General features: G+C 42.5%; 53 protein-coding genes and 1 pseudogene (2 of these 54 running past the window's edge). 25 read left to right on the top strand and 29 right to left on the bottom strand.

Annotation, left to right across the window (positions count from 1 at the left end; genetic code table 11):
* Positions 1–553, bottom strand: the 5' portion of a protein-coding gene (locus U9670_RS06935; protein ID WP_323841887.1) for a 3'-5' exonuclease. It extends 224 nt beyond the left edge of the window; only the first 553 of its 777 coding nucleotides appear in the window; its start codon is at positions 551–553; its stop codon lies beyond the left edge, outside the window.
* Between the two features lie 81 nt (positions 554–634).
* Entirely contained in the window at positions 635–1558 is a 924-nt protein-coding gene (gene cysM, locus U9670_RS06930; RefSeq protein ID WP_323841888.1) for a cysteine synthase CysM, read from the bottom strand.
* A 126-nt stretch (positions 1559–1684) separates the two neighbouring features.
* Here cysM and U9670_RS06925 point away from each other — a divergent pair, with 126 nt between their 5' ends.
* The 5 genes from U9670_RS06925 to U9670_RS06905 all read left to right on the top strand — a co-directional run bounded on the left by U9670_RS06925 (position 1685) and on the right by U9670_RS06905 (position 14235).
* Entirely contained in the window at positions 1685–4642 is a 2958-nt protein-coding gene (locus U9670_RS06925) for an ATP-binding protein (RefSeq protein ID WP_323841889.1), read from the top strand.
* Positions 4643–4765: 123 nt separating this feature from the next.
* A complete protein-coding gene (gene purL, locus U9670_RS06920) occupies positions 4766–8710 on the top strand; it encodes a phosphoribosylformylglycinamidine synthase (RefSeq protein ID WP_323841890.1) in 3945 nt (1314 codons plus the stop codon).
* A gap of 230 nt (positions 8711–8940) precedes the next feature.
* On the top strand, positions 8941–10194 hold the full coding sequence (gltS, locus tag U9670_RS06915) for a sodium/glutamate symporter (RefSeq protein ID WP_323841891.1): 1254 nt from the start codon (positions 8941–8943) through the stop codon (positions 10192–10194).
* Positions 10195–10497: 303 nt separating this feature from the next.
* On the top strand, positions 10498–13362 hold the full coding sequence (uvrA, locus tag U9670_RS06910) for an excinuclease ABC subunit UvrA (RefSeq protein WP_323841892.1): 2865 nt from the start codon (positions 10498–10500) through the stop codon (positions 13360–13362).
* Positions 13363–13524: 162 nt separating this feature from the next.
* Positions 13525–14235: a single-stranded DNA-binding protein gene (locus U9670_RS06905; protein WP_323841893.1), complete on the top strand. Its 711-nt coding sequence runs from the start codon at positions 13525–13527 to the stop codon at positions 14233–14235.
* Between the two features lie 133 nt (positions 14236–14368).
* Here the strand turns inward: U9670_RS06905 and U9670_RS06900 are convergent, their stop codons facing one another.
* Both U9670_RS06900 and U9670_RS06895 read right to left on the bottom strand, forming a co-directional pair.
* Entirely contained in the window at positions 14369–15520 is a 1152-nt protein-coding gene (locus U9670_RS06900) for a glutathionylspermidine synthase family protein (RefSeq protein WP_323841894.1), read from the bottom strand.
* Complete coding sequence (locus U9670_RS06895) at positions 15517–16128, bottom strand: hypothetical protein (RefSeq protein WP_323841895.1); 612 nt, start codon at positions 16126–16128, stop codon at positions 15517–15519. Before U9670_RS06895 ends, U9670_RS06900 begins: the two co-directional genes overlap by 4 nt.
* A 212-nt stretch (positions 16129–16340) precedes the next feature.
* On the opposite strand from U9670_RS06895, the gene U9670_RS06890 reads away from it, so the two are divergent.
* From U9670_RS06890 to ccmE, 3 genes are read left to right on the top strand one after another with little or no spacing between them, the layout of a single operon-like run.
* Positions 16341–17123, top strand: a complete 783-nt coding sequence (locus tag U9670_RS06890) for a heme ABC transporter permease (RefSeq protein WP_323841896.1) — start codon at positions 16341–16343, stop codon at positions 17121–17123.
* A 33-nt stretch (positions 17124–17156) separates the two neighbouring features.
* Positions 17157–17378, top strand: coding sequence for a heme exporter protein CcmD (ccmD, locus tag U9670_RS06885; RefSeq protein ID WP_323841897.1), 222 nt, complete (start codon positions 17157–17159; stop codon positions 17376–17378).
* Between the two features lie 42 nt (positions 17379–17420).
* A complete protein-coding gene (ccmE, locus tag U9670_RS06880; protein ID WP_323841898.1) occupies positions 17421–17912 on the top strand; it encodes a cytochrome c maturation protein CcmE in 492 nt (163 codons plus the stop codon).
* Between the two features lie 162 nt (positions 17913–18074).
* Here the strand turns inward: ccmE and betA are convergent, their stop codons facing one another.
* Positions 18075–19790: a choline dehydrogenase gene (gene betA / locus U9670_RS06875; RefSeq protein WP_323841899.1), complete on the bottom strand. Its 1716-nt coding sequence runs from the start codon at positions 19788–19790 to the stop codon at positions 18075–18077.
* 38 nt (positions 19791–19828) lie between these two features.
* Entirely contained in the window at positions 19829–21310 is a 1482-nt protein-coding gene (gene betB / locus U9670_RS06870; RefSeq protein ID WP_323841900.1) for a betaine-aldehyde dehydrogenase, read from the bottom strand.
* Between the two features lie 335 nt (positions 21311–21645).
* On the opposite strand from betB, the gene betT reads away from it, so the two are divergent.
* Positions 21646–23667 (top strand): choline BCCT transporter BetT, encoded by a 2022-nt coding sequence (betT, locus tag U9670_RS06865; protein ID WP_323841901.1) that lies wholly within the window; start codon positions 21646–21648, stop codon positions 23665–23667.
* Positions 23668–23819: 152 nt separating this feature from the next.
* On the opposite strand, the gene U9670_RS06860 is transcribed toward betT, so the two are convergent.
* The 5 genes from U9670_RS06860 to U9670_RS06840 all read right to left on the bottom strand — a co-directional run bounded on the left by U9670_RS06860 (position 23820) and on the right by U9670_RS06840 (position 28318).
* The gene (locus U9670_RS06860; protein WP_323841902.1) at positions 23820–24251 is read right to left on the bottom strand and encodes a hypothetical protein; all 432 of its coding nucleotides are present in this window, start codon (positions 24249–24251) and stop codon (positions 23820–23822) included.
* 158 nt (positions 24252–24409) lie between these two features.
* Positions 24410–25249, bottom strand: coding sequence for a MetQ/NlpA family lipoprotein (locus U9670_RS06855; protein WP_323841903.1), 840 nt, complete (start codon positions 25247–25249; stop codon positions 24410–24412).
* A 212-nt stretch (positions 25250–25461) separates the two neighbouring features.
* Positions 25462–26151 (bottom strand): methionine ABC transporter permease, encoded by a 690-nt coding sequence (locus tag U9670_RS06850; protein ID WP_323841904.1) that lies wholly within the window; start codon positions 26149–26151, stop codon positions 25462–25464.
* Positions 26141–27202: a methionine ABC transporter ATP-binding protein MetN gene (gene metN, locus U9670_RS06845; RefSeq protein ID WP_323841905.1), complete on the bottom strand. Its 1062-nt coding sequence runs from the start codon at positions 27200–27202 to the stop codon at positions 26141–26143. The genes U9670_RS06850 and metN overlap by 11 nt, the downstream gene beginning before the upstream one ends.
* A 162-nt stretch (positions 27203–27364) precedes the next feature.
* The gene (locus U9670_RS06840; protein WP_323841906.1) at positions 27365–28318 is read right to left on the bottom strand and encodes a D-2-hydroxyacid dehydrogenase; all 954 of its coding nucleotides are present in this window, start codon (positions 28316–28318) and stop codon (positions 27365–27367) included.
* Positions 28319–28585: 267 nt separating this feature from the next.
* Between U9670_RS06840 and rapA the strand changes: the two genes are divergently transcribed.
* The 3 genes from rapA (at position 28586) to U9670_RS06825 (ending at position 33406) form a co-directional block, all read left to right on the top strand.
* The gene (gene rapA, locus U9670_RS06835) at positions 28586–31447 is read left to right on the top strand and encodes an RNA polymerase-associated protein RapA (RefSeq protein WP_323841907.1); all 2862 of its coding nucleotides are present in this window, start codon (positions 28586–28588) and stop codon (positions 31445–31447) included.
* Positions 31448–31480: 33 nt separating this feature from the next.
* On the top strand, positions 31481–31831 hold the full coding sequence (locus tag U9670_RS06830; protein WP_323841908.1) for a 5-carboxymethyl-2-hydroxymuconate Delta-isomerase: 351 nt from the start codon (positions 31481–31483) through the stop codon (positions 31829–31831).
* Between the two features lie 66 nt (positions 31832–31897).
* Positions 31898–33406 carry a YifB family Mg chelatase-like AAA ATPase gene (locus U9670_RS06825; RefSeq protein WP_323841909.1) on the top strand — a complete coding sequence of 503 codons (1509 nt, stop codon included), beginning with the start codon at positions 31898–31900 and terminating at the stop codon, positions 33404–33406.
* Positions 33407–33486: 80 nt separating this feature from the next.
* Here the strand turns inward: U9670_RS06825 and U9670_RS06820 are convergent, their stop codons facing one another.
* A complete protein-coding gene (locus tag U9670_RS06820) occupies positions 33487–34167 on the bottom strand; it encodes a phosphoglycolate phosphatase (RefSeq protein ID WP_323841910.1) in 681 nt (226 codons plus the stop codon).
* A 493-nt stretch (positions 34168–34660) separates the two neighbouring features.
* On the opposite strand from U9670_RS06820, the gene U9670_RS06815 reads away from it, so the two are divergent.
* On the top strand, positions 34661–35203 hold the full coding sequence (locus U9670_RS06815; RefSeq protein WP_323841911.1) for a porin family protein: 543 nt from the start codon (positions 34661–34663) through the stop codon (positions 35201–35203).
* A gap of 63 nt (positions 35204–35266) precedes the next feature.
* On the opposite strand, the gene minE is transcribed toward U9670_RS06815, so the two are convergent.
* The 5 genes from minE to yihG all read right to left on the bottom strand — a co-directional run bounded on the left by minE (position 35267) and on the right by yihG (position 39641).
* Positions 35267–35542: a cell division topological specificity factor MinE gene (minE, locus tag U9670_RS06810; RefSeq protein ID WP_323841912.1), complete on the bottom strand. Its 276-nt coding sequence runs from the start codon at positions 35540–35542 to the stop codon at positions 35267–35269.
* A gap of 1 nt (position 35543) precedes the next feature.
* Positions 35544–36359, bottom strand: a complete 816-nt coding sequence (gene minD, locus U9670_RS06805) for a septum site-determining protein MinD (protein ID WP_323841913.1) — start codon at positions 36357–36359, stop codon at positions 35544–35546.
* A 304-nt stretch (positions 36360–36663) separates the two neighbouring features.
* On the bottom strand, positions 36664–37368 hold the full coding sequence (minC, locus tag U9670_RS06800; RefSeq protein ID WP_323841914.1) for a septum site-determining protein MinC: 705 nt from the start codon (positions 37366–37368) through the stop codon (positions 36664–36666).
* 119 nt (positions 37369–37487) lie between these two features.
* Complete coding sequence (locus U9670_RS06795) at positions 37488–38588, bottom strand: hypothetical protein (RefSeq protein ID WP_323841915.1); 1101 nt, start codon at positions 38586–38588, stop codon at positions 37488–37490.
* A gap of 93 nt (positions 38589–38681) precedes the next feature.
* A complete protein-coding gene (gene yihG, locus U9670_RS06790; RefSeq protein WP_323841916.1) occupies positions 38682–39641 on the bottom strand; it encodes a 1-acylglycerol-3-phosphate O-acyltransferase, YihG family in 960 nt (319 codons plus the stop codon).
* A 386-nt stretch (positions 39642–40027) separates the two neighbouring features.
* Here yihG and U9670_RS06785 point away from each other — a divergent pair, with 386 nt between their 5' ends.
* Positions 40028–40672, top strand: a complete 645-nt coding sequence (locus U9670_RS06785) for an OmpA family protein (protein WP_323841917.1) — start codon at positions 40028–40030, stop codon at positions 40670–40672.
* A gap of 168 nt (positions 40673–40840) precedes the next feature.
* Positions 40841–41443 carry a M48 family metallopeptidase gene (locus U9670_RS06780; protein ID WP_323841918.1) on the top strand — a complete coding sequence of 201 codons (603 nt, stop codon included), beginning with the start codon at positions 40841–40843 and terminating at the stop codon, positions 41441–41443.
* Positions 41444–41472: 29 nt separating this feature from the next.
* Here the strand turns inward: U9670_RS06780 and U9670_RS06775 are convergent, their stop codons facing one another.
* Positions 41473–42411, bottom strand: coding sequence for a hydrogen peroxide-inducible genes activator (locus U9670_RS06775; RefSeq protein WP_323841919.1), 939 nt, complete (start codon positions 42409–42411; stop codon positions 41473–41475).
* A gap of 234 nt (positions 42412–42645) precedes the next feature.
* Between U9670_RS06775 and ahpC the strand changes: the two genes are divergently transcribed.
* Complete coding sequence (gene ahpC / locus U9670_RS06770) at positions 42646–43212, top strand: alkyl hydroperoxide reductase subunit C (protein ID WP_323841920.1); 567 nt, start codon at positions 42646–42648, stop codon at positions 43210–43212.
* Between the two features lie 125 nt (positions 43213–43337).
* Here ahpC and U9670_RS06765 read toward each other — a convergent pair whose 3' ends face one another.
* The gene (locus U9670_RS06765) at positions 43338–43559 is read right to left on the bottom strand and encodes an HP1242/YdcH family protein (RefSeq protein ID WP_323841921.1); all 222 of its coding nucleotides are present in this window, start codon (positions 43557–43559) and stop codon (positions 43338–43340) included.
* Here U9670_RS06765 and U9670_RS06760 point away from each other — a divergent pair.
* Together U9670_RS06760 and ahpF are read left to right on the top strand one after the other, a co-directional pair.
* Complete coding sequence (locus U9670_RS06760) at positions 43558–43698, top strand: hypothetical protein (protein WP_323841922.1); 141 nt, start codon at positions 43558–43560, stop codon at positions 43696–43698. The genes U9670_RS06765 and U9670_RS06760 overlap by 2 nt on opposite strands.
* A gap of 122 nt (positions 43699–43820) precedes the next feature.
* The gene (ahpF, locus tag U9670_RS06755; RefSeq protein ID WP_323841923.1) at positions 43821–45377 is read left to right on the top strand and encodes an alkyl hydroperoxide reductase subunit F; all 1557 of its coding nucleotides are present in this window, start codon (positions 43821–43823) and stop codon (positions 45375–45377) included.
* A 104-nt stretch (positions 45378–45481) separates the two neighbouring features.
* Here the strand turns inward: ahpF and U9670_RS06750 are convergent, their stop codons facing one another.
* Positions 45482–45958, bottom strand: a complete 477-nt coding sequence (locus tag U9670_RS06750; RefSeq protein ID WP_323842635.1) for a restriction endonuclease subunit S — start codon at positions 45956–45958, stop codon at positions 45482–45484.
* Positions 45959–45968: 10 nt separating this feature from the next.
* Complete coding sequence (locus U9670_RS08720) at positions 45969–46376, bottom strand: restriction endonuclease subunit S (RefSeq protein ID WP_501993684.1); 408 nt, start codon at positions 46374–46376, stop codon at positions 45969–45971.
* Positions 46377–46529: 153 nt separating this feature from the next.
* Between U9670_RS08720 and U9670_RS06735 the strand changes: the two genes are divergently transcribed.
* Both U9670_RS06735 and U9670_RS06730 read left to right on the top strand, forming a co-directional pair.
* On the top strand, positions 46530–47525 hold the full coding sequence (locus U9670_RS06735; protein WP_323841925.1) for a S66 family peptidase: 996 nt from the start codon (positions 46530–46532) through the stop codon (positions 47523–47525).
* A gap of 55 nt (positions 47526–47580) precedes the next feature.
* A pseudogene (locus U9670_RS06730) lies at positions 47581–48249 on the top strand (IS1595 family transposase).
* A 41-nt stretch (positions 48250–48290) separates the two neighbouring features.
* Here U9670_RS06730 and gatB read toward each other — a convergent pair.
* The 8 genes from gatB to gatC form a co-directional block, all read right to left on the bottom strand.
* Positions 48291–49760, bottom strand: a complete 1470-nt coding sequence (gene gatB, locus U9670_RS06725) for an Asp-tRNA(Asn)/Glu-tRNA(Gln) amidotransferase subunit GatB (RefSeq protein WP_323841926.1) — start codon at positions 49758–49760, stop codon at positions 48291–48293.
* A gap of 46 nt (positions 49761–49806) precedes the next feature.
* A complete protein-coding gene (locus tag U9670_RS06720) occupies positions 49807–50202 on the bottom strand; it encodes a type II toxin-antitoxin system VapC family toxin (protein ID WP_323841927.1) in 396 nt (131 codons plus the stop codon).
* Positions 50199–50435: a hypothetical protein gene (locus U9670_RS06715; RefSeq protein WP_323841928.1), complete on the bottom strand. Its 237-nt coding sequence runs from the start codon at positions 50433–50435 to the stop codon at positions 50199–50201. Before U9670_RS06715 ends, U9670_RS06720 begins: the two co-directional genes overlap by 4 nt.
* A gap of 32 nt (positions 50436–50467) precedes the next feature.
* A complete protein-coding gene (locus U9670_RS06710; RefSeq protein WP_323841929.1) occupies positions 50468–50983 on the bottom strand; it encodes a GNAT family N-acetyltransferase in 516 nt (171 codons plus the stop codon).
* Between the two features lie 69 nt (positions 50984–51052).
* On the bottom strand, positions 51053–51280 hold the full coding sequence (locus U9670_RS06705) for a hypothetical protein (RefSeq protein ID WP_323841930.1): 228 nt from the start codon (positions 51278–51280) through the stop codon (positions 51053–51055).
* Entirely contained in the window at positions 51252–51557 is a 306-nt protein-coding gene (locus U9670_RS06700) for a BrnT family toxin (protein ID WP_323841931.1), read from the bottom strand. The genes U9670_RS06705 and U9670_RS06700 overlap by 29 nt, the downstream gene beginning before the upstream one ends.
* A 28-nt stretch (positions 51558–51585) precedes the next feature.
* On the bottom strand, positions 51586–53061 hold the full coding sequence (gene gatA / locus U9670_RS06695; RefSeq protein ID WP_323841932.1) for an Asp-tRNA(Asn)/Glu-tRNA(Gln) amidotransferase subunit GatA: 1476 nt from the start codon (positions 53059–53061) through the stop codon (positions 51586–51588).
* Between the two features lie 110 nt (positions 53062–53171).
* Positions 53172–53474, bottom strand: a complete 303-nt coding sequence (gatC, locus tag U9670_RS06690; protein WP_323841933.1) for an Asp-tRNA(Asn)/Glu-tRNA(Gln) amidotransferase subunit GatC — start codon at positions 53472–53474, stop codon at positions 53172–53174.
* A 370-nt stretch (positions 53475–53844) separates the two neighbouring features.
* On the opposite strand from gatC, the gene U9670_RS06685 reads away from it, so the two are divergent.
* The 5 genes from U9670_RS06685 to U9670_RS06665 all read left to right on the top strand — a co-directional run.
* Positions 53845–54876 (top strand): rod shape-determining protein, encoded by a 1032-nt coding sequence (locus U9670_RS06685; protein ID WP_323841934.1) that lies wholly within the window; start codon positions 53845–53847, stop codon positions 54874–54876.
* A gap of 204 nt (positions 54877–55080) precedes the next feature.
* Positions 55081–55911, top strand: coding sequence for a rod shape-determining protein MreC (gene mreC, locus U9670_RS06680; protein WP_323841935.1), 831 nt, complete (start codon positions 55081–55083; stop codon positions 55909–55911).
* Positions 55912–55919: 8 nt separating this feature from the next.
* Entirely contained in the window at positions 55920–56405 is a 486-nt protein-coding gene (gene mreD, locus U9670_RS06675) for a rod shape-determining protein MreD (protein WP_323841936.1), read from the top strand.
* Between the two features lie 84 nt (positions 56406–56489).
* Positions 56490–57080, top strand: coding sequence for a Maf family protein (locus tag U9670_RS06670; protein ID WP_323841937.1), 591 nt, complete (start codon positions 56490–56492; stop codon positions 57078–57080).
* Between the two features lies 1 nt (position 57081).
* Positions 57082–57671, top strand: partial view of an Rne/Rng family ribonuclease gene (locus U9670_RS06665; protein WP_323841938.1) — the 5' portion only. The gene runs 877 nt beyond the window's last position; 590 of the gene's 1467 nt are visible here — the first part of the coding sequence; the start codon lies at positions 57082–57084; its stop codon lies beyond the right edge, outside the window.

The raw sequence follows: 57671 nt of genomic DNA, 5'->3' as shown, positions 1-57671 counted from the left end.
CGACTTGCGAACCGTCTGTATCACCCTTGCCAGCAAAACCACATAAGGCGGCAATGGTATCAAGTTTTTGCTTATTATAATTATTATGTAGTGACATTTTGTCCATCAAATCAATGTGCATTTCGCCATAGCGATACAGATAATCAGGCTTGTAGGCAGAGTTAAAAAGAGTGGGAGCACTGATTTTATGGTGCAAAGCACGATATAATAAGACAGGAATATCAAAACCTGATCCATTCCAACTAACCAAGGTTGGTTTTTTGGCAAAAGCACGGAAAAAGGTCGTTAAAATCTGTGCTTCACTCATCTCATTAAGCGATAAGGATTTAAGAGTAAGCTGACCATGCTCAATCCACAAAAATGACAAGCAGGCAATTTTATGCAAAGGCAACTGCATGAACTCATTGCCCACCTCTGCATAACGCAAGGCTGTGAGTGCGGTCAAAGCGTCATTATCGGATAATGCCTTTAACTCTGGATACAGCCGTCTGCCTGTGGAGACATCGGCGATGGTCTCAATGTCAAAAACTAAAACAGGGTTGGTCTGGTTCATATTATTCCTTTTGATTTGGTCATTGGCATTAAGCTTGGTTTGGTTTTATGGGTATATCTTATGCTGTAAACACACCATCAATCATTCATCAGCCATGCCAAACAGCCCTGTGGACAAATAGCGGTCGCCACGGTCGCAGACAATAAAGGCAATGACGGCATTTGGATTTTCTTTGGCGATTTGGTGGGCTGCCCACGCAGCACCGCCTGACGATACCCCACAAAATATCCCTTCTTCTTTGGCAAGCCTTCGCATATATGCCTCTGCATTTTTTTGGTTGACATCCATGGTTAAATCAACCAAGGACGGCTCAAAAACCCCTGGTAGATACTCAGCAGGCCACCTACGAATGCCTGGAATGCTTGAATTTTCATCAGGTTGAAGTCCAATGACTTGTATGGCAGGGTTTTTTTCTTTTAAGAATCTACCAACGCCCATGATCGTACCAGTCGTTCCCATGCTACTGACAAAGTGTGTGATCCTACCTTGTGTTTGCTCCCAAATTTCAGGACCAGTGGTCAAATAGTGAGCCTCTTTGTTGTCATTATTATTAAACTGGTCAAGCACCACGCCCAATCCATCTGCTTGCATTTGTAGGGCTAAGTCTCGTGCCTCTTCCATGCCTTGTTCAACTTCAATTAAGGTCGCTCCATAAGCTGTCATGGCGTCTTTACGCTCTTGGGTGGAATTTTTTGGCATGATCAAGGTCATCTTATAGCCTTTCATGGCAGCAACCATCGCCAAAGCAATGCCCGTATTGCCAGAAGTTGCCTCAATCAGTGTGTCGCCTGCTTTAATTTGTCCTCGTTGTTCAGCCTTGTCAATCATATTAAAGGCGGGGCGGTCCTTGACAGAGCCTGCTGGGTTATTGCCTTCTAGTTTGGCAAGTAAAGTTGCGTTTGTGTCATTAGCTAATCGTGAGAGCTTAACAAGTGGTGTTTTGCCAACACAATCAGCAAGGGTTGTGGTAGTAAGGGTCGTGGTGTGGGTAATCGGATTTGTCATAGAATTTTTTCGTATCTTAACAAGAAATTGCACCAATTATAACACACTCTTTTTTTAAAAATCGCTCAAAAACCACCCAGAAATTGTGCTAAACTAAATTGGGCATTTTAAGCGTGATGATTTTTAATGAATAAATTACGATTTGGTTTAAAAAGTGCGTACGGACAGCTGATTTTGTTGGTGTTTTTGCCGATCGTGGTGCTGGCGATGGTTGGTGGCTATTTGGTGTTTAGCGAGGTGCGTCGTGCGGTCTTATCCGAGCAAGATGTATTAGCACAGGCGGTGCTTTTGCGTTATGAAAGTGCGGTTGAATCTAGTCTGGCTTGGCTTGGCGCAGAGAATGAGTCGCTTGAAATTGATGCGATGATTGCCGATAAAGTGCTGTCGGTTGATGGTCAAAATCGTCAAGGTTTAGGTACGCTCAGTGGCGTGCTTGAAGGCATTCAACAAATGCGAAAACAACGAGTGCAACGCATCGCTGTGATGAATGATAAAGGCGAAATATTACAAGAATTGGGCGTGCAAGTGGGCATGCCTTGGGCGGATTTTAATGTCAATGCCGAGCATCAGCTACGCCTTAAAACCAATTTTGGTACAGCGTATGCCAAGCCTGTGATATCTGGCGGTAAGCGTTTTTGGCTATTTGTTGAGATGGATGATGAACCGTTATCCATCACTTATTATCATGTGTGGCTGGCGTTATCCATCACAGGTCTGATTACTGTTTTGCTATTGTTATTGATTTTAAACAGCTATTCAAAGCGTTGGATTGCTCCGATTTATGAAATGCGTCTGTATTTACAGCGTTTAGACGCTGACAATCTGTCTAGCCCTGTGCCAGTTCGTACCAATGGTGAGTTTTTGTTGTTACAACGAGATTTTTTGCAAGCATTAAAACGACTAGAAAATAGCTTTGCTGAGCTTAAAAACCACGCCGATGAGACAGAAAGAGACTTGCAGCAAGCCTTTGATGAGATGGAAATGCAAAACATCTCAATCCGTAATGCAAGAGATGCTGCTGTTTTAGCCAATCAGGCCAAATCAGCTTTTTTGGCAAACATTAGCCATGAGCTTCGGACACCCTTAAATAGCATTGATGGTTTTATTAATTTGCTGGCACGCAAACAAGGTCTGACCAGCGAGCAAAATTTGTATGTGCAAACGATTAAAAAATCATCAGCACACCTGCTGGCTTTGGTCAATGATGTGCTTGATTTTTCAAAAATAGAAGCAGGCAAGCTCATTCTTGACCGTCATGAGTTTGATTTGTATGCCACAATTTATGATGTGGTGGATATGTTGTCGCCTGCTGGGCTTGAAAAGCATCTACGCTTGGCGGTGTTATTTTATCATGATGTACCCACCAAAGTGGTGGGTGACAGTCTAAGAATTAAACAGATTTTGACCAATCTTGTGGGCAATGCCATTAAATTTACCGATACAGGTGGTGTGGTGGTACGAGTGAGCTTATCAGAGACTAAGGAAAACTGTCTGCATATTGCTGTGGAGGATACAGGAAAGGGCATTAGTGATGCTGATAAACACCAGCTGTTCAAAAGTTTTAGCCAAGGTGATTTGTCAGTAACGCGTCGCTATGGTGGCACAGGTTTGGGACTGGTCATCTCTAAACAATTAACCATGATGATGGGTGGTGATATTGGCTTTTTTGATAATAACAGTGAAAATATTGCACCAAGCGGAGCGACTTTTTGGTTTGAAATGCCAATGGAAACAGAGTACGCCTCAATCGATGAGGTGGCCAATTCGGTACTTGCCATTCATACCAATATTTTGGTGTGGATTAATCATGCACCTGCCATGCAAGTACTAAAAGCAAGTCTGGCTGACACCAAAGCAAGTATTACCGAAGCGATAGGTTTGGCGGATTTGCTAGAACAGCTGGACGGTAATCATGACTTTGATTGGGTGATTGTTGATAATTTTGGACAAGATGCAGCACAGGACGATATTGGGGCGATTTTACGCCAAATTCGCTTGCGTTATCAGGGGCGACTGGCGGCATATGGCTATCAGGTTGGTATGGATGGTGCATTATTGGAGCGTTATCATGCCAATGCATTGTATGAGCCGATGGACAAACGCCAGCTGTACGAGCTTTTGTCTAATCAGGTCGCCACCAAGTCCATAAGACAGCAAAGATTTTCAGGCGTGAGAGTCTTGGCGGTAGATGATCATCAGCCGAATTTATTGGTGCTAGAGGCTTTGCTTGGCGAGCTTGGTGTGGAAGTCATTACGGCAAGCAGTGGCTTTGATGCTATTGAAATCATGACAAAAATGGTAACAGGCATGAGTGCAGCGATTGATTTGGTTTTTATGGACATTCAAATGCCCAGAATGTCAGGGCTTGAAGCGAGTATTCAGATTCGCAAGATTGAGCAGAACCATGCCAAAAAACCCACACCAATCATTGCCTTGACCGCACACGGCTTATCCGATGAAAAAGACCGCTTGGTCGCTGTGGGGCTAAACGACTACATAGGCAAGCCAATCGGCCATATGCAATTGGTTCAGACGCTAGAACGCTGGCTAAATCGTGATGAGCGTGATGACATGGCAGATTTAAATGAACTTGCCATAATGGCTGATGGTAAAGAGAGCGATGAAAAAGACCGTAGTGATACAAAAAGCCATGATGTTACGGTGGTGCCTGCTGATGAGTTGGCTGATGTTGATTGGCAAGATGCGTTAAATCGTGCAGCCAACAAGGTGGATTTGGCAGAAAAGCTACTCACGATGTTTATTGATAATGCTGAAACTGAAAAGCAAGCACTCGAACGAGCATGGGCAGATAGAAATAGAAAGGCGTTGGCGGATTTGACCCATCGCATGGTGGGTGCATCTCGCTATACAGGCGTGCCACGATTGCGTCAGGCGGCAGAGACTTTTGAAAAAAAATGTTTGGCAGATGTGGTTGCTGTAAACGCCAGTCAGTTTGTTGCCATGCGTCCAAGTTATCGTGCAGTGATTGATGCACTCGATGCACTTGATGCGATAGACCTGACTGCCTATTTTGCCCAAGAAACAAGAATGCTCGATGAAAGCAAAATGTATTGGAAAATGTAATTAGAAGCAACTTGTGCGGTGGTTGAGATTTTCTCTAAAAATTCGTGCGATTAGCCATTAAAAAAAGCTGATATCTGTTATAATACCAAGTATTTATTTTTAATTTTGACAAGGGTATCCTTCATGATTAGTACCATTGCAGGCCATCGTTTTTTAACGGACTTTCAAGCCAAAAAATTGGCAACTCAGCTTGAACAAAAAGCTGGGCTAAACATTGATGCGCTAGACAGCCAACAGGTTTATGTTTTTGATGATGTCATCGCAACTAAGGACTATCAACAGGCTCTAAATCTACTCAATCAAGGTGAAAAAGTTGCCCTAAAAACCGCCCAAGACGGTCAGGTTCAGGTCATCGTTGCACCTCGTTTTGGTACCATCAGCCCATGGGCATCAAAGGCGACCGATATTTTTAATAACTGCGGCATTCAAATAAATCGTCTAGAGCGAGTGGTGATATTCACATTAACAGGTGAAAATTTGCCCGCTAAGCTCCCAGCAATGGCGGAGGCGATTTTACACGACCGCATGACCCAAAGCCTTGTGTATGATTTGGACGATGTGGCAGCATTGTTCATTGATGGTGAACCAGCGCACCTTGAACAAGTGGACATCATGGGACAAGGTCGTGATGCTTTGGTGCGAGCCAATGATGAGTTTGGTTTTGCGTTGTCAGTAGATGATATCGACTATCTGGTAGAAAATTTTACCAAGCTAGGACGCAACCCAACTGATGTTGAGCTGATGATGTTTGCCCAAGCTAATTCAGAGCATTGTCGTCATAAGATTTTTAATGCTGAGTGGACCATTGATGGTGAAGTACAGCCAAAATCACTGTTTAAAATGATTAAAAATACTCATGAGACAAACTCAGAAGGCATCTTGTCTGCCTATAAAGATAATGCTGCGGTTATGGCTGGTTTTAAGGCGGCGCGTTTTTATCCTACCAAAAATGATGCAGGACGGGCGCAGTACGATTTTCATGATGAGCAGATTGACATTTTGATGAAAGTTGAGACGCACAACCATCCAACGGCGATTGCTCCATTTGCAGGTGCGGCAACTGGTGCTGGGGGCGAGATTCGTGATGAGGGTGCAACAGGTCGTGGTGGCAAGCCAAAAGCAGGCTTGGCGGGTTTTTCTGTATCACACCTACACTTGCCAAATATGCCAGAAAAGTGGGAGCATTCAGGCATAGTCTCTGCCAAGCAATACGGAAAACCTGAGCGTATGGCATCTGCCTTAGACATTATGATTGATGGGCCATTGGGAAGTGCGGCATTTGCCAATGAATTTGGCCGCCCAAATTTGAATGGTTATTTTCGCACCTTTCAGCTTGATACATCGGCCGAACAAGATGGCAGTCAAATGCGTGGCTATCATAAGCCAATCATGATTGCAGGTGGTTATGGCAACATTAAGCGTAGCTTGGTACAAAAAAATGCCATCAGCGAGGGGGATTTGCTCATCGTTCTTGGTGGTCCTGCCATGCAGATTGGTTTAGGTGGTGGTGCAGCAAGCTCTGTGGATAGTGGCGAGCTTGATGAGGGGTTGGACTTTGCATCGGTGCAACGAGACAATGCTGAGATGGAGCGTCGCTGCCAAGAAGTCATTGATGCTTGCTGGGCAATGGCACAAGAAGGTAATGATAACAACCCCATCATCTCAATTCACGATGTGGGTGCAGGCGGACTGTCAAATGCCATGCCAGAATTGGTAGATGATCACGAGCTGGGTGCACATCTAAATCTGCGTAAAGTACCATCGCTAGAAAAAGGTATGTCTCCGATGGCAATTTGGTCAAATGAGGCACAAGAGCGTTATGTGCTTGCCATCTCGCCAAAGAGTGAAAAGCTCTTTGATGAAATTTGTGCCAGAGAGCGTTGTCCATACGCCGTATTGGGTACAGCAACTTTGGTGCGTGAATTAAAGGTTGATGATGGCTTGTTGCCAGAACAGCCTGTGGATATGCCAATGCAGGTATTGCTTGGTGGCACTCCAAAGATGAAGCGGGGGTTTGACCGCACCGATAATCACTTGCGTCCATTGAATGTTGCAGGCGTGGATTTGCGTGAGAGCATCAAAGATGTGTTGCGTCATCCAACAGTGGCGAGCAAATCATTTCTAATCAGTATTGGCGACCGTTCAATTACTGGCATGGTAACTCAAGATCAATATGTTGGTCGTTATCAAGTGCCTGTGGCAGATTGTGCGGTAACAATGACAGGTCTGCTTGCCAAGACTGGTGAGGCGATGGCGATGGGGGAGCGTGCCCCTGTGGCACTCATCAATCCTAAGGCTTCGGCACGCTTGGCGGTGGGTGAGGCTCTGACAAATATTGCATCAGCTTATATTGCCAAAGTGTCTGATGTTACACTTTCGGCAAACTGGATGGCAGCTTGTGGCGACGAAAAAGAAGATGCGGCCTTGTTTGATGCGGTTCATGCTATTGGCGAGGAGCTTTGTCCTGCACTTGGCATTACCATTCCTGTGGGCAAAGACAGCTTATCCATGAAAGCAAACTGGCAAGATGATGGCATGGACAAATCGGTCAGCTCGCCAATGAGCTTGATCATTACGGCATTTGCCCCTGTGCAAGAGGTCGCTAAGACCATCACGCCAGAGCTTGTCAATACAGATGCCAAATTGTATCGTCTGGATTTGTCCTGTGGCAGACTGCGTTTGGGTGCGTCTATTTTTGCCCAGACACTCAGCCAGCTTGGTGACGAATGTCCTGATGTGGAACAACCAGCTGATCTTGCCAATTTCTTTGCCTTTATTCAAGCAGCAAATGAAGCGGGGCTGATTTGTGCATATCATGACATCAGTGATGGTGGTATGGTAGCAACGGTGGCAGAGATGCAGTTTGCCAGTCGTCTCAAACTTATTTTAAAACTTGGTGATGATAATCTATTGGGTCAGTTGTTTGCAGAAGAGCTGGGTGCGGTCATTCAAGTATTGCCAGAGCATGAAGTGGCCATCAATGAGCTTGCCAAAGCACATCGTGTAGAGGGTATGCTGAGCGTGGTGGGTCAGACTTTTGCTACCCCAGCAGGCGGTGCCAATCAAGACATGCTGACCATCATCACGCCAAGCCAAAACTTATCATTCTCTCGTAGTGAGCTACAACAAGAATGGACAAAAGTCAGCCATGCCATTGCCTCCATGCGTGATAATCCAGAATGCGTTAATCAAGAATTTGCCCTAATCGCTGATGAAAAACATCACGGCTTGATTGCTAAGGCAAATTTTGAGTTGGATTTGGCGGTGGAAGCACCATATGTGAACAGTCGCACCACCCAACCCAAAGTGGCGATTTTGCGTGAGCAGGGGGTGAACGGTCATTTGGAGATGGCGGCAGGCTTTGTGCGTGCAGGCTTTGATGCTGTTGATGTACACATGAGTGATTTGATGAGTGGGCGCATTAACCTTAGGGATTTTGAGGGCTTGGTGGCCTGCGGTGGTTTTAGTTATGGTGATGTGCTGGGTGCTGGCTCTGGTTGGGCAAATTCAGTCTTGTTTCATGACGAATTGCGTATGCAGTTTGCCAGATTCTTCCACCGACCAGAAACTTTTGCACTCGGTGTGTGCAATGGCTGTCAGATGATGAGTCAGCTAAAAGAGCTGATGATGGGTGCAGAGCACTTCCCACGATTTATCGCTAATAAGTCAGCACGCTTTGAGGCTCGTACGGTCAATGTGCGAGTAGAACGCACCAAATCTGTGTTATTAAAAGGTATGCAAGACAGTATTCTACCGATTGCCGTGGCTCATGGTGAAGGTTATGCACAGATGAGCGATGAGTCAATGAATGAGCTGGCTCGCCACGGTCAAATTGCCCTTCGTTATGTAGATAGCCAAGGTTATCCAACCGAGCACTATCCGCTCAACCCAAATGGCTCACCACAAGGCATTACAGGTGTATGTAGTACAGATGGCCGTGTTACCTTGATGATGCCGCACCCAGAGCGTACTTTGCGTGCAGTCAACCATTCATGGAAGCCTGATGAGTGGGCAAATGATGGTGCTTGGATGCGTCTATTTCGCAATGCTCGAGCATTTTTGCGTTAATCTTTGTGTTAGTCTAAAAAAAGAACATCTTAGGGTGTTCTTTTTTTTGTAGGGCGAATGGATTGACTCTGGTATGTATTTTGCAATAAAAGTGTAAACTTGCTACAATATCCGCCACCAAAAAATACTTAGATTTTAAGCATTGATATGGGCATTGAATGAACGACATCTTGCTGGCGATTGTTGTTTTTTTGCACTACTTTTAATTTTGTTTTGATTGTGGGGTTGTGATGGAAATTGTGTTAAATGGCTATTATACATTGATTTTAGCCACGCTGGTCTTGCTACTTGGCAAGCTATTGGTTAAAAAAATTAAGTTTTTAGAAGATTTTAACATTCCTGAGCCTGTGGCAGGCGGTCTGGTGGCGGCAGCCGTTATTTATTCATTGCACGCCTTTTTTGACTACTCTTTTGTCTTTCAAAAAGAATTACAAACCGCCTGTATGTTGATGTTTTTTGCCTCCATTGGTCTTTCGGCTGATTTTAGTCGTCTAAGAGCAGGTGGTACGCCATTACTGTTATTGTCTGTTTTGGTTTCGGCATTCATCATTGTGCAAAATGCAGTGGGTGTGGGCTCGGCAATCTTGCTTGATGTTGATCCAATGCTTGGGTTGGTGGCAGGTTCTATTGCATTGACTGGTGGTCATGGCACAGCAGGTGCGTGGGGTGCTACGCTGGAACAAACCTATGGGGTGGCAGCAGCAACCACGCTTGGCATTGCCTGTGCAACTTATGGCTTGGTGGCAGGCGGTGTGATTGGTGGCCCTGTAGCACAAAAGCTCATCAATCGTCTGGGCGTTAAGACTGAAATACCAAGCGCCAAAGTGAGCTTATCAGGCAATCGGTCAGATGATGATTTGGCCAACCAAGAGGACGCCAATGATGAGGTTTTTGAGCATTCTGACAGCACTCGCCTTATCACAGCAACTTCTGCGATTGAAACTTTGGCATTGTTTGCGGCGTGTTTGGCATTTGCTGACATTGTAACAGGTGTTGCCAAAGGCACTTGGTTTGAGCTACCAACTTTTGTGTGGGCGTTGTTTGGCGGTGTGGTCATTCGAAATGTATTGACCATGATGTTTGACTTTGATATGTTTGACCGTGCTATTGATGTGTTTGGTAACGCTGCTTTGTCGCTATTTTTGGCGATGGCACTATTATCACTAAAACTGTGGGAACTTGCAGAGTTAGGATTGCCGATTTTTATCATTTTGCTCATACAAACGGTGGTGATGGTGCTGTATGCGATGTTTGTTACTTTTACTGTGATGGGTCGTGATTATGATGCAGCGGTGTTGGCAGCAGGTCATTGTGGCTTTGGGCTGGGGGCAACACCTACCGCCATCGCCAATATGCAGGCGATTACTGATCGTTATATGCCATCGCATAAGGCCTTTTTGATTGTACCAATGGTGGGGGCGTTTTTTGTTGATATTGTTAACGCAATTGTCCTGCAAGTATTTACCAAATTACCATTCATGTGATTGCATTGATCTAAAATTTCTATTCTATAACCTACACCCCAAAAGATAACACTAATTTTTTGGGGTGTTTTCTATGGTTGTGTGAAAGCCAAGTTGGGAAAATTATGCTACAATAATTATCATCATGGTGATGATTGTGATTGTACCCAAAAGGTTTTTAAGGCATTTGTAAAATGCAAGCGACTTGTTTTATTGGGCATGAATGCTCATCTTTTAAAAGCACATCATTTGCCCCATTATGAGTTATTATATATGATTGATTGTATGATATAAAAAAACACAGAGATTAACAAAAGGCAACTTATGGCACACGAATACATCAGCATTAAAGGGGCAAGAACCCACAATCTAAAAGACATCAATGTCGATATTCCTCGTGACAAACTTGTGGTTATCACGGGCTTATCAGGCTCTGGCAAGTCTTCTCTTGCTTTTGATACGCTCTATGCTGAGGGGCAAAGACGCTATGTAGAGAGCTTGTCGGCTTATGCTCGTCAATTTTTATCGCAGATGGATAAGCCTGAGGTGGACAGCATTGAGGGTTTGTCGCCTGCCATTGCCATTGAGCAAAAATCTACCAATCACAACCCACGCTCCACTGTTGGTACGATTACCGAAGTTTATGATTATTTAAGACTTTTGTTTGCTCGTGTCGGTACTCCTTATTGCCCAGAACATGACCTACCCATGGTGGCACAGACAGTCAGTGAAATGGTAGATGATATTTTGGCAAAACCAGAGGGTACAAAGCTGATGCTACTGGCTCCTGTGGTGCGTGAACGCAAAGGAGAGCATATCGCCTTACTTGAAAACCTAAAAGCACAAGGTTTTACTAAGGTGCGTATTGATGGTGCGGTGCATGATATGGACGAGTTGCCTACTTTGGCAAAGACGCATAAACACACCATTGAGGTGGTGGTTGATAGATTTAAAGTGCGAGATGATTTGGGTAATCGTGTTGCCGAAAGTTTGGAGACTGCCTTGCGATTGGGCGGGGATATCGCCATTTTAAATGACATGGAAAATAATAGTGAGACAGTACTGTCTGCCAAGCACTCTTGTCCTGCCTGTGACAGGGCGGTCAGTGAGCTAGAACCACGCCTATTTAGTTTTAATAATCCTGCTGGTGCGTGTCCATCTTGTGATGGTCTGGGAAAACGCCAGTATTTTAGTGCCGACCGCATTGTTACCGAGCCTGCCAAATCCATCAATCAAGGGGCGATACACGGCTGGGATAAAAGGCATGCTTATTATTTTGGGCTTTTGACCACAGTTTGTCAGCATTTTGGCATTGATATGGATAGCCCTTGGCAGGATTTGCCCAAAAAAGCCCAAAACATCATTTTAAACGGTTCTGGCAAAGATAAACTTACCTTTAATTTTACTGATGAGCGAGGGCGTAAGACAACCAAGTCTGTGCCATTTGAAGGGATTTTGCCTTATCTAGAACGCCGTTATCACAGTACAACCAGTAACATTGTACGAGATGAGCTTGCCCAGTATTTATCTGACACCACTTGTAATGTGTGTGATGGTGTGCGATTAAATGACATCGCTCGCAATGTTAAGGTAGATGGTCGTGGCGTGGGTGATATCATTCATCTGCCAATTGGGCAAGCATGGCAATATTACGAAAACTTACACATTGGTGGTCATAAGGGCGAAGTGGCGGATAAGATTTTTAAAGAAATTCGTGAACGCTTGGGGTTTTTGACCAAAGTTGGTCTAGAATACTTAACTCTTGCTCGTTCTGCTGAGACCTTATCAGGGGGTGAGGCACAGCGTATCAGGCTTGCCAGTCAGATTGGGGCAGGTCTTATGGGGGTCATGTATGTGCTAGATGAACCATCTATTGGTCTGCATCAAAGAGATAATGATCGTTTATTATCCACATTGATTCATTTGCGAGATTTGGGCAATACTGTGATAGTTGTGGAGCATGATGAAGATGCCATTCGCTCTGCTGATTATATCATTGATATTGGTGTGGGAGCAGGCGTGCATGGTGGTCGAGTAATGGCAACAGGCACGGCAGATGAAATTGCTAAAAACGAACAGTCATTAACAGGGCAATATTTATCAGGTAAAAAACGCATTGAAATCCCCAAAGTTCGCCATACTGCCAAGGTGGCTGAGATCAAAAAAGGCAAAAAAGTAGTTGCAGAGCCGTTATTTATCCGTCTAGATGGTGCTAGGGGCAATAATTTAAAAAATGTCAATCTTGAAATCCCAATTGGTGTGATGACCTGCATTACAGGCGTTTCAGGCTCTGGTAAAAGCACGCTCATCAATCGCACACTGATGCCATTATCTGCCACACAACTAAACAATGCCACCACACTTGTGCCTGAAGCGTATGACAAAATTACAGGCCTAGAACATCTAGACAAGATGGTAGATATTGACCAAAGTCCTATTGGGCGTACACCCAGAAGCAATCCTGCCACTTATACAGGCGTGTTTACGCTGATAAGAGACCTATTCACCCAAACGCCAGAGGCAAGAGCAAGAGGCTATAAAGCAGGGCGATTTTCTTTTAATGTCAAGGGCGGACGCTGTGAGGCGTGCCAAGGCGATGGCATGATTAAGGTGGAAATGCATTTTTTGCCTGATATGTATGTTCCGTGCGATGTTTGCCATGGCAAACGCTATAATCGTGAGACTCTAGAAGTCCACTATAAGGGCAAATCCATCAGCGATGTGCTGGACATGACGGTAGAGGATGCACTTGTTTTTTTTGAGGCAATTCCTGCCATACATCGTAAATTAGAAGCGCTCATGCAAGTGGGGCTGGGGTACATTACGCTGGGTCAGTCTGCCACAACCTTATCAGGGGGCGAGGCACAGCGGGTCAAACTTGCCAAAGAGCTTGCCAAGCGAGATACAGGACAAACCCTGTATATTCTAGATGAGCCTACCACAGGGCTACATTTTGAGGACATTGCCAAATTGCTTGACATTTTGCATGCGTTAAGAGACAAGGGCAATACTGTCATCGTTATTGAGCATAATCTTGATGTCATTAAAACTGCTGATCACATTGTGGATTTAGGTTATGAAGGTGGTGATGGCGGTGGGCAGATTGTCGCTGTTGGTACGCCAGAACAAGTAGCACAAGATGAAAAATCACACACAGGCAGGTTCTTGCGTCCCATGCTTGCATCATAAATCCAAAAGATTATCTGGATAATTGGGCATTATTTTGTACAAATCTGATAAAAAATACTGGCATTTTTTATCATTTTTCGTTAAAGTAGGCGTGCAGACTTAGTTGAATAACAAGAGCGGTCTGTATTTTGTTTAAAAATTAATTAAAGTGTTGAGAATTTTATGAGTAGTGTTAATAAAGTAATTATTGTTGGTCGTTTGGGCAATGATCCAGAGGTGCGTTCTTTTCAAAATGGTGGCGGAGTAACAAATATTTCTGTGGCCACAAGCGAACGATGGACAGATAAAAATACAGGCGAGCGTCGTGAGCAAACAGAATGGCATCGCATCAGCCTATTTAACCGATTGGGTGAGATTGCTGCCCAGTACCTACGCAAGGGTAGCATGGTCTATGTTGAAGGCAGTTTGCAAACTCGCAAGTACACCGACCAGCAAGGGATAGAACGCTACTCAACCGAGATTCGTGCGTCAGAAATGCGTATGCTTAGCTCTAATAGTGAAAATAACAATGGTGGCTTTGGTGGTAATGGCGGCTATCAAAATCAAAATAACCAACAATGGGGCAATAACCAAAACCGTAATTTTAACAATAATTATGGCAATGACTACAACCAAGGTGGTTTTGGTAATCAAGGCGGATTTAATAGCAATCAAGGCTATGGCAATCAAAGCAATCCGAATGCACAGTTCCAAAATGGGTTTGTTAATCAGCAGAATCAAAATTCTATGTCGTCTGCCACGCAAGATACTCAAAGCAATGTGCAGAACAATGCCTTTGGTATGCCACCAGCCACGACACAAAAATCAGACACGCCACCATCTGCCAAATCGCCAGCACCATCTGTGGTCGCCGATGACGATATTCCTTTTTAATGGCAGGTCTGACCTGACTTTAAGCAGTCCAATCTTGGGCTGTTTTTATTTTATAAAACCAATGAGTATCTAAAAATGTTTGATGTATTTGGCTTTGGCAATCATGTTAGAACGATGATGGGTTGCAATCTGATTAGTGAAAAATGTGTGGCACGAACACACTGTCATCATCTGTGATGGCGGTACGACTTTCACGAATGCCAATACCTGCCGCACCATGTCCGATGATCCAACTGCCGATGATGGTATGGACGATTTGTGCATTTTGCTTGGTAAAGGTGGGTGGTTGCTTAGCTTGTTGATATACAAAACCTTTTGTATTATGGGGATTTTCCGCCTGTGTCAAATCACATTCTGTGTGCAAGGTGATATTGATTCCTTGCCGAGAGAAAAAAGGTTTTTGGATAAAATCGCCCTTTAGCTTGTTTGGTTCAAGATGGGCAGGTAAAAGGTTGGGGTGGTTGGGAAAAAGTTCCCAAAGTATGGCGAGTAGGGCTTTGTTTTCATAAAGCAATTTATAAGCAGGCTCAATAAAAACTGTATTGGCATTAGAAATGTATTGACCAAATTCTTCTTGTAATAGCCATTCCCAAGGATACAATTTAAACAGCGTGCGAATGGTCGTGTTGTACAGATCAACAAAATTGCCAGATGTTTGGTCATGGCCAATATCGCCAACATCAATAAAGCAGGTGTTGAGCCCTGCTTGTCTGGCGGTATCCTGCAAGTAGCGTGTGGCGATAAAATCTTCGGTCTCATCAGCCATCGCAGTAAAATGCATTGGACTGTTAGCTTTTAGGGCTTTGAATTCTACCAGCAAGCACTCGTGAATGCGATTAAATTGCTTGGCATGATTTAGGCTGCTTTGTGAATTAAGCCAATGCCATTGAGCCAAACCGCTTTCTAGAATTAGTGTAGGCGTATCGGCATTGTATTCGTAGAGTTTGGGCGGACTGATGCCATCATAGCATAAATCAAAGCGACCGTAGAGTGTGGGCGTGTCAGGGTGAAAACTCTGCTCAATCAGATCGGCTGCCACATTGTCAATACCAAGGCGTGTGTAATCACCCGTCTTAATGACATGACATGCAGCAGTAAAATACATTTGATGTAGCTCTTCGGTTGTGCGTTTTAGCTCATCAATCTGAGACTCATCAAAGACATAGCAAACACCATCTTGCCAGTTTTTGTGCCAATAAGATGGGTCGATGGCTTGATAGTCAAAACCTGTGCGTGCTAAGCTGTTTTGCCAGTTTTGGTGTGATGAAACAGCAATGCGTTTCATGAACGACCACCACCTGAGCGTTTGCCTATGCCACCAAACCCTTTGCGTTTTGTGCTTTTTTGAGTATTTTGAGTTTGATTGCTTTGATAATTTTTTGTGCTTTGAGCGGCACTTTGGCGTTGTCCTGCCGCTTGCCCACTTTGTACGGCTTGGGCGGAATTATGATTGGTGGTCGGCTGTTGTGTGGTGGTTGGTGTTTGAGCGGTTTTAGACGCGTCTGCCACTCGACCATTACTGGCTTTATTGGCAAGATAACCTGCCGCTGCACCAGCTGCCGCCCCAGCCAGCAGTGTGCCAGCCACACCCATACCATCACTGGCTTGGTCGGCATCACTTGTTACTTGCTCATTTGGTTGTTCGCCATCATTTGTCTGTGCTTCTAATTGTGCGGCTGCTTCATTGGCGGCGTCAGCCTGAGCCTTGGCTTGGGCGGCAGCAAGGCGTGCCTGTGCTTCGGCAAGTTGACGCTCGGCATCTGCTAAGGCTTGTTCACTGTTGGTCTGAGTTTGTGGAGCAGGTGAACAAGCAGTCAGACCAAGTATGCCCATGCCAAGCAGTGCTAACGAAACGGTTTTTGGTGATTTGCGAGTTTTTTGAAAGATTGACATGACTTTCCTTATTTGAAAAAATGAAATAAAAGAATTAATAAAGATTATTATGTGGTTAGATGAGTGATTTTACAAGATTTTTTGCACCAAAATTTGTACCAAAAACTGGATTGTTTTTTGGTGTATATTCCCCAAATGATGAAGTCGTGCTATAATTTATCGTAACAGCTTTATGATAATCAACTTTTTTCATCCGTAATGCGGTAATTACCATGCCTGATAAAATCCCCAACTTAACTAAGCAAGCAGGTTTTTTTAACCGTCTTTGGCAAGTTTTTTTGACGACAGTTGGCACGGAGCGATTTTTTCACATCTTTTCACCGTGGGTAAGGTGGCTTGCGACCATCGCAACAATGCTACTGACAATTGGTACGGTTTGGGGCTTGGGTTTTGCACCACCTGACTATTTGCAAGGCAACAGCTATCGCATTATTTTCATTCATGTGCCAGCGGCAAGTCTTGCAATGAGTGTTTACCTTGCGTTGGCTGTGCTGGGTGTGATTTTTTTGGTATGGAAGATTAAAACCGCCAATATTGTCGCCCAAGCGATTGCACCAATCGGCTTTATTTTTTGTGTACTTAGTCTTTTGACAGGCTCAATCTGGGCCAAGCCAACTTGGGGGACTTATTGGGTTTGGGACGCACGCCTAACAAGTATGCTGATTTTGGCGTTTTTGTATGTGGGCGTAATGGCATTATTTTCTGCCTTTGAGCATAGCCAAAACCGTGGTAAGGCTGCAGCGATTTTATCCATTGTAGGTGCGGTCAATTTGCCCATCATCAAATATTCGGTAGAATGGTGGAATACGCTGCATCAGGGGGCGACTTTCACCGTAACTAACGCCCCAAAAATGTCTGCAAGTATGTGGGTGCCTTTGCTCATCATGCTTTTAGGAATGTATTTCTTGGTGGCAGCAATTGCTATTTATCGTACCAATTCTTTAATTTTAGCTCGTGATCACAACAAACTGTGGGTACAAAAGTTACTTGATTAGCCAGCGAACCATCAACAAAAAAGGTAGCAAGCGATGACTCCGTATTTTCCGACTTTTGGTGAATTTATTGACATGCAAGGGCACGGTGTGTTTGTGTGGGTGTGTTATGCCATTACTTTTGTTGCACTGTTTGCGCTTATTATGTATGCTGCGAGCGAACGCAAATCAACAATTGCTAGGTTGCAACATCAAAAAAGTAATAAGCAAAAATCTGACCGCCTAACCAATAAACAGCGTAAAGAGCTGGCCAAATAGGTGTATCACGCCAATTGAAATGAAAAATCACTGAGTGCTAATATGAATAACGCCAGACAAAAAAAACTGATGTGGGTCATTGCCATGCTTATTGGGGCTGTGATTGCTGTGGGTTTGATTTTATACGCCATTCGTCAGCAGACTGACTATTATTTTGACCCTACGGCCATCACGCAGGGCAAGGCCCCAGAAGCAAAGCGTATCCGTGCAGGTGGCATGGTGGTGGCAGGTTCGGTCAAGCGTGACCCTGATGATCAATTGAAGGTGCAGTTTCAAATCACTGATTACAAAGAGGTTGTACCTGTCAGCTATCGAGGCGTACTGCCCGACTTGTTTGCTGAGAACTCTGGTGTGGTGGCGACTGGCGAATTAAAAGATGGCGTATTTGTGGCGTCTGAGGTCCTTGCTAAGCATGATGAAAACTATATGCCACCAGAAGTTGCCAAGTCATTAAAGCAAGATCATGCTCAGCGTGGTACAGATGTGAGTGGTGAACAATTCACGCCTGCTGTGCCAATTTCTAATCACAATTGATATGGTTAAAAAAAATAAAAAAATGAGCAACCAAAGTGTTGTTGCTCATTTTAAAAATATGTGACCAGTTGACCAGTAAGGTCATTTGGTCTAGATAGCCAACCTAAAAAAGCAATCTCAGCACACTTATTTGGGTGTGATTGTGCATTCTTTAAATATCATTTACCCAAGCATACTCTCATCAAAGGCACGCACAGGCGTACCACGCACGACATTGGGGTCGGCTTTATAATATGGCACATCAGACTTTGGCAGTTTTTTGCCACGAATGCTATCAGCGATTTTTTCGCCAATCATAATCGTGGTGGCATTAAGATTGCCTGTAATAATGAGTGGCATAATAGACGCATCAACCACTCGCAAGCCTTCTACACCGTGTACACGCCCTTGGCTGTCCACCACCGCCATATCGTCTTCGCCCATTTTACAGCTACACGACGGGTGATAAGCGGTTTCGGCGTGATTACGCACAAATTCATCAAGCTCGGCATCGGTTTTGGCACTGGCACTTGGGCTAATCTCTCGCCCACGATAAGGGTCAAGTGCTGGCTGGTGCATAATTTCTCGTGTGATACGAATACCGTCTCTAAACTCTTGCCAGTCTTGCTCGTGCGACATATAGTTGAACAAAATGCTTGGGTGGTCGTGCGGATTTAAAGATTTGATACGAATACGCCCACGAGACGGCGACCGCATAGAACCCACGTGTGCTTGAAAGCCGTGTTCTTCTACGGCATTAGAACCATTGTAGTTAATCGCCACAGGCAAAAAGTGGTATTGAATGTTAGGCCATTCAAATTCAGGACGGCTTCTAATAAACCCACCTGCTTCAAATTGATTGCTTGCACCAATGCCTGTTCCCATAAATAGCCACTCGGCGCCAATCATCGGCTGATTGTACCATTTTAGAGCAGGATACAGCGACACAGGTTTTTTGCATTCGTATTGTAAATACATCTCCAAATGGTCTTGTAAGTTTTCGCCCACGCCTGCCAAATCGCACACCACAGGGATATTAAATTCATCAAGTAATGACTTAGCACCCACCCCAGAACGCTGTAAAATCTGTGGCGACGCAATCGCCCCTGCCGAGACGATGACTTCACGGTTGGCGTGAACCACAATCGGATTTTTGTCATTGCCTTGCAAATATTGCACGCCAATGGCTTTTTTGCCAGAAAACAGCACTTTATCGGTTACAGCATGGGTTTTGATGGTCAGATTGGGGCGGTGTTTTGCCATATCCAAATAACCCCTTGCGGTGGACGAACGCCTACCATTTGGGGTTACGGTTCTATCCATTGGTCCAAAGCCTTCTTGCTGATAGCCATTTAAATCATCGGTGCGTGGATAGCCAGCCTGCACGCCAGCTTCCACCATAGGATTAAACAGCTCATTATTACCGATGTTTTGTCCACGCTGTGATGTGGTTACGCTCACAGGCCCAAAACCGCCGTGATAGTCGTTTTCGCCCACATCACGAGTTTCGCTCTTTTTGTAATAAGGCAAACAATCAGCATAGCTCCAATCAGTCAAGCCACCTAATGTTGCCCAATTATCCAAATCCATTGCATTGCCACGAATATAGCACATACCGTTAATCAAGGACGAACCGCCCAAGCCTTTGCCACGCCCACATTCCATACGCCGATTGTTCATATAAGGTTCAGGGTCGGTCAGATACGCCCAGTTATAACGCTTGCCTTGAAGTGGATAAGCAAGTGCGGCTGGCATTTGCGTGCGAAAATCAAAACGGTAATCAGGACCGCCAGCTTCTAACAACAGCACGCTCACATCAGCGTCTTCGGTCAAGCGAGTTGCCAACACATTGCCTGCCGAACCTGCACCGATGATGATATAGTCATAAGTTTGGGTCATAGTTTATCCTTTTAAAATGTATAAAAATTATCAGTTTTTTATTCGCTAAATACCGACACAAACTGCCCCATTTCCACCTGCACCGATTTGATTTGGGTGTAATGCGTCAAAGTGCTGATACCGTTTTCACGCCCTACGCCAGACTGCTTATAACCGCCCACAGGCATTTTGGCGTCCGACTCACCCCAAGTGTTAATCCAGCAAATGCCAGCTTGTAATTTGTGAATGACGCTGTGTGCTTTGGCAATGTCTTTGCTAACCACGCCTGCCGCCAAGCCATAATCGGTATCGTTGGCACGCTGTATGGCTTCATCAAGGCTATCATAAGCCAAAATACTCATCACAGGCCCAAAAATCTCATCACGCACAATGCTCATATCGTCTGTGCAATCGGTGAATACAGTCGGCATAACATACGCCCCTTGACCGCAGTCAAAGCCATTTACCGTCTCGGTAAAGCGTTCGCCCCCTGCCAACAATGTCGCCCCTGCTTGTTTGCCTTGATGAATATAATCAAGCACTTTATCCATATGACCAAAACTTGCCAAAGGCCCCATATTGGTGGCAGGGTCGGTGGGGTCGCCCAATTTAACAAACTGCAAACGGTGCGTAATGGCTTTCTCAAATTTATCTTTTAAGGTGTTTGGCACAAACACTCGTGTGCCATTGGTACAAACTTGCCCTGTGCTATAAAAGTTTGCCATCATCGCAATGTCGGCTGCCAAATTCACATCAGCATCATCACAGACAATGAGTGGCGATTTGCCCCCAAGCTCCATTGTTACTTCTTTTAAAGACGAGTTGCCTGCCGATGCCATTACCTTTTTGCCTGTTGGCACACTGCCTGTAAACGATACTTTGGCAATGTCAGGGTGTTCGGTTAGCCAGCCACCGACATCGCCACCGCCTTGCACCACATTAAACACGCCATTTGGCACGCCCGCTTCTGTGTAAATTTCAGCGAGTTTTAAAGCCGTTAAAGGGGTAATTTCACTGGGCTTAAAAATCATCGCATTGCCACACGCCAAGGCAGGAGCGGATTTCCAAAGGGCGATTTGAATGGGATAATTCCACGCCCCAATGCCTGCCACCACACCCAAAGGCTCACGGCGTGTATAAAAAAAGCTGGTCTCACGGAGTGGCACTTGCACGCCTTCTACCGCTGTGGCAAGCCCTGCATAATATTCAAGCACATCAGCCCCTGTAACAATATCCACCGCTTGCGTTTCTGAATACGCCTTGCCTGTGTCGGCGGTTTCAAGGCGTGCAAGCTCATCATTACGCTCACGCAAAATCGCCACCGCTTTTAACAAAATACGACTACGCTCACTGGCTGTCATACCCGCCCAGATTTTTTGACCTGCCTTGGCACTTTTGACTGCCTTGTCAATGTCGGTTTGACTGGCACTTTGCACCACCGCCAACACTTCGCCTGTGGCAGGATTGACCGTCTCAAAGGTTTGACCACTGGTGGCATTGACATACTCGCCGTGAATGTACAACTGTCTGGTGTTTGACATAAAATCTCCAAAATTACGCTAAAATCAAAAACTCAATCAAATAAACAAAAGCGAAACAAAATAAATCTACGCCAAATCAATGGCTTATTTATCAAATCAACATTGCTAATTATCAAAAAAACTCATAAATAAATAAAATTCATTCTCAAATAAACAAGTCTTTATCAAAAAACATCAATAAAAACAAAGCCAAGCAATCATACCAAAAATTGTCAAAATTCGCAAATCATTGATTTAAATTATCAATTTTGTTATGATTGAGTGATTTTGCATTACATTTTATGGTCAGTGTACCATTTTTAACAACAACTTTTCACAACAATAATGGATTTTTTATGAGCAAAGACAAACAGCCGACCAGCGAATTAAACAAAGGCGTGTTTTTTGTGTCGGCAGCAATCATTGTGTTTTTTAGCCTATATACGATGTTGTTTAACCAAAGTGCGTCAGCCATTTTGGATAGCGTACTGGGCTGGGTGAGCCATACTTTTGGTTGGTATTACTTTTTTACCGCCAGTTTGTGCATTATTTTTGTGCTATTTATTGCCTGCTCTCGTTATGGCGATGTTAAGCTTGGGCCCAAGCACGCTGTGCCAGAGTTTAGTCTGCTTACTTGGTCGGCAATGCTGTTTGCCGCAGGCATTGGCATTGATTTGATGTTCTTTTCGGTGGCAGAACCGATTATGCAGTATATGGCACCGCCCATCAGCGAGCCACAAACGGCGGCGGCTGCCAAAGAAGCCTTGATGTGGACGATTTTTCACTACGGCATGACAGGCTGGTCTATGTATGCCTTGATTGGCATTGCTTTGGGTTATTTTTCGTATCGCTACAATTTGCCATTGTCCATTCGCTCGGCACTTTATCCGATTATCGGCAAAAAAATCTACGGCAAAACAGGCGATGCGGTAGATGTGGCGGCGATTTTAGGGGCGATTTTTGGTATTGCCACCACCTGCGGTATCGGTGTGGTGCAATTAAATTATGGCTTGCATATTATTTTGGGCGTACCAGAAAGTTTGATGTGGCAACTGATTTTGATTGTACTGGCGGTGATTTTGACCATTATTTCAGTAACCACAGGCGTTGCCAAAGGCATTAAAATTTTATCAGAATTAAATATTTATTTTGCCATTGGGCTGATGCTGTTTGTGCTGTTTTTGGGTAATACCGAGTTTTTGTTAAATGCGATGGTGCAAAATGTGGGCGATTATTTGGCACAATTTCCCAATTTAACACTCAATACTTTTGCTTATGAACAATCCACCGAAGTCAAGCAATGGGTGCAAGATTGGACGCTGTTCTTTTGGGCGTGGTGGATTGCGTGGTCGCCATTTGTGGGGCTGTTTTTGGCACAAATCTCCAAAGGTCGCACCATTCGCCAGTTTGTGGTGGGCGTGTTGTCCATTCCGTTTATGTTCACGCTGGCGTGGCTATCCATTATGGGTAATTCTGCCCTAGACCAAGTTATCAATGGCAATTTGGCTTTTGCCCAAAAAGTAACGGCACGCCCAGAAGTGGGATTTTTTGAGCTGTTGTCGTTTTATCCGTGGTTTGAATTTACAGCAGTTTTGGCGTTTGTGTCAGGCTTTTTGTTTTATGTCACATCGGCAGACTCTGGGGCGTTGGTTTTGGGTAATTTTAGCTGTAAAACCAGCGACAGCAACAACAATCCGCCCATTTGGAACCGCATTTTTTGGTCGCTTGCCATTGCAGGGCTGACGGTGGCTATGCTGATGACAGACGGCATCACCGCCCTACAAAAAGCCACCATTATTATGGGCTTGCCATTTAGTTTTGTGATGTTTTTTGTGATGACAGGGCTGTATAAATCGCTTAGATTAGAAGATTTTCGTGAAGCGTCCACCAAACTGCACGCCGCCCCTGTGGCAGGTAATGTGGATATTGACGACTGGCACGCACGCCTTGACCGTGTTACCGCCTATCCTGATATTGTGGCAACCAAACACAGTCTGGACAGCGTGTGCTTACCTGCGGTGCAAGCGGTGAATGATGAATTTGCCAAAAAAGGACTAACCACCGACATCAAATTAAGCGATTTGGACAATGGGCTGTATCAAATTGAGCTGTCTATTGTCTATCAAAACGAGCATAATTTTGTGTATGGCATTTGCCCTGTGGCGTATCCTGTGCCAATCCGTCCGATTGTGCCTGATGCCCAAAACGATTATTATCGCTTGGAAACTTTGTTGTTTGACGGCTTGCAAGGCAACGATTTGTCAGGCTACAACCAAGCACAAATCATCAATGATGTGCTAGACAAATACGAACGCCACCGTGCCTTTTTGCACATCAATCGTGAGACACCGGGGGAGCGACCGCTTTATAGTGAGTAGTTGAGATTTAAGACTGATTAAAAAGCCAGTTTGAGATGAACTGGCTTTTTTGTTGTATGCTAAAAATGGCAAGTTTTTCCTTTGTGATTGTTGGCTTTTTACTCAAAAAATGAATGATGTTTCGATCATAGTGAGAGTAAAAGTCAGCAAATTTAATAATGTGGAGACACCAAGGCTGATCTAACCCAGCCTTCGCCTTTGTCTGTTGCTACATACAAAAAACCTTGTTGTTCTTGACCAAGATACACCAAAGCGTCTGTTTGTGTGAGTTTGGCAATCGGTTTGTCCTGATTGGCATTTTTGTACAAAGTCAGCGTCGATAACTTACTCATCAACAAAGAACCTTCTGTGAGCGTGGCTTGTGTTGACTTGGTTTCAGATTGTATATTAATGCCTACATCGTTGACAAGTTGTTCGGTGGCTTGTTTGCTGTAAAGCACAGAATTGGCTGTATTTCCAATGCTATTTGCTAGTTCGCTGATATTGCGTATGCCATCAAGCAAACCTGCTTGTGCCACGGTTGTTGTTAAAAAAGCCAATAAAACAACCACCGCCATGATGGGCTGGGGAAGCTTAAATTTCATCGCAAAAGATTTCCTTATTTAAAATTAAGAGTTCATACAATAATAAAGCCATCATATAAATAAGCGATGGCTTTTTTAACGGTATGGCAAAAAAATACTGATATATTAAAAAGCCCCCTGAGGTTTTTAAGGGGCTTTTTTGAATGATAAAGACCTAATTACCAGCCTTTAACCACGCCATCTTTAAACTGTTTTTTTGCTTCAGCTTCTACTTCGTCAGTTTGGTAAGCTTTGACGAAGTTTTGAATGGCTTGTGAGTCTTTATTGTCGCTACGAGCCACAATGATGTTCACATATGGTGATTCTTTGGACTCTACAAATACGCCATCTTGTGCGGTTAAGCCTGCTTGACCTGCGTAGTTATTGTTCACAACTGCCAAATCTACATCATCAAGTGCACGCGCCGCTACCGAAGTGTCCACTTCTTTGATGATAAGATTTTTTGGATTTTCAACAATGTCGATTGAGGTTGATAGCAGGTTCTTATTATCTTTTAGTTTGATAAGACCTTGGTTTTCAAGCAAAATTAAGGCACGAGCTAGGTTTGATGGGTCGTTAGGGACAGCGATGGTGGCACCGTCTTTTAGCTCTTCAAGGCTTTTGATTTTTTTAGAATAACCAGCCAATGGATATACAAAGGTATTACCCACGATGACTAAGTTGCTCAAGCCTTTTTTAGCACTGTCTTCGTCTAAATATGGCTTATGTTGCATGGCGTTGGCATCTAAGTCACCTTTGGATACCGCTTCGTTTGGTAAAGCATAGTCATTGAACTCAACATATTCTACGGTCAGTCCGTATTTTTCTTTGGCGACTTTTGCAGCGACTTCTGCTACTGCGTGTTCAGGACCGCTCATCACGCCAACTTTGATGGTTTGGGCAATTTTATCAGTGTCAGCAGGGGCGGCCACTTGTTCAGCTTTCTTATCACCACCACAACCAGCTAGGGCGATGCCAGATGCCAGTACGCAAAGGCCAAAAAATTTATTTAGTTTCATAGAGCTACTCTTTTATTAACTTAAAAATGGATTTAGCTAACTTATGTATTCATAAATGTAGTCATAAATTAACCAATAGATACAAATGTTGCACACTAGTAACACTTTTGCATATTAAACCATAAAGACCAGTGCAGTTCAATATGTACATATAAAAGTTTTTGCAATTTTGATATGCCAAATTTGAATATAAAAATGATGGCAATATGTGCCTAGCGGTGATCGCTGCGTTTGGCGATGACATCGCCAGCTTTTTGGCAAATCATGACAATTGCGACAATGATGATGGTAGCAATCCATTTGACATATACCATGCCACGGTGTTCACCATAGCTGATGGCAAGATTGCCCAATCCACCACCACCAACCACACCTGCCATCGCAGAATAGCCTATTAAAGTAACCAAAGTTAGTGTGATGGCGTTAATAATCATTGGCAGACTTTCGGGCAGATAGTATTTGCTAATGACCTGCCAATTGGTCGCACCCATTGATTGTGCCGCTTCAGTCAAGCCAGTGGGAATCTCTGCCAAAGCATTGGCAGTTAGGCGGGCAACGAATGGAATGGCAGCAACACTGAGCGGTACAACGGCCGCTGTTGTACCAAGTGTTGTACCAACAAGCAAGCGAGTGATGGGCATTAAAATGATGAGTAGAATGATAAATGGTATGGAACGACCAATATTGATGATTGCGTCTAAGATTTTAAAAAGTGATGTGCTTTCTAAAATACGCCCCTTACCAGTTAAAAATGCCACAAAACCAAACGGCACGCCAAAAAGAACCGCAATCGCTGTTGCTGCTAGCCCCATGTAGATGGTTTCGTAGGTTGATTGAGCGACCATTTGCCACATTTTTGGGTGCAACTCGGTCATAAAGTCGGTATAAAGTTTATCCCACATAACCCAATATCTCCAAGTTTACCCCATGTCTTTCTAAGTATTGGTTGGCTTGTGCGATGGTGTTTGAGTCGCCAATTACCTCGGCAATGGTAAAGCCAAATTTTACACCGCCCACATAATCCATTTGCGATGTTAAAATGCTAAATTCTACACCAAATTGCTTGCTTGCCTGTGAAAATAATGGCAAATCTACCGAATTGCCTGTAAATTCATATTTTACGATTGGGTAGGATTTGTCATTTGTGGCAGTGTGATATAGCTTTGCGACAAATTCATCGGGCAAACCAATGTCAAAGGTTGAGTTGATAAAAGTGCGTGCGATGTCGGTTTGGGGATTGGCAAAAATATCACTGACTTTTCCTTGTTCAACCAACTCGCCTTTATCAATAACCGCCACTTTATCACAGATATTTTTAACCACATCCATCTCGTGCGTGATGAGCAAAATGGTGATGCCAAGTGTTTTGTTAATTTGTTTTAGTAGGCTAAGAATAGACTGTGTGGTGGCAGGGTCAAGCGCACTGGTTGCTTCATCGCATAACAGCACTTTGGGGTTGGACGCCAAGGAGCGAGCGATGGCAACCCGTTGTTTTTGTCCGCCTGAGAGATTGGCAGGATAAACATCGTGTTTATCATCTAGCCCAACCAGCTTGGTCAGTTCGCTTACCCGTTGTTTGATTTGTGCTTTTGGCGTGCCAGATAATTCAAGCGGTAAGGAGATATTATCAAACACTGTACGAGAGTGCAGTAGGTTAAAATGCTGAAAAATCATACCGATGCTACGGCGTGCTTTAATAAGGTCGTTGTGTGATAGGGCGGTTAATTCAACGCCATCAACCGTAACGGTGCCTGTGGTGGGGGTTTCTAGCAGATTGACACAGCGTATGAGTGTGGATTTTCCTGCCCCAGATGAGCCAATAATGCCAAAAATCTCGCCTTGACCGACTGTCAAATCGGTTGGCTGTACGGCGGTAAATTTGATGGATTTACCGTCTTTTTGTGTGTGAAATACTTTGCTGATTTGATTCAGCTGTATCATGGGTGTTGTCATGGGCATATCAAATAAAAAACTGTGCAGATTTTATAGTATGGTAGTATAACACAGTTTTTGAGTTTGTTTTGATGTAATGATTGTTCCAATATTGATCAATCAATTGATCAATCATTGATTAAAATGATTGTTAAGAGTTGATGGTCATTGGCCTTGGCAGTCTTAATGGTTTTTGTTTTGGTTATTAACAAAGTCATTTATCTGCGAGCATAAAATTTCCCAAAGGCGTGCTTGGGCGTGCAGACTGCCCCATGCATTATGTGGGGTGAATAATACTCGTGGATGGTCTTTTAAAGTTAATAGTGGATCGTTATTTGCAAACGGTTCTTGTTCAAAAACATCGGAACCATAGCCTAAAAGTTGTCCATTGTTTATGGCGTTTACGACTGCCATGCCATCTACCACGCCACCACGGGCAACATTGATGATGATGGGGCGTTTTGTCATTTTGCTGATGGTTTTATCGTTGATAAGATGGGTGGTGTCTTGAGTGAGTGGGCAGTGCAGGCTGATGATGTCCGATGTTGCCAATACTGTATCAAAGTCGGTGTAGCGGTCATTTCGTGGGGTTTTGCCTTGATGTTCGGCGTACAGCACCTGCATACCAAAGGCGGTGGCAATACGCCCTACGCTTTGACCGATGTTGCCAGCACCAATAATACCTAAGGTTTTGCCTGATAAGTCAAAAATTGGCTCATCAATTAGGCAAAATCTACCATCACTTTGCCAAGTGCCATCGGTTGCTTTGTGATGATAAAAAATCCCTGCACGCATGATGTTTAAAATAAGCATAAAAGTATGCTCTGGTACGCTTACGGTTGAATAGCCTGCAACATTTTTCCATATTACGCCATGTGTCTGACACGCCTGAATTTCAATGTTATTAATGCCCGTGGCTGTTACATGGATCAATTTGAGTTTGGGCAAGTGTGCGATGGCATCGGCAGTTAGCTCAACTTTATTGGTAATGACGATGTCAGCATCTAGACAGCGTGTTATGATGATATCTGTGTCATTTGGCGTACTGTCGTATTTGATATAATCTGTGATGCAATCTGGCAAAGAAAGATCAGTTTTGGCAGAAAAAGTATTGGCATCTAAAAATACAGCTTTCATTAGGTTATCCAGATTGATAAGGTAAAAATTTGGTCAACTATATCACATTTGGGTAAAATTTTTACAACAGTTTTTACAATATAAGCGGTCATTTTTGTCTGACTTTCCTTATTTGACATACCTTGAAAGTCATGAAAATCACCAGTCATGCAAGAGCGAATACAAAAACTGATGATAAATTCGTGTTTTTTTAGTAGAATAGAAAGTTTTAACAGTAAATAAATTCAATTTTATACGGTATTTATATACATTAGCAAAGAGTGTTTTATGAGTCAGTTTGCCATTGGTCAGCGTTATTTGTCGGATTCTGAGAGTAATCTTGGACTCGGAGTGGTCATTGATGTTGATGATCGTTGTGTGTCGGTGCTTTTTCCCCAGTCTGAGGAGACACGCATTTATGCCAAAGCATCTGCTTTGTTGTCTCGTGTGGTTTTTTGTGCAGGTGATACCATCAGTGATCAAGATGGCAATCAGTACACGGTGGCACGATTTGAGGAAGTCTCAGGGGTCATGCGTTATCATCTGACTTGTGGTAAGTCTCTCATGGAGACTCGCTTGGCGGCCAATATCACACTGGCAAAGCCACTTGAAAGACTGCTGGCTGGACGCATTGAAAATGGCGAATGGTATGACCTGCGTCAAGATGCCTTAAAGTTGCAAGTCATGCTGTCCCGTCACCCTTTGCGTGGGTTGATTGGTGCAAGAGTGGACATCATTCGTCATCAGCTATACATCGCTCACGAGGTGGGTAAACGCCTAGCACCAAGAGTACTGTTGGCAGATGAGGTGGGTCTTGGTAAGACCATTGAGGCAGGCCTTATCATTCATCAGCAAATCATTGCAGGTAAGGCAAATCGTGTGTTAATACTGGTGCCTGATAGCCTGCAATATCAGTGGATGATTGAGTTAAAACGCCGATTTAATTTAAACTTTTCAATTTTTGATTTGGTGCGTACAGCATCAATAAAAGAACACAACCCTGACCAAAATGTCTTTGCTACCGAGCAGTTTATTATTGCAGGTATTGACCTTTTGCTTGATCATCATGACTTGTATGAGCAGGCGTTTGCTGCTGGCTTTGATTTGCTTGTGGTGGACGAAGCTCATCATTTGCAATGGGACGAGGTGCAAGGTGGTAATGATAAATATGACCTAGTGGCTGACTTTGCCGCTTATACAGCAGGCGTGTTGTTGCTGACGGCAACGCCTGAGCAACTTGGTGTGGAGAGTCATTTTGCTCGTCTAAGATTACTTGATCCACATCGTTTTGATGATTTGGATGATTTTATCGCATCTCAAGAGGCTTTTGTTGATGTGGCGATGGTGGCAACCTTGTTGATTGAAGGAAAATCTTTATCCGACAAGCAAATCAAGGCAGTTGCAGGCTTGCTTGGGTTTGGTGTAGAGCAGGTGGCAGGCATCAACGATGATGATAAGCTTCGAATGCATGTGATTAATGAGTTGCTTGACCGTCATGGCACAGGGCGTGTGTTGTTTCGCAATACTCGTGATAGTGTTGATGGCTTTTATGGGCGTATGAGTATTCCATATCCGTTGCCATTGCCGTCTGCTTGGCAAGGCACGCACTATACGCATGGCAAACTGCGTGAACAACTGTGGGGTGAGGAAAACCACCCAGATGGTGCATGGCTTGAAACTGACCCAAGAGCCAATTGGCTAATCAACCTGCTAAAAGAACCACTTAAGCATAAAAAAGTACTACTCATTGCCAGAAGTGGAGCAACTGTTGAGAGCTTGGAGGCGGTGCTACGCTTGCACGCTGGTATCCGTACGGCAATTTTTACAGAGCAGATGAATCTTTTAGAACGAGATCAGGCAGCGGCGTATTTTGCTGATGTGAATGGGGCACAGATTTTATTGTGTAGTGAGATTGGTTCAGAGGGTCGCAATTTCCAATTTGTCCAAGACTTGGTGTTGTTTGATTTGCCTGCCAATCCTGATACGCTAGAGCAACGAATTGGCCGACTTGATCGTATTGGGCAAATTGCTAAGATTAATCTGCATGTGCCTTTTGTCGTAGGAACAGCACAAGAACGCCTGTATAATTGGTATGATGGGGCGTTAAATATTTTTAATCAAATCAGCCCAACCGCACAATCGGTGCAAGAACATTTTATCACCGAACTAAAACCGCTGTTGGAGGGTGAAAATACCGATGAAAATCGTGAAGCTTTGGCACATCTGATTGCACAAGGTTCAATCTTGCGTGCTGAGTTGGAAGAGAATCTGCAAGCAGGGCGGGACAGATTGTTAGAATACAATTCTTGCCGTCCAAATGTCGCTGGTCGCATTGCACAGGCGATGACGGATTTGGATAATGACAAGCTATTGCCAATATTTTTGGACCGCTATTTTGAGGCGGTGAATATTGATTATAGCATTCAGCGTGATCATTCTTGGGTTGTTCATCCGATTGACGCACAAGAAGCGGACATTGATGGCATCGAGTCTCTGCCTTTTGGCGAAGATGGCATGACTTTGACTTTTAGTCGCAGTCAGGCGTTATCTCGTGAGGACATGGATTATATGACTTATGAGCACCCGCTTGTTACTAGTATTCTTGAAATGGTAACTTCTGGCACATTTGGCAATACACAAGTTGCTTTGCTCAAATCTGCTGCCATGCCACAGGGCATGATTTTACTAGAAAGTCATTTTCGTATTGAGGCGATTGCCCCCAGATATTTTAATTTGTCCGCTTATCTGCCCCAGCAAATACTTAGAGTGCTTTTGACTGAAAGAGGCGATGATTTGACTAAAGTTGCCACCAGTGAAAAACTTCTGCCATTGATTGAACGCCTTGATAAATCCAAAGCCAGACAGGTGGTAAAGGCTCGTGCGTCTGTCATTGAAGCTCGGGCGAATGAGGCAAAACAAATTGCTCAAAATCAGCTTAAGGACATCAGTCAAGAGGCGATGGTGCAGTTTGGTGATCATCTTAATAAAGAAATCAGCCGTTTAAAACGCCTACAATCCATCAATCCAAATGTGCGAGATGGTGAGATTATTGAGCTTGAAAGCATGCTGGCACAGGGCATGGAGGCACTTGCTAATCTATCACTTATCCCTGATAGTATTCGTGTGTTGATATGCGTCAAACCGTCATGATATTTTAAGAATAATAAGAATGAGGAAGAGGTGATGCCACATTTAACCTTAGAACTTAGCCAAGGCGTGCAAGTTGATGACATGGCGTTATTGTCTGCCATCAATCAAGCCTTATTTGATACAGGGCACTTTGAAGTGTCCAAAGACATTAAAAGTCGCATTCATCGGACTGATTGTAGTTTGATTGGATTTGTGGGTGATGGCGAAAATTTTGTTGTAGGGCATCTTGCCATTATGGCAGGAAGAGATGAAGCTACTAAGCATGCCTTGGTGGCTACCATCTTAAAGGTTTTGCAAGATATTGTTGGTTTAGACAACACAGGCGTGCAGTATGCGGTGGATTTGGTGGAGTTATCGCCTTATTATCAAAAGGCAATGGCATAGATTGTTGTCAATCGCCACCTACACCACAAATCATTATTGATGCTCAAGATATCATAAGAGGCTACCATGTCATTTGCTCAGGTTTTAACTCGTTCAGTCGTTGGTTTACACGCACCGTCTGTTACTGTTGAGGTGCACCTTTCTCAGGGTATGCCAGCTTTGACGATTGTGGGATTGGCGGAGGCTGCGGTGCGTGAGAGTAAGGACCGTGTGCGTTCAGCACTCATCAACAGCGACTTTGATTTTCCCAGTCGTAGACTGACCATTAATCTTGCTCCTGCTGATTTGCCAAAAGACGGTTCACGCCTTGATTTGCCGATAGCCATAGGAATTTTGGCGGCGAGTGGACAAATTGATGAATGCGTGCTTGATAAATTTGAGTTTGTGGGTGAGCTTGCTTTAAATGGAGAGCTTCGTCCTATCTCTGGAGCACTGTCTGTTGCCCTTGCGATTAAAAATACCAGCGAAAAACGCACGCTTGTTGTGCCCAAGGCGAATGCCCAAGAGGCAGCAAGGGTTTCTGGGGTTACTGTGCTTGGGGTAGATAGCCTACAAGCATTATGTCGCCACCTTGATGTGATCGGTGGCATCAGTCAAAATCAAGCCGACCTAATTGCACCAGCCACACTTGACAATCATCATGTTGAGGCAACTTATCAGCTTGATTTGTCTGATGTTAAAGGTCAGCACCATGCACGCAGGGCATTGGAAATTGCAGCAGCAGGAGGGCATTCGCTACTTTTTAAGGGTCCGCCAGGTTCAGGCAAAACCTTGATGGCAAGCCGTTTGCCAGGTATTTTACCTCCATTAACTGATGATGAAGCATTGGAGGTGGCAAGCATTTATTCAGTGGCAGGTGTGTCATGTGATTATGGGGTGAGGCCATTTCGTCAGGTTCATCATACAGTATCTGGTGTGGCACTTGTTGGTGGTGGTTCTCGCCCCAAACCAGGTGAAATTTCGCTGGCTCACAAAGGCGTGATTTTCTTAGATGAATTGCCAGAATTTGACAAAAAGGTTTTGGAAGTATTAAGACAGCCCATTGAATCCAAAGAAATTATCGTCAGTAGAGCCAGTGGTCAGGTTGCTTTTCCTGCTGATTTTCAACTCATTGCTGCCATGAATCCGTGTCCGTGTGGTTATCATGGCGATGGTACAAACCGTTGCCATTGCAAGGCGGATCAGGTTCGCCGTTATCAAGATAAAATCTCAGGACCACTGCTTGATCGTATTGACTTGCATATTCATGTGCCAGCCTTACCACTTGATGACCTGCAAAATGCTCCGCAGGGCGAATCTTCTGCTGGTGTGCGTCTTCGTGTGGTAAAGGCTCGCCAAATTGCCCTGAGCCGTCAGGGTAAAGCCAATAATGAACTCACCCCAAGCGAGATTGATCAATTCATCAAATTGGGCGATAGTGAACAAAATCTCATCAAAACCGCCCAAGCACGACTGAATCTTTCTGCTCGTAGCTATCACCGCATTTTAAAGGTGGCTCGTACCATTGCTGATTTGGCAGGCGTGAATGAGATTGGCATGGCTCATGTGGCAGAGGCACTGAGCTATCGTGGCTAAATTATCTTGGCTAAATTAATGACTCAATGAACCAGACCTACCTAGAAAAATGGGTGGCAAAATAGATTGATTTTGCACATCTAAAAGTTTTTGATCATAAAATCTACCAATGCTCCAAAGTCATCAAATGTCGCATCAGGATGGCTGGTGGCTATTGATTCGCCATAATTATAACCGTAAGTCAACGCTAAGGTGGTCATGCCTGCGTTTTGCCCTGCTAAGATGTCGTTTTTAGAGTCGCCTACCATGACAGCATGATGTCTGTCTATGTTTAATGCTTGGCAAATGTGTAGCAGTGGCATTGGGTTTGGCTTTTTTGCTTCTAAACTATCACCGCCTAATATGCAGGCAAATTGATGTGTCCAGCCCATGTTGCTAAGAATTTTTGGCAAAAACTGTACGGGTTTATTGGTGCAAATAGCAAGCATGAATCCATGATTTGCCAAACGATGCAACCCGTCGGTTACACCCTTATATTCGATTGTTTGGTCGTGGCAGTCGGCATACTTGGTTAAGAACAGTTCATGTGCTTCATGAAGTTTTTCATTTGGTAAATTTGCCCAATTAAGTGCACGCTCAATCAGTTTTAATGAGCCATTGCCCACCCAAGTGCGTACATTGTCCACGCCAGCTGGACCTGCTCCAAGCGTCAACAATGTTGCATCAACTGCAATTGCCAAGTCAGGTACACTATCTATTAAAGTGCCATCTAAATCAAAGATGATTAACGATTTTTGTGAAAATTGAATTTGTGATTGCATGACTTTCCTTCGTGATGGATTGCATATAATGATTGGTTTGGTTCATCATATAAAACACAAAATGTCTAAAATTTTTTTTATTGTAGCATGATTTGCTGTTTTTCAAATATTTCTATATCATTTTTGAAAAAAGAAAAAGAAAAAGAAAAAGAAAAAGAAAAAGAAAAAGAAAAAGAAAAAGAAAAAGAAAAAGAAAAAGAAAAAAGCAATTACTAACGAAAAATTGCAAAATCCAATTAATGCGATGAATGAGTAGCAATTTTTGCAAAACTTTACATTTTTCTCCACAAATACGCACAATTTTTAAGAAGTATTTTGTTATCATGACCTCAATAACTTACCTAAGCATAAGAGCAATCTAAAGTTTTGTTCTTGGTTGGTTCAGTTGGTCTAAATATATCTTTAAAAGACATATTGAATTGAAAAGACACATTGAAAAAAAGGTAAGTTTTAAAAAGCAAGCGGTGCTTAACCGCATTTTAGGAGAAAATACATGAAAACTTTAAACAAAACAATTTTGGCATTGGGTGCTTCATCACTACTGGCCATGAGTGCCAATGCTGATATTACCTATGGTTCAATGGCAGCAGGTCAGCCTTATGTGGGCGTAAAAGTTGGTCAGGTGAATGTAAAAGATGTACCTACCAAAGCAACAGCATATGGCGTATATGGTGGCTATAAGTTTGATCAAAATATTGGTGCAGAAGTTGAATATCTGGGTTCTGATGCAACGACTTATAGCAAAGATGCCAATAATTATAAGTATGATGTCAAAACTTTTGGTGCCTATGGCACTTATAACTATCATCTTAACAATACCCCAGCTTATGCCAAAGGTAGATTGGGCTTAGCAAAAACTGAGGTAAAAAACAAGGGTACGAATGTAGATTCTTCGTACAAATCTGGCAAGTTTGGTGTTGCTGGTGGTGTGGCAGTAGGTTATGATGTAACACCAAATTTTGGTCTAGAAGCTGGCTATAACTATCTAAGCTCTGATGCTTCTATGTTCAATGTGGGTGCACACCTAAAATTCTAATCTTAATGCTGATTGGAATAAAAAACAGCCGTCATTTGATGGCTGTTTTTTATTTTTAGATCATCATTTGCGATCGGGCAGGCTGATGCTCATTTCTAACATATCAATATTATCTTCGTGATGATGATTGATATTGACATCGTTGAGCTGTACACCATTAACATATTTATTGACTACCTGCAAAATCTCTCGTTTCATCTGTTCGATTCGGTCAGTGGTCAGGCGTGTATTTAGTCGGTTGGAGCTTGCCACAATAACCTTTAAGCGGTCTTTGGCAATGTCGGCACTGCTCGGCGTGTCGTTATTGCTAAATAATGATGCCCAGAATCCTTTTTTCATCTTAGCCCCCAAATATTTTTGCAAAGAAGCCTTTCTTTTTTGCCTCTAAATGGCGAAGTGGTCGCTCTTCACCTAAGAATCTCGCTACAATGTCTTCATAGCATTGACCTGCTGCAGATTCTGGGTAGTGGATTACAGGCTGACCATGGTTTGAGGCTTCTAGCACAGCGTGGCTCTCTGGAATGACTCCGATGAGTGGTATGCGTAAGATTTCATTAGCAACAGTATCAATGTCCATCATCTCGCCTTGTGCAACTCGCTCTGGATTGTAGCGTGTGATAATGAGATGCTCTTTGACACTGCCACCTTCTTTAACCCGTTTAGTGCAAGATTGTAAAATGCCGATAATACGGTCGGAATCACGCACGCTTGATACTTCTGGATTGGTAACAATGAGTGCCTCATCGGCATGATACATGGCAAGCTGTGCACCACGCTCAATACCTGCTGGACTGTCACAAATGATGTATTCAAACCCTAAATCTTCTGACAGCTCTTTGATGACGGCTGTCACACCTTCGTCAGTGAGTGCATCTTTATCACGAGTTTGTGATGCTGGCAAGATGTATAGGTTTTCAAGCTGTTTGTCTTTAACCAGTGCTTGACTTAGCTTGGCATTACCGCTGATGACATCAACAAAGTCATACACAATGCGGTTTTCACAGCCCATGATGAGATCAAGGTTGCGCAAACCCACATCAAAATCGATGATGACTGTCTTATATCCACGCTTGGCCAGACCTGCACCAAATGATGCACTGGTGGTGGTTTTGCCAACACCACCCTTACCTGAGGTTACTACAATGATTTTGGCCACAATGGCACTCCTTAAACACTTAAAATGTGAATTTTTATGAGCATAATGACTGCTGATTTTGCTAAAAATCGTTTAAGTTTATGATTTTATGAGCTTATTGTATCACTAATTACAGTTTTTGATATCAAAAAATCTATAATTGTTTATAAGGACTGATCAGCGGTAATGTCATGGTCATTTATGGTTAGATTGTCTGTATTGTCTGTTTTATTAAGCTTTCAACATTAAAAGCCAAATATGTTTAATTTAACCTATTTTTTTGGCTTGTTTGGGTGCATGACCTTAACAAGCTGCTTGCGAGGCTTTAGCCATCAAGCAGGGTGAAAATCAAACCTTTATTTTCGTCATAGCTGATTTGTACAGATTGATCAATCATCTCAACTGGAATGTCTTCACTTAGGCAATATGTGCCAGCCACTGATACTAAGGTTGGGTTGAATTTTTGGCAAAAAATGCGTGCGTCTTTATCCCCTGTTGCCCCAGCCACCAGCCGACCTAATCCGTGTCCATAGATGTGCAAACTATTATCTGTAATGGCTTCTGCACCCTGATTGACACCACCTATAATGGTCAAATCACCACCAAAATGGTGAATGCTTTGTCCTGAGCGTACCATTTGTGTATGTGCAACAGATGTGATGCTTGGTGTATCTTGCGATGGTTGAGATTGCTCGGTAAGCATTTCTTTTTTGGGTTCTGCTTTTGCTTCTAGGCGTTCAATGCGTTTGCCATCAGTGGGGAGGATTGCTAAGCGTAGCGTTTTGGCTTGCTTGCTTAATATGCCATCAACCACACCAATTGGCTGAACACCAAGTGACCAAAGTAAGTCCACAAGCTCGCTGAGTACCAAATCTACATCGCTATCAATGATTATAGGGACATTGCTCAGTGATTTTTTGGTGTTGATTAGGTTGGTTAATTCTGTCTGAATGTCGCCAAGATTGTCGGTGGTAATTTTGATTCGACTAAAAGTTAGCATTTTGCCGAATAATTGAAAGGCCTTACTCATAATCATTAACCATAAATAACAAAAATCAAACAACTAAATTGTAGCACTTTTTTGGCAATGAAAAAACACTTAAAGCAACTGATTGCTTAAAGATTTGGTATTTTCTTGATATTTGGGTGTTAGTGCTCTGATATGGCCATTTTGAGTTGCTCGTTATGCTTGTGCTGTTCAATCTTTATTTGCTGTTCAAAAGAAAATAATGCGTCCTCTAAAACTTGTGCTACCAAATCTTTTAAGATGGGTTGGTTAATATCAATATTGGCGATGCCGTGGGCGATTTGAACCATCAATGCGTCTATTGTCTGCTCGTCAAATAAGTGCGTACCAACCGATGTAGTAACATTTTTACCGATGCTTTTACCGATATTTGTGATTTGATTTTCAATCAGCGAGCCTGCCACAGGGATAAGTTTTAAATATTTGTGCAACTCTGGTGTATCAATGAGTGCTCGCTCTACTGCAAGACCAATATCATTTGGTAGTTGTTTGTTGATTTCATCATTAAAGGCAGCTTGCAATTTTGGGCTTAGTTCATTGCGTAACAGCTCTAAGATGGCACGCTCTATGGCATCACGATTGTTGTTGATGGCATTTTCAATGAGTGCGTCATGCATTTTTAAGCGTTTGATTTGTTCACGAAAATTATTGATTGCCGTCAAGATGACACGGTCAGAAAGTCCTTCTATCAGCATATTATAATAAAATTTACCTGAGTCAATCCATCGATTTGGGACAATGTTAATGCCGACTTTATGCAGGCGTCTGATGATTATGCCAGCACGCAGCAACCTTAATGCACGCAAGGCAGGAAAACACGCCAAGGCCTCGTACCAATGTACAAATGGAAAAAAGAACCAACGATGATAATGGTGATTGGCAATCGCAAACACCCAACGCAAAGCCAGCTCTGCCACCCAAAAGGCTGTAAAAATACCACCAATTGCCGTGATGATTTCATGATATTGTGTTTTATAAATCATCAGTACACCACCAACATTAAGCCATCTGGCAATATATTCGCTTAGCGTGCTCATAAGAATGCCATCTGTCAAAATCAGCATTAAATTCACCATAAGCAGTCCTAACATGATGATATCATAAGTGATTTTTAGGCGGTTTGGCTTATCCTCATGCTTGTTGCCAAATAAGGGTATGACATTATTAGGTGTTGTTTTAAATTGAGTGGTGTTAAGACTTTCTAACTTGGGTGTTTGTCGCATGAATATCACCAAAATGACTTTTTAATGTGCAAATGATCTCGATTGTATGAATCAATGCTATGCAAATAATGAAGCTTATCGAATCAAAGAATGCTAAGCCTGCTGATTAAAATCATTGAGCATCTTGTCAATGCGTGCATCTTTGGCTTGCCACACCTCATCTAGCCAGGCAAAAAACTGGTTTTGCACCTTGCTGTCATGAGTATATTCACCATTTTTTAGTGCATCAAACAAATCATTTGTCATCTTTAAATGGCGAATGTCCACGCCCAGTTGTGTCAGTCTGCCTTGCCAAAGGTCGCTGTATTGGGGTGCTCCATTGGGATAGACAAGCGTCATGTCAAGAATGCCGTCAATTTTGTCGCCAAGACTGTTGATGGCCAGTGCCAGTCCACCTGCCTTTGGTTTTAGCAGGTGCTTATAAGGTGAGTTTTGCTTGGCGTGCTTGGTGGGGGTTAGGCGTGTTCCTTCTAGATAATTAAGCAGTACAAAGGGTTTGTTGGCAAGTAACTGGCAAGCTCGTCGTGCTTCTTCAATGTCTCGGTTGGCAAGCTCTGGATTTTTTTGGATTTGTTCTTTGCTGTGGCGTTTCATCATTGGAAAATCCAAAAAATAAAAGGTTTGTCCCACAACAGGAATGTATATCAGCTCATGTTTGGTAAAAAAGCGTGTGATTGGTAAAATTCCTTCACTGACATATTGAATCACACTTGTATCCACCCAAGACTGATGATTGCAGATGAGCAAATATTTACCATCTGGTTTTAGATCATCGGGCATATTGATCCGCCAGTCTTTGGTGGGTAAAACCTTATCAATCATAAAATTATTGGAGCGAATCCAGTAATCTGCCATGCTGATGATGGCGTCGTCAGCCATCTTGGATTTGCCAAAAATCTTGGCAAGCCCTGCGACATAAAGCGGTACAGACAAGCCGAAGCTATTTGCTGCAATGCTACCTACACCGACAGCAAAGGAAACTTTTTGGGCAATGGCAGGCGACTTATCGTGTAATTTTTGAAAAAAAGGTAGGGTTTTTCTTGGTGTTTTCATCGTGGTTATGTCCTGATTGGCTGGTTTTATGCTTAAGATTTGTTTGCGTTGTTAAGATGGGTTTGGATTGCTTGGCCATACGGGTGTGGCAAATAATAAGCAAATAAATAGTAAAATGTGCAAAATTAGTATACAAGTACAAACTGGTTTTTTATTTTACCAAATTTTCATATAAAAAATTGGTAAATTTTTGTCAAAACTTTACCTGCAATTGATTTAATTTTTAGTATTGAATAAATATTTAATAATTTGGTATGAACAAGACAGTACATATGGGATACACACTGACAACAGACGAAAACTTATTTTCGGTTCATAATAATCAAGTTCGACCCATTGAATGAAAATTCAAGTTGATATAAATTTTAAGAATTTTAGGAGTGTGTATGAATAAGATGAAATCGTTGGCGATAATTGCATTGACATCTGGCATGGTGATCACTGGGTGTACCAGCACTGGTGGCATACAGACAAATGATTCGGCCAGTAGAGTGGGTTTGGGTGCATTGGCAGGGGCGTTAGCGGGTGTGGCCATCTCTCAGGCTACAGGAGGGGAGCAGACTGGGCGTGACGCCGCCATCGGTGCGGTGTTGGGTATGGGTGTGGCTACATACATGAGCAATCAAGAGGCTAAGCTAAAACAGCAAACCGCTGGCACGGGCATCAAGGTCGCTCTTGATCCTAAAACTAACAATATCAATCTTGCCATTCCAGAGGCGATTACTTTTAATGTTGGTCAATACAACATCAAGCCAAGTTCTTATCATGTCTTAAATCAGGTGGCTGATACTCTCAATGAATATCACCAGACCCATGTTCTGGTCAATGGCTATGCTTCGGTGGAAGGAGATGAATACGCCAACAAAATCTTGTCCCAAGACCGTGCTGCTGCTGTCGCTACATATTTATCATCACAAGGCGTAAGCAATGCACGCATTAGCATCATAGGTCATGGCGAGACCACAAAATTTGGTTCAAGATATGAGCCAAACCGCCGTGTTGAGCTGACCATCATTGCACCAAAAATGTGAACCGATGACCGTCTTTTCGGTTTTAGCCATTGGTTTTGTGCAAAAAATAAGAAATAAAATAAACAAAATGAGCTGGAATATTCTGGCCTTTTTGTTCATAAATTTTTATTCATAAATGAACTCAATAATTTTTGGTATAATTGCTTTTTAAATTTTGCCAGTCCAATCATGAATCTATCAGGGCTTTACCAAGCTTTTGCCAAAGCGGGCATTCGTTTAAGCATCACCAAAAAATGTGTAAAAAATATCAATTTTTGCATGAAGTTGGGTGAATGCCATGTCAGTGTACCAACTTTTGCAAGTGAAGAAGTCATTATTTTGGCTATTTACGCACGCCTGTCGTGGGCAAAGCAAGCGAATGAACGCTTGTGCCAAGTTCATGCTCAGCCACAAAGACGGCTGTTGACCTTATGGGGCAAACCCCATGATTTGCCTGATGATGACACTGAAGTTTTAAATATTTATAGACAGCATTTATCTGCAAAAATTCCCATGTTACAAAGTAAATGGCAACCGATTGTTGGTCAATCTGCTCACACTGTCCGTCTGCGTAAGATGAAAACTCGTTGGGGAACTTGTCATTTGGGCGACAGGCGAATATGGCTGTCGGTATATTTGGCGGCTTATCCTTATGAATGCACAGAATATGTGTTTGTGCATGAATTGTGTCACCTGATTCATGCCAATCATGGTACTGATTTTTGGTCAGAAGTCAAAAAAGCCATGCCAGATTATCAAAGATGGCATGGCTTATTAAAAGGGCGTGCTTAAACTCAAAATAAGTTTTAAAAAAGTATTTTTTAAAATGTGCCAACAGCACAGTAATCTTTTTGGGTGGCTGTCTTGCTGTCATTGGCCAGTGCATTACCAAAAATCTCGCTAAGTAATTGCACATCGTCTACGCGTGCATAGTTTAGGCGAGTAATAAAGGCAAGCCTGCGATGCGGGCCGCTTTCGGCAAGCGGTACAGCGGTGATGTCATGTGTGCCAACAAGCTGGTCAAGTGCCATTTTTGGAACAAGTGTCGTTCCCATGCCAGCAAGTGCCATTTGAATGATGGTGTTAAGACTGGCGTCAGAAAAGCCTGATTTTATCTCATTTTTATTCATTTGACATACCGACAGTACCTGCTCAGTCAAGCAATGCCCCTCGCCAAGTAAAAGTAAATTACTTTTGGAAAGCTCACTGCTTGTGATGTGTTTGAGGTTGGTATTACTACCATCTTTTGGGAAAATTGCAAAAAAGTCTTCCGACCAAAACTCAAAAGTGTGCAGGCCTTCAATGTGATAAGGCAGGGCGATGACAGCAGTGTCTATGTGTCCGTAACGAACCTGATCAATGAGTCGCTCGGTCTGTTTTTCGGTAACAGACAATTCAAAATTTGGATATTGTTCTTTGAGTGCTGGCAATACCTTGGGTAAAAGGTATGGGGCAACCGTTGGAATGATGCCAATGGTCATCGGATAGGCAAGGGGTGTCTGATGATTATGTGCGCGTGTTATTAAATCATTGATTTCACTAAATACACGCTGAGCTCTATCCAAAATCTCTTCACCGATGGGAGTGATTAATACCTGTTTATTGTTGCGTTCAAAAATTTGTGCATCAAGTTGTTTTTCAAGCTCAGCAATGCCCAAGCTTAGAGCAGACTGCGAGATGTTGCATTCTTCGGCAGCACGCTTAAAATGCTTGTGTTTAGCAACCGCAAGGGAAAATTCTAATTGGCGAAGCGTAATCATAAAAACCTACTTGATTAAATTTTAATTAAATTTGAAAAGTTAAAAATTACAAAATATCATGACTATTTTACACCTAAGTTTTATAAAACAAAACAAAATAATTAAAAGTTTTAAATGTAGAAGTGTAACTTTTTTGTTATGATAGAAGTAAATGGTAGACAACCACCATTTTTTTGCAACAACCTTGTAGTAATAAGTTTTTCAATTGATAATTTATATATAATAGGTAATATTATGACAGCTATCATCAATCAGCATATCCCAGAATTTACTACTGAAGCCTTTGTTAATGGTGAATTTAAAACCATTTCTACCGCTGATGTTAAAGGCAAATGGGCGATTTTTATGTTTTATCCACATGATTTTACCTTCGTTTGTCCAACCGAGTTAGAAGACATGGCAGACCATTACGAAGAGCTAAAAGCTCTAGGTGTGGAAGTGTACGCTGTTTCTACTGATACGCATTTTGTGCATAAAGCATGGCATGACGCATCACCTGCGATTGGTAAAGTTAAATACCCAATGCTAGGCGACGGTACAGGGGCGATTACTCGTGGCTTTAATGTCATGATTGACGGTCAGCACGCAGCCCTTCGTGGTACTTTCTTAGTAGACCCAGAAGGTCTGATTAAGGTTGCTGAAATTCATGATTTGGGCATTGGTCGCTCTGCCAAAGACATGATTCGTAAAGTCAAAGCTGCTCAATATGTACGAGACAATGACGGTGAAGTTTGCCCAGCAGCATGGGAAGCGGGTCAAGAAACTTTAAAACCAAGCCTTGATTTGGTTGGTAAAATCTAATATCTGAATTTGATTTAAGTTTGATAAAAAATCACCCTATTTGGGGTGATTTTTTGTTTTATGCTAAACATATAAAACAAAAAACCCAAGTGCTAAGGCTTGGGTTTTTGAGTAAGTTCATGAATTCATGCTTTGCTTTGTAGATAGTGAAACAGCTCGTCTTTTAGGCCAAGTTTTTTGCGTTTTAGGCCTTCAATTTCTTCGGCACGACTGGCATGAGCAACTGGGTCGTTTTCAAGTTTGGTAATTTCTTCGTCAAGTTCGTTATGCTCATCAAATAATTTTACAAAGTGTAGATCGTTTTCTGTTTTTAGTTTAGTGATAAGTTCTCGGTATTCTGGAAACATGACTGTTCTCCTTGGTTGGTTGGAAGATACCACAGTGGTGGCCACATTCTTATCTTATCAAGAATACCGCATATTGGCAAGTGATAAAGTAACGATTTTATCAAAACTCTTCGGTGTGTATTTGGTTGATTGGATATGATCAGCACTAATAATGGTTGAGCTTTAATAATCTTAGTGTTTAAAATTCTTAAATTTTCATTTTACATCGGTGCTTATATAATGAAATTATCCCAAATATTGTTTTAAAAAAAGGTAATAATCATGCTAGATCAGTCACTTTTAGACGCTGTTAAAAACTATGCCACCAATATGACTCACCCAATCCAAATCATCATTGGTCAGGGTGAACACACCAAACGAGCAGAACTTATTGATTTTCTTGAAAAAATTGCCAGTACTTCAGATAAAATTGGCTTTGATAAGACAGTCGTAGATACTGATCTTTCGCCCATGACTTTTAAGATTACCGCCAAAAACCGTGATACAGGTATTGTATTTAGTGGTATTCCAGGCGGCCATGAATTTACTTCGTTGCTGCTTGCGATTTTACATGCTGGCGGCCATACCATGAAACTAGATGAGGGTGTTCAAAATCTGGTTAAGCGTATCCAAAAGCCACTGAAATTTCAAACCTTTGTTTCGTTATCCTGTCATAATTGCCCTGATGTTGTGCAAGCACTTAATCAGTTTGCCATTTTGAATGATGGTATAGAAAATGAAATGATTGATGGTGGTGTGTTCCCCGAGCTTGTGGCAGCTAATAATATCCAAGGCGTGCCTGCGGTATTTTTGGACGGCAAGCCATTTTTAAATGGTAAGGTGGATACTGCACGCATTATTGATAAACTACAGTCTGAATATGCTGATCTGTTCGCCCCTGCTGAGATTGAGCAACTACAAACCCAAGATGTTACGGTGATCGGTGGTGGCCCTGCAGGTAGTGCGGCAGCAATTTATACAGCCCGTAAAGGCCTTAAAGTGGCATTGGTCGCCGATCGCATTGGCGGTCAGGTCAAGGACACCCAAGATATTGAAAACTTGATTTCCGTGCCACTCACCAACGGCAATCAGCTTGCAGGCAACCTTGCTATGCACATTAAAGAATACGACATTACTGTCAAAGAGCATGTCAGTGTGTCTGCTGTTGAAGAGATTAAGGGTGGTTATCAAATCACACTGAATACAGGAGAAAACTGGATTTCTCGTACGATTATCGTAGCGACAGGGGCAAAATGGCGTAAACTTGGCGTTAAAGGCGAAGATGAGAACATTGGTAATGGTGTGGCATATTGCCCACATTGTGATGGTCCGTTCTTTAAGGGTAAACCTGTGGCGGTTATCGGTGGTGGCAACTCTGGGGTAGAGGCGGCACTGGACTTGGCAGGGATTGTACAACATGTAACGGTGCTAGAATTCGGTGATAAACTGCGTGCCGACCAAGTGTTGATTGATAAAGCTGCGGCTCGTGATAACATCACCATCATCAAAAACGCAGCCACGATGGAAATTACTGCAAATGGTGGCAAGGTAGATGGTCTTATCTACCAAGATCGAAAAAGTGGTGAGAGTAAGACTTTGCCATTAAATGCGATTTTTGTGCAAATTGGTCTGGTGCCAAGCTCAGAAGTGGTGAAAGATTTGGTGAATATTACACCACAAGGCGAAATTGAAATTGATGCCAAGTGTCGCACCAATAAAGCGGGAATTTTTGCCTGTGGTGATGTAACCACCGTGCCATTTAAGCAGATTAATATTGCGATGGGCGAAGGTTCAAAAGCAGGTTTGTCCGCTTTTGAGTATCTGATGATGAATTCTTGATTCGTCATTGATTGGACAAAAAAACACGCTCATGATCGGGCGTGTTTTTTATTGGGGTTTAGGTGATGATTAAGGTTGTGGGGTTCTAACTTAATTTATATCATCTAATGATTTATCTTTTGTGTATGATAATCAATGATTTGCAAAATTTGTTTTATTTCAATTTTCTTCATAATATTTTCCATATATTCCCAATTTGGCTCGCCATTTTTATCAATCGGTAGCATAATGGTTTGTTTATTCATTCGTTGGGCATTGAATTTATAACCATATTGGTATTTTTCTTTTTGTTGCAAGATAATCGTTTTTAAGAATAAATATACCCATTTATTGGCATAATTTTTACTTTTTAATGCCAATCTTTTAACATCATCAGAAAAGATACACTCATAAGGGTGATAAAAATTTTCTACCACACTGCCATTATAATTAACGCCCAAAATATTTTTATCAAGACTGGCGTTGGTATTGCTCACAAATTCAGTAATGCCATTATTAAATTCAGTCGCTCCAATAAACGGCATATCACCACGAGTCATTTCTGATTTGGTTAAACGCACACCAGATTTAATAAAAAACACTTGACTTAATTTAAATGTCGCCCATACTACTCGGCTCGGCTCGGCTCGGCTCGGCTCGGCTCGGCTCGGCTCGGCTCGGCTCGGCTCGGCTCGGCTCGGCTCGGCTCGGCTCGGCTCGGCTCGGCTCGGCTAAGATATTGTATTGATTTAAATAAGAAAGTAAAGTCTCTATTTTGTCTTTTTCAATATTTTTGGTAAAATCTTCCATAAACTGCCAATTTGGATTACTATTGTTATCTATGGGTAGCATAATTTTTTGTGCCGATAATCTTTCATTGTTAATAGAATATCCGTGACTAAATTTGTCTCTCTGAATGGAAATCATTAGACAAATATATAACATTGCACTTTTTGTTAAATTTATTTTTGGTAATAGAGCGGTAACGTGGGTATCAAGTGCTGTTTGTGTGGATTGAATACGCCAAAGACCAAAAAGACGATGAATTGTTGGCAGAAAGCGAAAGGGATTTTGTCAGTTATTTAAAGGAAGTGGCGATATTATCAAAATAACAACATTTATTTGATAAATAAAATACCGCTATCAAAGATATTGTCATTAAAGGAGTAAAAAATGCACTTAAATACAACAACACCCACCAAACTCACTGTGGGCGACCATATTCGTGTGCTAAGTCCCTCATCGTCGGTTGCAAGTATTGGCGGATTTGACGCCAATTTGCCCGCCAAAGCACGGCTTGAGGCCTTAGGCTTTGTGGTGTCTTTTTCAAAAAATTACTTTAAGCACGATGTATTTGGTTCGGCAAGCATTCAAGACAGGGTGGATGATATTCACGAAGCGTTTTTGGACAACAGCGTCAAAGCCATTTTGGCAACGATTGGCGGATTTAATTGTAATGAATTGTTGCCTTATTTGGATTATGATTTAATCAAAAATAATCCCAAAATCATTTGTGGCTATTCAGACACCACCGCTTTATTAAATGCCATATATGCCAAAACAGGGCTGATCACTTATATGGGGGCAAGCTATTCGTCATTTAAAATGGATGTCTTGCAAGACTACCAAAGCACAATGTGGCTTAACGCAATGACCCAAACGCATTATACACTGACACCAAGCAAATATTGGTCTTCCGATGCATGGTACTTGCCCAATGCCCTACGCACCTTGTTTGATACACAATGGAAAATATACACCCATGGCATCGCCCAAGGCGTGATTATTGGCGGCAATTTGGCAACTTTTTGTTTATTAAATGGCACGCCATTTTCCCCAAAAAGCATCATTGAAAATCAAGCATATGTGTTGTTTTTGGAAGCGGCAGAAGGGTACACGCCACAAGATATTTTGCGTCAATTTACTGCTGTTATGCAAAATTATCCCAATCCACAAGCTTTGGTGCTCGGCAGATTTCCAAAAGAATGCCAAATGAATGAGCCGTTATTGCACGAAATGTTGTCCAGATTTGCTTATCTAAAAACCATACCTGTGATTTATGACACCGATTTTGCCCATACTCAGCCATTATTTACAATGGGTATTGGTGCAATGGCGTATGTGGATACACAAAAACTGTGTATTGAATGTTTTGAAACGACAAAATAGAATAATGGACAATTATTTGAAGTAGACGCAATGATTGAGTTCGGGGCTGTAGCAGATTAACAACCACCAATACTACAAAAATAAAGTAACTTGTTGTAAATTAAGTAAAAAATCTCAGAAAATACTGCTTGAATTTTTCGTAGCAGGTGTTACTACTAGAACAGCCAGTGATTTGCTTGAAATTCAGCAACCCTATCTTACCACAAAACACATCTTGTGGTAAGATATCATCTTAACCTAGAAGCCCAAACACTCTTTGATGGTGAAATAGAACTTAATGAAAGCTACTTTGGCGGCACTCGCAAGGCTAAGCGTGATCGTTGCCAGTAGTAAAAACTGCTGTATTTGGCTTATTGGAACTAATGGCAGAGTTTATACCACCCTAGTTAAAGACACCAAAACAGACACGCTTATGCCTATCATTGCAAGTAAGTCAAACTTGACAGTATCGTCTATACGGACAGCTACCGAAGTTACAATGTTATTGATGTGTCTAATTTAAACACTTTTAGATAAATCATCAAAAAGAGTTTGCAGATAAACAAGACAGGCAAGACCACATCAATGGCACCGAAAACTTCTGGTTACAAGCCAAAAGAGTGCTAATAAAATACAATGGCATTGACAAAAAACTTTCATCTTTTCATCAAAGACTTAGGTTAGATTTAGCTATGGTACACCATCTAATCAACTTAAAGTATTGAGAAAATGGTGTGGAATTTAAAATTTATCTGCTGCAGTTCCTAATTTTTTATTTAATTTTAATCACCCAATCAACTTCTTCAACAATTCATTCACCTGTGCTGGATTGGCTTTACCACGACTGGCTTTCATCACTTGTCCGACCAGTCCATTAAAGGCTTTTTCTTTTCCGCCTTTGTATTCATCGACCATTGCTTGATTGTTTGCCAGCACTTCTTTGATAATCGCTTCAATCGCCCCTGTGTCGGTGGTTTGTTTTAGCCCTTGCTCATCAATAATCTCATCGGCGGTTTTGTCGGACTCCCACAAATGATTAAATACTTGTTTACCAATTTTGGTGTTAATCGTATTATCGCTAATACGCATAATCAGCCCTGACAGTCGTTTGGCATTGATAGGGGAATTATCAATAGACAGCTCATTTTTATTTAACGCCCCCATTAAATCGCCCATAATGATATTGGCGGTGAGTTTGGTATTTTGTGTGCCGACAATATCCACCACTTGCAAAAAATAATCGGACAATTCTCGGCTACCATTTAATACATTGGCATCATAATTAGACAAACCAAATTCATCAATAAACTGTTGTTTTCTTTGGCTGGGTAATTGTGGCATTTTATCCTTAATTGCCTGCAAACTATCATCGGATATAATAACAGGCAATAAATCAGGGCAGGGGAAATAGCGATAATCGTTGGCTTCTTCTTTTTCACGCATTGCCCGAGTTTCATCACGCTCGGGGTCATAAAGGCGTGTGGCTTGAATGATTTTGCCACCGTCTTCTAATATATCAATTTGCCGTTCTACTTCTGATTTAATCGCTCGCTCAATAAAGCGAAATGAGTTTAAGTTTTTTAATTCACAGCGAGTGCCAAAGGGCGTATTGGGTTTATGCACCGAGACATTGATATCGGCACGAAAAGAGCCTTCTGCCATAATCGCATCGGATATGCCAAGCCAAGTAACCAGTTCGTGAATGGTTTTGACATAAGCGACTGCTTCGTCTGCCGACCGCATATCCGCTTCTGAAACGATTTCAATAAGTGGCGTGCCAGCACGGTTTAAATCCACGCCTGTCATATGGGGGACAGCATCGTGTACCGATTTGCCAGCGTCTTCTTCCAAATGGGCACGAGTAATGCCAATGCGTTTGGTGTATTCGTTTTTTTGCCCTGCATTGACCAAAATATCAATATGCCCTTTGCCCACAATTGGATTGGTCATTTGCGTGGTTTGATAGCCTTTGGGCAAATCTGGATAAAAATAGTTTTTGCGGTCAAAACTGTTGTATTGTCCAATTTGGGCATTGACCCCCAAACCAAACATTACCGCCTTTTCAATCACCGCTTCATTTAATACAGGCAATGCCCCTGGAAAACCCAAATCCACAATATTGGCTTGGGTGTTGGGACTTGCCCCAAAAGCGGTGGGGGCATTAGAAAAGATTTTGCTTTGGGTATTTAATTGGCAATGAATCTCAATGCCGATAACCACTTCATAGCCGTCAATTAAAAGATTGGGTGTGTTCATAAAAATTTTCCTATAACAATTTAATTTGATTAAGGTTTAATGTGTATCAAGCCATTAAAATAGGTACGCCGTCATATTGCTTAATTTTGTCATCAACCGTTATTAACACCAAATTTTCGGTTTTAGCTTGGGCGATTAAAATTCTGTCAAATGGGTCTTTGTGGATTTTTTGCATATTTCGCACGGCAATGGCGTGTCTGCTGTTGATTTTTAATTCTTTAAAATCTTCTTGCAAGAGTGTTTGATAAAGTAAAAAAGGTTCTACCAAATCATCATCTTGTACTTTTTCATTGCTTAATTTAATGCCAACTTCCCAAATGCTCGCAGGGCTAAACCATAATTCATTGCGATAATCACTGACGATGAGTTTGACTGATTTGCTTAATTTTGGACTGTTTTTTAATGCCCATAACAAAATATGCGTATCTAGCAAATATCTCATACATCAAAATCCATAATTTCAAGGTCATCAAAATCATCAGGGATTTTAATATCTGGCAATGCTCCCAAACGATAGGGGCGATTCTTTGGCATTGGTGCAATATCGGCTTTTTGATGTAATAAAAAATAAGGTTCAGACACTTTTTGAAAAAATTCTGCCAAATTGTCTTTACCAATGGTTTGTATCAATTTTTGGTAATACATATCATCAACTTCAAAACTAATCGTTTGCATTATTGCTCCAATATCCAATGATGAGTTAATCTTTAATTCTTGCCATTGCTTTTAATTCTTGCCATTGTATAAGCATTGACAAATTGACCGTTTCTAAATGCAAAAGCGGTGTGCTCACCTTCAATTTCAAAACCAAACTTTTGGTATAGGCTAATGGCTTTGTGATTGTCGGTATAAACGGTTAATTCTAGGCGTTTTAGATTTAGCCAATTATCCGCCAATTCAATAATATGTGCCAATAATGCCTTACCAACGCCACGCCCTTGATGTTCATCAGACACGGCAATGACAAAATTGCCAATATGATTTCGTCTAGGGTTGGTTTCAATGCGTAAAGCAATATTGCCAACCACTATTTCACCGTCATTGTTCTTGATAATCGCCACAAAAGAATGCACATTATCAGGAATATTACCGAGCCACTTTTTCCAATTATCGTTTGATTGGCTAGGCAGGTGCAAAGTCTGGGTAAAAACGCTAGGATTGCTATAAAGTTTTTGCATTCCGTCTGAATGTTTTTGTTCGGTGCGGACGATTGCTGGTTGCATTTGACACTACCTGTTGGGTGTTTATTTGGTCATTATTTATTTGTAAATCGCTTATTAAGTAAGCAATCATCAAACCGCAAACAATACTCTAATCATCGCATTTAGCCGTTCTCGGTCTTGTGGGCTATTGTGTTGTTTGATGATTTGTTGGACATCGCTATCAAAACAATTTGCCAAGTGCGATTGCTCTTTTAATGACCTTTGTGCTTGGGCGATTAGGGGGTGTTTGATGGGCTTGGCATTGTCAAAATCAAACCCATCAAAATAGCTAGCGTCTTCTTTGATATAATCGCTCATGATTTTTCTCCGCTTTAATGGCTGTAATTAACCGAATGATATCGCCTCGTTGTGTCCAACCGACGACCAAAAGCTCTGCTTTTTCACTTAAACCAATGGTAATAAATCGCTGTTCGTGATAATCAAATCTTTTGTCTTCGTAGGTTAATCCATTTTCATCAAAAAATACTGTACAAACTTCTTTAAAATTTAGACGATGTTCTTTTTGTACCAATGCTTCTTTGACATCGTCCCATTCAAAGTTTAAACCATATAAAGTATAACTCAGTGTTGGCATTATTTATTCCTAAATTTAGCTCAGACACTTACCCCAAATCCGCCATTTGGGTATGAAAATCGGTTGCCCCTTGATAAGCGTGGGCGGTATTTAAAAGCGTATTTTCCGCCCAATGTTTGCCAATCAATTGTAAACCCACAGGCAAGCCGTCCACAAAGCCCACAGGGTGCGACAAACTTGGCAAGCCTGCCAAATTCACGCCAATGGTGTACACATCGCCCATATAAATCTCGGCAGGCGACAGATTTTCGCCGATTTTGTAGGCGACCGTTGGGGCGGTGGGCGTAGCGATGATGTCGCAGGCTTCAAAGGCCTTTAAAAAGTCATTGACAATCAAACGGCGAACCTTTTGGGCTTTGATGTAATACGCATCAAAATAGCCCGCAGATAGGGCATAAGTCCCCATAATGATACGCCGCTGCACTTCCACGCCAAAACCTTCGGTGCGAGAACGAGTATAAAGGTCGGTCAAATCTTTGGGATTTTCACAGCGATAGCCAAACCGCACGCCGTCATAGCGAGACAAATTGGAGCTGGCTTCGGCAGGGGCAAGCAAATAATAAGTCGCCAAAGTAATTTGTGGGTCGGTCAAATTGATGTCCACCAAAGTCGCCCCCAAATTTTCATAAACTTTTAAGGCAGATTGGATGGCGTGTTTGACGCTGTCGTTTAACCCTTTGCCAAAATATTCTTGGGGAATGCCAATTTTTTTGCCTGCTAAGGGTTTATCGCTTGACGGCATTGCCAACAAATTGGCGGTCAAATTGTCCTTGGGGCGGTTGATACTGGTGGCGTCTTTGGGGTCAAAGCCTGCCATCGCTTCTAATAAATACGCACAGTCCAATGCCGATTTGCCAAAACTGCCTGCTTGGTCAAGGCTTGATGCGTAGGCAATCATACCAAAGCGAGACACTCGCCCATAGGTGGGCTTGATGCCTGTCAAACCACAAAAAGAAGCAGGCTGGCGAATAGAACCGCCTGTGTCCGAGCCTGTCGCCACAGGCACAAATCCCGATGCCACCGCCGCTGCCGACCCGCCAGACGAACCCCCTGGCACACGGCTTGTATCCCAAGGGTTATGCACCGCCCCAAAATACGAAGACTCGTTGTCCGACCCCATGGCAAACTCGTCCATATTGGTTTTGCCAAGACAGACAAAGCCAGCGTTGGCGACATTTTGCACCACCGTGGCATCATAGGGCGAGACAAAATTGGCAAGCATTTTTGAGCCAGCACTGGTCAAAACGCCTTGGGTGCAAAGGTTGTCTTTGTGTGCCATTGGCACGCCAAGTAGGGGGCGGTTGTCGCCGTCTGCACGCAGTTTGTCGGCAAGTTCGGCGTGTTCTAATGCCAGCTCTGGCGTAACCGTGATAAAGCTGTTTACCGCCTTGTCGTGCTTGGCGATACGGTCTAAAAAATGCTGGGTCAATTCCACCGAGCTAAATTGTTTGCTTTGAAGACCGTCTGACAATGCTTGGACGGATAGGGTGTGTAGGTCTGTCATTGTTTTTCTCTGATTTTTAAATTTGTTTTGGGAAATAAAATTTATTAAGGCAAATTAAGCAATCACGCTTTTTAGCTTAGGGCGAAATTTGGCTTAGGGCAAAAAAGTTATCACTCAATCACTTGTGGCACAAGATATAATCCGTCTTGCACTTTTGGGGCAACCGTCTGGTTTAATTCACGATTGACCGCTAAACCGTTTAAATCCACCACATCATCACGCAAGCGTTGGTGCATATCGTGGACATTGTTTAAGGGCTTGACATCATCGGTATTCACATCGGATAAAATATCCATCATTTGTAAGATTTTACCGATGTCTTGGGCGTAATCGTCCGCCAATTTTTCATCAATGGCAAGGCGAGAGAGTCTGGCGGTATTTAAAATGTCGCTACTTGATAAAGTATCACTCATGATGATTTCCTGTTTAAAGTTTTTTTGTGAATCAAAGTTTCTTGTAAAAAATATCAAGAAAAAGCGGTTAAAATGTTATTAATTTTAGCATAATTTGCAAGCTGACAAAATCACTAATATAACTTTGTTTTTAAAGTTTTTGACAAAATGAACAAAAAGTGAAGTTAAAGTGAAGTTGTTTGCATCATTTGTTAAACTTTCTTGTAAAAAATAGTAATTTTTTGGGAAATACACATGATTTTTTGGGTGTAAAAAGGTATAATTCACCGTTAATTAATTTTTATCTGACGCAAAAACACTTAAAACCTTCTTGATAAAGTGTGTGCGTCTTGTCTGTTGTTTTGCTTAATTTTTTTTGGAAAAGCTAGCCATGAATTTGTTTGGATTTTTATCAACCAATATTGCCATTGATCTTGGCACGGCAAACACGCTGATTTATACTCCTGGTAAAGGGGTGGTGCTTGATGAGCCAACAGTCGTTGCTTTGCGTGCTAATCGTACTCAAAACCCCACTATTGCGGCGGTAGGTATTGATGCCAAACAAATGCTTGGTCGCACCCCTGATAATATCATGGCAATTCGCCCATTAAAAGATGGTGTGATAGCTGATTTTGAAGTTACCCAAAAAATGCTCAAACATTTTATCACCAAGGTTAAGGCACGCCGTTTTTTGGCAAACCCAAATGTCGTGGTTTGTGTGCCTTGTAAATCAACTCTGGTTGAGCGTCGTGCCATTGAAGAGGCAGTGCGTTCGGCAGGAGCGAACAGTGTGCATATCCTAGAAGAGCCGATGGCGGCCGCGATTGGGGCAGGTTTGCCTGTGCATGAAGCGAGTGGCTCTATGGTGGTGGACATCGGTGGCGGTACCACCGAGATTGCGGTGATTGCCTTATCTGGCTGTGTGTACGCTGACTCTATCACCGTAGGTGGTGATAAATTTGATGATGCAATCATTCATCATGTCAAAAAAGTGCACGGCTGTTTCATTGGCGAGACAACCGCTGAGCGTATTAAGGTAGAGGTAGGTACAGCAATCTTTGATGAAAATGAAAATTTGGAGGTTGAGGTGCGTGGGCGTAGTATGGCAGAAGGCGTGCCAAAAACTTTTACGGTCAATTCTAAAGAAATTCAAGCGGCACTTGCTGAGCCACTGTCTGCGATTGTATCAAGTGTTAAAGAGACTCTTGAGCAGACACCGCCAGAGCTTTCATCAGACATTGCTGAAAATGGCATCATGCTGACAGGTGGCGGTGCTTTACTTCGCAATCTTGATAAATTATTATCTAAAGAAACTGGACTACCTGTAACGGTGGCTGATGATCCGTTGACTTGTGTGTCTCGTGGGGGTGGTAAGGCATTGGAATTTATTCATGACAAGTCGTTGAATATGATTTTTGTGTAATGATGTGTGATTGCACGATATGATTTTTATTGAATGATTTATAAGATGCTTTAAATAAAAAAATAAGAAATAAAAAACAGGTAATTCAATTAAAATCATTGATTGGATAAAAATCTGATTAAGCGGTGTGAACTCACCGCTTTTTGCTTTATAAAGTGAAAATGATGCTTTTGGTCTGATTTGATAAGCTGGGTTGGTAGAATTATGTTGCTGAGTATTTTTTCCCAAAAACCGCTATTTGTACGCACGACATTTGCTTTTTTGGTTCTTGCACTGATTTTGATGTTGCTTGACAGTCAAAAACCAGAATGGTTCCAATCGTTGCGTAGTGCCAGCCATGCTTCCATGCAACCGATTTATCAGATGTCTCTCATGCCATCTTTTGTTGCTCATTATACAGATGGTGCCTTTCAAAGCAAAGAATCGTTACGCCGTGAAAACATTCGCTTGCAAACGGAATTGTTGCAAGCCAAAGTGCAATTGCAGCAACAAGATTATCTCATTGCTCAAAATGCTCGGCTAAAAGGCATTTTGTCCACCACAGAGTCTGCCAAACACGATTTGCTGCTTGCTCAGGTGATTGGTACGGATTCTAACCCGCTAAAACAAATCGTCGTTCTTAATAAAGGTGCAAATGATGGCGTAAAAATTGGGCAAACGGTGATTGATGAAAATGGCATTTTAGGACAGGTGATTAACACTTACCCAAACACATCTCGTCTTGTCTTGATTACAGATGAGCAGCAGTCGGTGGCTGTGGTCATAGCGCGTACAGGTCAGCGTGCTGTGGTTTCTGGCAGTGGTCGACCTGATGGTCTGAATTTAAACTACATATTTAAGACTTCCGATGTACAGGTGGGCGATGAGTTGATTTCGTCAGGTCTTGGCGATCGATTACCAGCAGGCTATCATGTGGGGCGAATTGTGGATATTGATACGACACGCACAGATGATTTTTCTGATATTAAGGTTGTGCCTGCGGCTAATATTATAAACAGTGGTTATGTGCTGATTTTAAAACCAAAACATTCTTAGGGCTTGGCATGAATTCAATGTTGTTTTTGCTACTTGGCATCGTTTCAAGTTTTGTTGTGGCATCAGCGATGAATGTCTACCCACTTTCTTTCATGCTTGCCAATTTTCGTCCGATGTTTTTGGTGCTTGTGCTGGTATTTTGGTTAATGTATCGGCCGACCATCATGCGTGTTTGGGTTGTGTTTTTAATTGGGCTTGTGTCTGATTTGTTATTAGATACGCATTTGGGTCATCAAGCGTTTTGTGCGGTATTGATGAGCTTTGGCTTGCGAGTGCTATTGATTTATATCAAAGAGTTGACCTTAAAAAATGCGTGGTTGTGTGCAAGCATTGCCCTGATTACTTATCGACTCTTACTGGGGATTTTGGAGTCCTTTGGGCATGGTTTTGTTTGGGCACAGCTTGGTTCGCTTTTGATGAGTATTTTGGTGTTTCCATTATTTTGGTATCCTTTGTATTGGATTAATGGACAGCTCAAAGAGCGTGCTTGGTAGGTCATTGCATAAAATTCTTATGACCATATGATTAAGTAAAATTTAAAAAACCAATCAATTCAACCATTAAATCGGTAAACATTCATGCGAATTATTTTGGCATCAACATCACCACGCAGGCAACAGCTCTTAAATGGGGTGGGTCTGAATTTTACAACAATGGCGGCCAACATTGATGAAACTTGGCAAGACAACGAATGTGCACAAGCGTATATTGTACGCATGGTAAAAACGAAGGCCAAAAAGGCGTGCCAAGAGATAAATGACAAGGCTTTAGTCATTACCGCTGATACAATAGGCGTGCTTGATGATGGACAAGTGCTGACCAAGCCCAAAGATCGTGGCGATGCTTTTGCCATGTGGGATAAATTGTCTGACAGCACGCATGAGGTTTGGACAGCCGTATGTGCCAGTGTGGTGGATGCTGGTGAAATTATTTGCCAAGAGTGGATTGTTTGTCGCACACAAATAAGTTTTGTTGAGCTGACCGATGAAATGAAGCAACGCTACTGGGATACAGGTGAACCAATTGATAAAGCAGGAGCGTATGCCATACAAGGTGGTGCCATGGCATGGGTACGCACAATGAATGGCAGTTATACTAATGTGGTAGGTTTGCCAGTTGCTCAGACTCTAGAATTGATTGAGCGTATTTGTGGTCGGTTGGTTAATTAAAATGGCAGAGGGGATTTTAATCAGTCGTACTTTTGGACAAGTTCGCACCGCACTTGTTGCAGACGGTGTGGTGCGAGAAATTTTTTGTGAGCAAGCTGATGATGCAGGACTGGTGGGTAACATCTATCTTGGTAAAGTGGTTCGTATTATATCGCAGATGCAGGTGGCTTTTGTGGATATTGGTCAATCGCAAATGGGATTTTTGCACATTGATGATATTCATCATGTCAAGCACGCCAAGACCGACCAGCCTAAAATCACACAATGCATTCATCAAGGTGAGCGTCTGCTTGTACAAGTTACCAAAGATGAAACGCATACTAAGGGTGCTAGGTTGACAACGGGTATCGCCTTGTCTTCAATGCACCTTGTGTATCGTCCTTATGACGAACAACAAGTACAAGTATCATCTCGGTTGGCACAAGATGAAAAAAAGCGTCTGCGTCATGCTCTGCAAGCCTTTGTTGAAAATAACGATTTGACAGGCAGTGTCATTGTCCGTACCAATGCCGAGGCTGTTGATTTGGCGGTTCTTCAAATGCAGACAGTTCAATTAAAGAGTCGGTGGCAACAGATAACCCAAAAATCCAG

It is taken from the genome of Moraxella tarda, from assembly GCF_035181405.1.
In the GTDB taxonomy this organism is placed as follows: domain Bacteria; phylum Pseudomonadota; class Gammaproteobacteria; order Pseudomonadales; family Moraxellaceae; genus Moraxella.
The sequence above is the reverse complement of the archived record's forward strand: the minus strand, read 5'-3'. Positions and strand labels throughout refer to the sequence as shown.

Bases quoted from the DNA above. Each gene is read 5' to 3' on its own strand.
- cysM (WP_323841888.1), bottom strand. From the start codon at position 1,558: ATGACAAATCCGATTACCCACACCACGACCCTTACTACCACAACCCTT.
- U9670_RS06925 (WP_323841889.1), top strand. From the start codon at position 1,685: ATGAATAAATTACGATTTGGTTTAAAAAGTGCGTACGGACAGCTGATT.
- purL (WP_323841890.1), top strand. From the start codon at position 4,766: ATGATTAGTACCATTGCAGGCCATCGTTTTTTAACGGACTTTCAAGCC.
- gltS (WP_323841891.1), top strand. From the start codon at position 8,941: ATGGAAATTGTGTTAAATGGCTATTATACATTGATTTTAGCCACGCTG.
- uvrA (WP_323841892.1), top strand. From the start codon at position 10,498: ATGGCACACGAATACATCAGCATTAAAGGGGCAAGAACCCACAATCTA.
- U9670_RS06905 (WP_323841893.1), top strand. From the start codon at position 13,525: ATGAGTAGTGTTAATAAAGTAATTATTGTTGGTCGTTTGGGCAATGAT.
- U9670_RS06900 (WP_323841894.1), bottom strand. From the start codon at position 15,520: ATGAAACGCATTGCTGTTTCATCACACCAAAACTGGCAAAACAGCTTA.
- U9670_RS06895 (WP_323841895.1), bottom strand. From the start codon at position 16,128: ATGTCAATCTTTCAAAAAACTCGCAAATCACCAAAAACCGTTTCGTTA.
- U9670_RS06890 (WP_323841896.1), top strand. From the start codon at position 16,341: ATGCCTGATAAAATCCCCAACTTAACTAAGCAAGCAGGTTTTTTTAAC.
- ccmD (WP_323841897.1), top strand. From the start codon at position 17,157: ATGACTCCGTATTTTCCGACTTTTGGTGAATTTATTGACATGCAAGGG.
- ccmE (WP_323841898.1), top strand. From the start codon at position 17,421: ATGAATAACGCCAGACAAAAAAAACTGATGTGGGTCATTGCCATGCTT.
- betA (WP_323841899.1), bottom strand. From the start codon at position 19,790: ATGACCCAAACTTATGACTATATCATCATCGGTGCAGGTTCGGCAGGC.
- betB (WP_323841900.1), bottom strand. From the start codon at position 21,310: ATGTCAAACACCAGACAGTTGTACATTCACGGCGAGTATGTCAATGCC.
- betT (WP_323841901.1), top strand. From the start codon at position 21,646: ATGAGCAAAGACAAACAGCCGACCAGCGAATTAAACAAAGGCGTGTTT.
- U9670_RS06860 (WP_323841902.1), bottom strand. From the start codon at position 24,251: ATGAAATTTAAGCTTCCCCAGCCCATCATGGCGGTGGTTGTTTTATTG.
- U9670_RS06855 (WP_323841903.1), bottom strand. From the start codon at position 25,249: ATGAAACTAAATAAATTTTTTGGCCTTTGCGTACTGGCATCTGGCATC.
- U9670_RS06850 (WP_323841904.1), bottom strand. From the start codon at position 26,151: ATGTGGGATAAACTTTATACCGACTTTATGACCGAGTTGCACCCAAAA.
- metN (WP_323841905.1), bottom strand. From the start codon at position 27,202: ATGACAACACCCATGATACAGCTGAATCAAATCAGCAAAGTATTTCAC.
- U9670_RS06840 (WP_323841906.1), bottom strand. From the start codon at position 28,318: ATGAAAGCTGTATTTTTAGATGCCAATACTTTTTCTGCCAAAACTGAT.
- rapA (WP_323841907.1), top strand. From the start codon at position 28,586: ATGAGTCAGTTTGCCATTGGTCAGCGTTATTTGTCGGATTCTGAGAGT.
- U9670_RS06830 (WP_323841908.1), top strand. From the start codon at position 31,481: ATGCCACATTTAACCTTAGAACTTAGCCAAGGCGTGCAAGTTGATGAC.
- U9670_RS06825 (WP_323841909.1), top strand. From the start codon at position 31,898: ATGTCATTTGCTCAGGTTTTAACTCGTTCAGTCGTTGGTTTACACGCA.
- U9670_RS06820 (WP_323841910.1), bottom strand. From the start codon at position 34,167: ATGCAATCACAAATTCAATTTTCACAAAAATCGTTAATCATCTTTGAT.
- U9670_RS06815 (WP_323841911.1), top strand. From the start codon at position 34,661: ATGAAAACTTTAAACAAAACAATTTTGGCATTGGGTGCTTCATCACTA.
- minE (WP_323841912.1), bottom strand. From the start codon at position 35,542: ATGAAAAAAGGATTCTGGGCATCATTATTTAGCAATAACGACACGCCG.
- minC (WP_323841914.1), bottom strand. From the start codon at position 37,368: ATGAGTAAGGCCTTTCAATTATTCGGCAAAATGCTAACTTTTAGTCGA.
- U9670_RS06795 (WP_323841915.1), bottom strand. From the start codon at position 38,588: ATGCGACAAACACCCAAGTTAGAAAGTCTTAACACCACTCAATTTAAA.
- yihG (WP_323841916.1), bottom strand. From the start codon at position 39,641: ATGAAAACACCAAGAAAAACCCTACCTTTTTTTCAAAAATTACACGAT.
- U9670_RS06785 (WP_323841917.1), top strand. From the start codon at position 40,028: ATGAATAAGATGAAATCGTTGGCGATAATTGCATTGACATCTGGCATG.
- U9670_RS06780 (WP_323841918.1), top strand. From the start codon at position 40,841: ATGAATCTATCAGGGCTTTACCAAGCTTTTGCCAAAGCGGGCATTCGT.
- U9670_RS06775 (WP_323841919.1), bottom strand. From the start codon at position 42,411: ATGATTACGCTTCGCCAATTAGAATTTTCCCTTGCGGTTGCTAAACAC.
- ahpC (WP_323841920.1), top strand. From the start codon at position 42,646: ATGACAGCTATCATCAATCAGCATATCCCAGAATTTACTACTGAAGCC.
- U9670_RS06760 (WP_323841922.1), top strand. From the start codon at position 43,558: ATGACTGTTCTCCTTGGTTGGTTGGAAGATACCACAGTGGTGGCCACA.
- U9670_RS06765 (WP_323841921.1), bottom strand. From the start codon at position 43,559: ATGTTTCCAGAATACCGAGAACTTATCACTAAACTAAAAACAGAAAAC.
- ahpF (WP_323841923.1), top strand. From the start codon at position 43,821: ATGCTAGATCAGTCACTTTTAGACGCTGTTAAAAACTATGCCACCAAT.
- U9670_RS06735 (WP_323841925.1), top strand. From the start codon at position 46,530: ATGCACTTAAATACAACAACACCCACCAAACTCACTGTGGGCGACCAT.
- gatB (WP_323841926.1), bottom strand. From the start codon at position 49,760: ATGAACACACCCAATCTTTTAATTGACGGCTATGAAGTGGTTATCGGC.
- U9670_RS06720 (WP_323841927.1), bottom strand. From the start codon at position 50,202: ATGAGATATTTGCTAGATACGCATATTTTGTTATGGGCATTAAAAAAC.
- U9670_RS06715 (WP_323841928.1), bottom strand. From the start codon at position 50,435: ATGCAAACGATTAGTTTTGAAGTTGATGATATGTATTACCAAAAATTG.
- U9670_RS06710 (WP_323841929.1), bottom strand. From the start codon at position 50,983: ATGCAACCAGCAATCGTCCGCACCGAACAAAAACATTCAGACGGAATG.
- U9670_RS06705 (WP_323841930.1), bottom strand. From the start codon at position 51,280: ATGAGCGATTATATCAAAGAAGACGCTAGCTATTTTGATGGGTTTGAT.
- U9670_RS06700 (WP_323841931.1), bottom strand. From the start codon at position 51,557: ATGCCAACACTGAGTTATACTTTATATGGTTTAAACTTTGAATGGGAC.
- gatA (WP_323841932.1), bottom strand. From the start codon at position 53,061: ATGACAGACCTACACACCCTATCCGTCCAAGCATTGTCAGACGGTCTT.
- gatC (WP_323841933.1), bottom strand. From the start codon at position 53,474: ATGAGTGATACTTTATCAAGTAGCGACATTTTAAATACCGCCAGACTC.
- U9670_RS06685 (WP_323841934.1), top strand. From the start codon at position 53,845: ATGAATTTGTTTGGATTTTTATCAACCAATATTGCCATTGATCTTGGC.
- mreC (WP_323841935.1), top strand. From the start codon at position 55,081: ATGTTGCTGAGTATTTTTTCCCAAAAACCGCTATTTGTACGCACGACA.
- mreD (WP_323841936.1), top strand. From the start codon at position 55,920: ATGAATTCAATGTTGTTTTTGCTACTTGGCATCGTTTCAAGTTTTGTT.
- U9670_RS06670 (WP_323841937.1), top strand. From the start codon at position 56,490: ATGCGAATTATTTTGGCATCAACATCACCACGCAGGCAACAGCTCTTA.